This window comes from Streptococcus mitis (genome assembly GCF_005144795.1).
Lineage (GTDB): Bacteria > Bacillota > Bacilli > Lactobacillales > Streptococcaceae > Streptococcus > Streptococcus mitis_BB.
In genome coordinates this window covers 229994-287664 of the sequence record NZ_SWFJ01000001.1, presented here as the reverse complement: position 1 = coordinate 287664, position 57671 = coordinate 229994, and the positions used below count along the sequence as shown (strand labels likewise).

Below are 57671 nucleotides of genomic sequence, written 5' to 3'. Positions count from 1 at the left end.
TAATCAGTTATCTAATCAATCAGCTACACTTCGAATGGGTGTGGAGCAATTAAGTGAAGGAATTCAACAACTTTCTAGTAAGTTAGATGCTTCGTCTGAGTCTGAGCAAAAAGATCAAATTAATCAATTATCTTCTGGTTTGAATCAGTTAAATCAATCTATTCAAAATATTGATGTTGGAGATACAAAACAATTAGATTCTGTTTTATCAAGTATAGTATCTCTTTCTAATCAAATGTTAGCAAGTGCTCAGTCTGATAAAGCGACTACATTAGCTAATATTCAATCGACAGCAGCTTATCAATCATTGACAAGTGAGCAACAAGCTGAGATAAGCGCTTCTGTATCTCAAAATTCGACTGATAGTATTCAATCGGCTCAGTCAATTATAGCTTTAGTACAAGGTTTACAGGGAAGTTTGGAAAACTTACAAAATCAATCTTCAAATCTTTCGACATTAAAAAATCAAGCTAATCAAGTATTACCTATTGCTTCTACTTCTTTGACAGGATTGTCAAGTGGATTAACAGAGATACAGGGAACATTGACGAGTAAATTAGTTCCTGCTAGTCATTCGATTGCATCAGGTGTAAACGCATATACTGCAGGTGTTGATAAAGTTTCTCAAGGTGCAAGTCAACTAAGTGAAAAAAATGCCACCTTGACAGGTAGTTTGGATCAACTAGTTTCAGGGTCAACTACCTTGACACAAAAATCTTCTAGCTTGACAGCAGGAGTTGGTCAATTAGTTGAAAAAACTCCAGAATTAGTATCTGGTATTGAAAAATTATCAACTGGATCCAATCAATTGAATCAAAAGAGTCAAGAATTAATGGCAGGAGTTGATAAATTGCAGTTAGGATCGGGCCAATTAGCCGATAAATCCAGTCAGTTACTTTCAGGTGCTTCTCAATTAGAGAATGGAGCTAATAAATTGGCAGATGGAGCTGGGAAACTAGCAGAAGGTGGAACAAAGTTAACTTCTGGATTGGAAGATTTACAGTCAGGAGTTGCTTCTTTGGGACAAGGATTAGGTAATGCTAGTGATCAACTCAAGTTAGCATCAACAGAATCTAAAAATGCAGAGATTTTGTCAAATCCTCTCAGTCTCTCCAAAACTGACAATGACCAAGTTCCTGTAAATGGAATTGCAATGGCTCCTTATATGATATCAGTTGCTCTCTTTGTTGCAGCAATATCAACGAATATGATCTTTGCGAAGCTACCTTCAGAATGTCATCCGGAGAGCCGTTGGGCTTGGTTGAAATCTCGAGCTGAAATAAATGGTATTATAGCTGTTTTAGCAGGAGTTTTGGTATATGGAGGAGTTCATCTTATTGGTTTAACTGCAAATCATGAGATGAGAACACTTATTCTCATTATCCTAACAAGTTTAGTATTTATGTCCATGGTGACCGCTTTAACAACATGGAATAGCCGTATAGGAGCTTTCTTTTCTCTTATTTTGCTTTTATTACAGTTAGCATCAAGTGCAGGTACTTACCCACTTGCTTTGACAAATGATTTCTTTAGAGCCATTAATCCTTGGTTACCAATGAGTTATTCAGTTTCGGGATTACGACAAACAATCTCTATGATAGGAAATATTCATCATCAAGTCATTTTCCTTGTTGTAATATTAGCCCTATTTACTGGTTTAGGTATGCTAGCCTATCAACCTAAGAAAATGGAAGAAGATTAAAAAAATCGACCGATTAATTGGTCGATTTTTTATGCCTTAGATAACTTTCGTCTGTGATTATAGATTCCAAATAGTAAGAGAGAAGTAAAGGAACAAATTGCTCCAGTAATAAAACCATGGGGAATGAAGGAAAGTGTAATAGTTCCTTTCCCCTTAGGAACATCAACTTTCATAAATCCAGTTTGAGCTTGTTTAATTTCTATTTTCTTACCATCTTGGTAGGCAGACCAACCTTTGTCATAAGGAATGGTGAAGAAAATAGACGTATCTTGTTGGACATCATATGTAGCAAAAACCTTGTTTTTAGAAGTCGATACTGTGACAGGTTGTTCTTTGATTTTTTGAATAGCCTCAGTTAAAGTTTGAGTATCTAAACGATAGAAGGTAGGAGATTCAAATGATACTTGTGAATTTTCAGGGAAACTAACAGTAATATTGAAAGTTTTTTTCTCTTTTGTATAGCCTAGATTAAAAAAGGAGAATGTATTATCAGTTGTAAAAGTTTTCTTTTCCCCATTGACAAGAATGTCAACCTTTTTTTGTTTATCATTAGAAAAGTGAAGGTTTGTGAAAGAAAGATAAACTTGGCTGTTTTCTGTTACTTCAATTTGATACTGGATTGCTGCATCCTCATTTGAAGAACTTGTGACACTAATCAAATCATTAGTATTTTCTGTTTTGTCATAAGGGATTGGAGAAAAATAATCAAAATTGACGTTAGCAAGTTGATTTAAAAACGAGGCCTGATTATCCAAAGTGTGTTCATTGAACTTGACATTATTGTAAACAGATTGACTAGCAAAGGCAATCGGAAGAGAGAATTGATTTTCATATAGGGTAAGATTATCTTTTTGATATACATCTTGGAAACCATACTTATCAATAGGATTTTCTGAGATATTGTATTGGATACCAAATAAACTATCAGACAAAATGCTATTATTGGCATAACGGAGATTGAGATTGGTCCCAGAGGATTTAAACCCAAGCTTATCCAAAGTAGAGCTTGCTGAACGATTTCGAACAGAAGAAAATTGAGAGATTCCATTGTAGTTGAATTTCATACTGTCGTTTCCTGTCTGAGTTTCTAGTTTTTCAGTACGAGTAAATTGATTTCCAATATATGTTGAGAAAGATTCCATAGCTGGGATATCTCGATTATAAGCACTTCGAGAAGCAAATCCCCATTCCTTAGCAATTCCGTCCATTTGAGATGAAGCATTTAAGCTCATTTCAACCATTATAAATAAAGAGATTAGAATAGCAAATAGATTTACAGAGATAAATTTTTTGATAACTGCAAGGAGTAAAAGAGAATAGACAACTAAAAATTCAAGAGTAAGTAGAATATTCAAATTTGTTAAAAAAGAATAATGCGATTTTAGATAGATGGTAGCTAAAAATCCTGTTACAACAAGAAAAATCGAAGCTAAAAAATTCCATACTTTAATTTCTTTCAGACGATTTAAGACTTCTCCTGCTGTGTAAATTAACAAGGTAGAGAAAATCCAAGCATAGCGATGTAAAAACATGTTTGGAGTATGCATACCTTGCCAAAATAAATCAAGAGCTTCAATATAAAAGCTTGCAATTAGAAATGCAAAGAAGATTGCATAGATAAGTTTCACGTGAAACTTAATAGATTTCAGCGTAAAAAATAAAATGGTCAAAATAAAGGGAAGTAGTCCAACAAAAATCATTGGGATAGCCCCATACTTTGTTGTATCAAAGGAACCGATGAATTGCTTAGCAAAGAGATCAAGATACCAGCTACTTTCAGTTTGAAACTTTGTAACTTCTGTCAATTTTTCCCCATGTGTCTGTAAATCAAATAGAGTAGGAAGAGTCATAATCAAACTGGCCATTCCTGCTAAAAAGGAAGTAACAATAAAATCAAGAAAAGATGATTTTCGATTTTTAAAGTTCCAAGAAATTTGGCAGAGATACCAGAAAATAAGAAACAATGCTGTCATATATCCAAAATAATAGTTTTGAATAAACAAGATTGACAGACTTGTAAAGTATAGTAGGCGCTTCTTTTGTGTTATAAGTATATGTAATCCAGTTATAATTAAAGGAATCAAGATAAAAACATCTAACCAAGTTTTTATCTCTAGTTGACTAACAGAGAAACTCATCAGAGCATAGGAAGTAGATAAAGCTAGTTTTAAACACTTAGGAATCGATTGAAATAATTTATTTAAACTAAAGTAAGTTGACACTCCAATCAATCCAAATTTTAAGAGAGTTGTCATATAGACAGCATCTGGCATATTCGTTAGATTAAAAAAGTAAACTAGAGGTGAAAGGAAACTACCCAAGTAATAACTAGATAGGGCATAGAAATTTAATCCAAGGCCACTTGTAAAGGTGTAAAACAGACTACCATTTCCATGTAGGATATTTCGTAAGGCTACATCAAAAATAACGTATTGATGAAAGCCATCCCCTAATAGAGGAGAGTTGTCGCTATTCCAGTAGATACCTTGAGATAGATATACTCCTATCATAATGATTATGGGAATGATGAAAGAAACAAAATAGGTCCAATATGTTTTAAAAAATAATTTCATGTTACCTCATAAAATGTTAGAAAACTCAGCTGGTTAACCCAACTGAGTTTTGAAGTTTTATTTAGTCTTTCCAAAGTTCTTTAACTTTTGCTTGTACTTCTGCATTTTCTAGGAATTCATCATAGGTTTCATCGATACGGTCAATGACGCCATTTTTAGACAAGACAATGATATGGTTGGCTAGAGTTTGAATAAACTCGTGGTCATGGCTGGCAAAGATGATTGATTCTTTAAAGTTTTTCAATCCATCATTCAAGCTTGAGATAGATTCCAAGTCCAAGTGATTGGTTGGATCATCAAGTACAAGGACATTTGATTTCAAGAGCATGAGTTTTGAAAGCATGACACGAACTTTTTCTCCCCCTGACAAGACGTTTACAGGTTTGTTAACTTCATCTCCAGAGAAGAGCATACGGCCGAGGAAACCACGTAGGAAAGTATTGTCATCTTCCTCTTTACTTGCGAATTGACGCAACCAGTCAAGGATTGACTCTCCTCCTGCAAAATCTGCCGAGTTATCTTTTGGCAAGTAAGAACGGCTAGTAGTTACTCCCCACTTGACAGTTCCTTCATAGTCAATGTCACCCATGATTGCACGAATTAATGCAGTCGTTTGGATGTCATTTTGTCCAATTAGCGCTGTCTTATCACCTGGACGTAAGATAAAGCTGATATTATCTAAAATAGTCTCACCATCAATCTTTACAGATAGATTTTCTACTGTCAAGAGATCATTACCGATTTCACGTTCCGCTTTAAAGTTGATAAATGGATATTTACGACTAGATGGTACAATTTCTTCAAGTTCAATTTTATCAAGCATTTTCTTACGTGATGTTGCTTGCCTTGATTTAGAAGCATTGGCAGAGAAACGAGCAACGAATTCTTGCAATTGCTTAATTTTTTCTTCTGCTTTGGCATTACGGTCTGCTAGCAATTTAGCAGCGAGTTCAGAAGATTCCTTCCAGAAGTCATAGTTTCCGACATAGAGTTTGATTTTTCCAAAGTCAAGGTCGGCCATGTGAGTACATACTTTATTTAAGAAGTGACGGTCGTGGGATACTACGATAACGGTGTTATCAAAATCAATCAAGAAGTCTTCTAACCAAGTAATCGATTGGATGTCCAAACCGTTGGTAGGCTCGTCCAAAAGAAGAACATCTGGTTTACCAAAAAGTGCTTTGGCGAGGAGAACCTTTACTTTTTCACCGTTGGCCAATTCGCTCATGTTTTGATAGTGCAATTCTTCTGGAATGTTTAGGTTTTGAAGTAGTTGAGAGGCTTCGCTTTCTGCTTCCCAGCCTCCAAGCTCAGCAAACTCTCCTTCGAGTTCGGCAGCACGTACTCCATCCTCATCTGAGAAATCTTCCTTCATGTAGATAGCATCTTTCTCTTTCATGATGCTATAAAGTTTTTCATTTCCCATGATAACGACATCAATTGCACGTTCATCTTCATAGTCAAAGTGATTTTGACGAAGCACAGAGAGACGTTCATCTGGACCAAGAGAAATATGACCAGTAGTAGGTTCGATATCTCCAGCTAAAATTTTTAAAAAGGTTGATTTTCCGGCACCATTAGCACCGATTAATCCGTAAGTATTTCCTTCTGTAAATTTGATATTGACATCATCAAAAAGTTTGCGATCACTAAAACGTAGTGAAACATCAGATACTGTAAGCAATATTTTTCTCCTAATATGTGTGATAGTTTTATTTTACTAGAAAATACAGAAATATTCAAATTTTTATTTGTCAATTTTGTGTAAACTAGATTTACAGCAAACTTTACACAGATCCGTCAATAGCAAGGCTGATTTATTTTAATAAATTGCGGTTATTTCATTAAAAAAATGCTATAATTGAAGGGACCATATCGAAGGAGAATAAAATGACTAAACCCATTATTTTAACAGGAGACCGTCCGACAGGAAAATTGCATATTGGACATTATGTTGGAAGTCTCAAAAATCGAGTATTATTACAGGAAGAGGATAAGTATGATATGTTTGTGTTCTTGGCTGACCAACAAGCTTTGACAGATCATGCTAAAGACCCTCAAACCATTGTAGAGTCTATCGGAAATGTAGCTTTAGATTACCTTGCAGTTGGATTGGATCCAAGTAAATCAACTATCTTTATTCAAAGCAAAATTCCAGAATTAGCTGAGTTGTCTATGTATTATATGAATTTGGTGTCATTAGCACGTCTGGAGCGTAATCCAACTGTCAAGACAGAGATTGCTCAAAAGGGATTTGGAGAAAGTATTCCAACAGGATTTTTGGTTTATCCAATTGCACAAGCAGCTGACATCACAGCCTTTAAGGCCAATTATGTTCCTGTTGGTATAGATCAGAAACCAATGATTGAGCAAACTCGTGAAATTGTTCGTTCGTTTAACAATGCATATGACTGTAATGTCTTGGTTGAACCGGAAGGTATTTATCCAGAAAATGAGAGAGCAGGGCGTTTGCCTGGTTTAGATGGAAATGCTAAAATGTCTAAATCACTCAATAATGGTATTTATTTAGCTGATGATGCGGATACTTTGCGTAAAAAAGTAATGAGTATGTATACAGATCCAGATCATATCCGCGTTGAGGATCCAGGTAAGATTGAAGGAAATATGGTTTTCCATTATCTAGATGTTTTTGGTCGTCCAGAAGATGCTAGAGAAATTGCTGATATGAAAGAATATTATCAACGAGGTGGTCTTGGTGATGTGAAGACCAAGCGTTATCTACTTGAAATATTAGAACGTGAACTGGGTCCTATTCGTGAGCGCCGTATTGAATTTGCTAAGGATATGGGAGAAGTTTATAATATGCTTCAAAAAGGTAGTGAAAGAGCGCGTGAAGTTGCGGGTCAAACCCTATCTGAGGTTAAAGGGGCAATGGGACTTCAGTACTTTAACTAAGTTTATTTTACAAGAAACTATCATTTCTATCTCAAAGAAAAGATAGTTTTTTATTTATCCCTGTAACATTTGACAAATTTTTATAGAATGGTATGATAGATACAATATAAAAAGAGTCAAGCTCAAAAAGAAAGAAAAGAGGAAACTTCGAATGTCTAATTGGGACACTAAATTTTTGAAAAAAGGTTTTACCTTTGATGATGTATTGCTTATTCCAGCTGAAAGTCATGTGTTGCCTAACGATGCAAATTTAACAACTAAATTGGCAGATAATTTGACTTTAAATATCCCAATTATTACCGCTGCCATGGACACAGTTACAGAGAGTCAAATGGCCATTGCTATTGCTCGTGCAGGCGGTCTCGGAGTTATCCATAAAAACATGTCAATTGCTCAACAAGCAGAAGAGGTTCGTAAGGTAAAACGTTCTGAAAATGGAGTTATTATTGATCCGTTCTTCTTGACGCCTGAACATACAATTGCTGAAGCAGATGAGCTTATGGGTCGTTACCGCATCAGTGGTGTTCCAGTTGTTGAAACACTTGAAAATCGTAAATTGGTTGGTATTTTGACAAACCGAGATCTTCGTTTTATTTCAGACTATGACCAACCAATCTCAAATCATATGACTAGTGAAAATCTTGTTACTGCTCCTGTGGGTACAGATCTTGCAACAGCTGAGAGTATTCTTCAAGAACACCGTATTGAAAAGCTTCCTTTGGTAGATGAAGAAGGTCGCCTTTCTGGTTTGATTACTATCAAAGATATTGAAAAAGTTATTGAGTTTCCAAATGCTGCTAAAGATGAGTTTGGTCGTCTTCTAGTTGCAGGTGCAGTAGGTGTTACTTCAGATACATTTGAACGTGCAGAGGCTCTTTTTGAGGCAGGAGCGGATGCGATTGTTATTGATACTGCACATGGTCATTCTGCAGGTGTCTTGCGTAAAATTGCTGAGATTCGTGCTCACTTCCCAGATCGTACTTTGATTGCTGGAAATATTGCTACTGCTGAAGGAGCGCGCGCACTTTACGAAGCAGGTGTGGACGTTGTCAAAGTTGGGATTGGACCAGGTTCTATCTGTACTACTCGTGTGATTGCTGGTGTTGGTGTTCCGCAAGTAACAGCTATTTACGATGCTGCAGCTGTTGCGCGTGAATATGGTAAAACGATCATTGCTGACGGTGGAATCAAGTATTCTGGAGATATTGTAAAAGCCCTTGCTGCAGGTGGAAATGCAGTTATGCTTGGATCAATGTTTGCTGGAACTGATGAAGCTCCAGGCGAAACTGAAATCTTCCAAGGACGTAAGTTTAAGACTTACCGTGGTATGGGATCAATTGCTGCTATGAAGAAAGGTTCAAGCGATCGTTACTTCCAAGGTTCTATCAATGAAGCAAACAAACTTGTTCCAGAAGGAATTGAAGGTCGTGTTGCTTATAAAGGTGCGGCAGCTGATATTGTCTTCCAAATGATTGGAGGTATTCGCTCTGGTATGGGTTACTGTGGTGCAGCTAACCTTAAAGAACTACACGATAATGCTCAATTTATTGAAATGTCTGGTGCTGGTTTGAAAGAAAGCCACCCTCACGATGTACAAATTACTAATGAGGCACCAAATTATTCTATGTAAAAACAATGAAAAGAACTCCCGTGGAAATAGGAGTTCTTTTACAATGTTGTCAATTGTAATTTACAAAAACTTTACCATCCTGAATAGTGAAGATACTTAGATTTTCTGGCAGATTTTGAAGATGGTCTAAGCTTGTTGTTGTGATAAAAGTTTGGATTGAATGAGAAATCGTTTCTAATAATTTTAGTTGTCTAGTGTTGTCAAGTTCGCTCATAACATCGTCAAGCAGTAATATTGGAGATTCTGTAGTAATGCTTTCCATTAACTCGATTTCTGCTAATTTTATCGAGAGGACGAGACTACGATGTTGGCCTTGACTTCCGAAACTAGCATCCATTCTATTTATATAAAAAGAAATGTCATCCCGATGAGGACCAACACCAGTGTTCTTTTTAAATAAATCTCTGGACCTACTTTTTTCTAAAGCAATTTTGAAAGATTCGGATAAGTCTTCTTTGTCAGTTGTCTTGACAGAAGATTGATAAGATATTGACAACTCTTCAAGTTGATTAGAAAGCTCAAAATGTTTCTTACGACCAAAATATTCTAGTTTTTTTATGAAATTTAAGCGGTGATTCATCACACGACATCCATAATCGACTAGTTGATCATCTAAGACTGAAAGGAAGGTTTCATCTATTTTTTGAGCTGATTTTAGATAAGTGTTTCTTTGTTTTAGGATGTGGTTATAATTAGTTAAGTCTGATAGATAAATGGGCTTAATTTGTCCAAGCTCCATATCAATGAATTTTCGTCGAACTGAAGGAGCTCCTTTAATTAGTTGTAAATCTTCAGGAGCAAATAAGACAACATTCATGTGTCCGACATAATCTGAAAGTCGTGCCTGTTTTAAATGATTAACTTTTGTCACACGGCCTTTTTGTGTTAGTTCGATTTCTAGAGGAATGGATCCAGTTTTTTTCTGAACGAGACCTGAAAGATGAAGTTGTTCCTCATCAAAATGAATGAGATTTTTATCTGTTCGAGTTCGATGACTGCGTGTTAAGGCTAAAAAATAGATAGCCTCTAACATATTTGTTTTACCTTGTGCATTGCGTCCTAAAAAGACATTTAATTTAGGATTAAAGTCTATTTTCGTCTCTTTGTAGTTACGAAAAGTTTTGAGAGATAGGTGTTGTAGCCACATGATTATCTACCAGGGAATCGTGGAGCTTGTTTGCTTTTTAGTGATGAAGTAGGTTTAGAGTTGTCTTTTTTTACTCCCTTATTCATCCCCTTGACGAGTTTAGCGATTCGTTCTTTTTCAACTTTATCATCTTGGTATTCATCCTGTTCTTCAGAAGTAGGTTGTGTCAACAAGATGTCAATATTCATGTCAGGGATGTCAACTTTATCACCAATACGAAGTTTTTTACCACGACGATTTTCTAATTCCCCATTAAAGTAAACAGAATGTTCAGAGAGAAATGATTTAATAGCTCCTCCGCTATGTGTAATTCCAAGTTCTTTGAGTAGTGCTTGGAGGGTAATAAATTCTTCAAATAATTTGTATTCCATAATTCACCTCAATCTTTGGTATTATACCATATTTTCCTAAAAATAGTGAGAGAAACAAGGAGTAATGTAAGCGATTTTTATTTCAAAAGTGTTACAGAGAACAAGAAAATTTCAGGTTTTCGTGATATAATAGAAGTCTGTATATAAGGAGGTAAATCATGGAGTTAGTGCATGGAATTTCAACACATTTTATCCAATCAAAAAAGTTTAAAACGAACAAAATCGCCGTGCGTTTTACCGCTCCATTATCCCTCGATACGATTACAGGTCGCATGTTGAGTGCGAGTATGCTAGAGACTGCTAATCAGATGTACCCCACTTCTCAAGATTTGAGAAGACATTTGGCTAGTCTATACGGTACAGATATGTCAACCAATTGTTTCAGAAGAGGACAAAGTCACATTGTAGAATTGACATTTACCTATGTTCGTGATGAGTTTTTAAGTAGGAAAAATGTGCTAACTTCTCAGGTTTTAAAACTTGTAAAAGAAATTCTTTTTTCACCCATGCTAGTTGATAATGGATTTGATCCGTCCTTATTTGAAATTGAGAAAAAGCAATTGCTAGCAAGTTTAGCAGCTGATATGGATGATTCTTTTTATTTCGCACATAAAGAATTAGATAAATTGTTTTTTTATGATGAACGTCTCAAATTGGAATATAGTGATTTACGAAATCGTATTTTAGCTGAAACTCCACAAAGTTCTTATTCTTGTTTCCAAGAATTTTTGGCCAATGATCGAATAGATTTCTTTTTCCTAGGTGATTTTAATGAGGTTGAAATTCAAAATGTATTAGAATCATTTGGCTTTAAAGGTCGAGAAGGAGATGTGACGGTTCAGTATTGTCAACCTTATTCCAATATCCTGCAGGAAGGTATGGTTCGGAAAAATGTGGGACAATCCATTTTGGAATTAGGTTATCATTGTCCTTCTGAATATGGTGATGAGCAACATTTACCCATGATTGTAATGAATGGTTTACTTGGCGAATTTGCTCACTCTAAACTATTTACAAATGTCCGTGAAAATGCTGGATTGGCTTATACTATTTCAAGTCAGCTCGATTTGTTTAGTGGATTCTTGAGGATGTATGCTGGTATCAATCGAGAAAATCGGAACCAGGCTCGTAAAATGATGAATAATCAACTGATTGATTTAAAAAAAGGATATTTTACAGAGATTGAGTTAGAGCAGACCAAAGAAATGATTCGTCGGTCTTTATTACTTTCTCAAGATAATCAATCTTCATTGATTGAACGTGCTTATCAAAATGCCTTACTTGGAAAATCTTCAGCAGACTTTAAAAGTTGGATTGCAAAACTCGATCAAGTTGACAAAGAGGCTATTTGTAGAGCAGCTAATAATGTGAAACTACAAGCGATTTACTTTATGGAAGGAATAGAATGACAAAGGTTGTTTTTGAAGAAAAATACTATCCAGCTGTAAAAGAAATAGTTTATCGAACTCGTTTGTCAAATGGATTGACAGTTGCTCTTTTGCCTAAAAAGGAATTTAAAGAGGTTTACGGTAGTGTAACTGTACAGTTTGGTTCGGTAGATACGTTTGTCACAGAAGTTGACGGAGATGTAGAAGAATATCCTGGAGGAATTGCTCATTTTCTTGAACATAAATTATTTGAGAGAGAAGATGCTAGCGATTTGATGTCAGCTTTTACGAGTCTAGGTGCGGATAGCAATGCCTTTACAAGCTTTACAAAAACAAGCTATCTTTTTTCAGCAACGGATCATTTTTTAGAAAATTTAGAGTTACTTGATGAATTGGTAACATCAGCACATTTTACTGAAGATTCCATTTTAAGAGAGCAGGATATTATTCAGCAAGAACGAGAAATGTATCAAGATAATCCAGATTCGTGTTTATTCTTTTCAACTTTAGCGAATTTGTATCCTGGGACACCTTTAGCAACTGATATAGTTGGAAGTGAGGAGTCCATTTCCCAAATCAATCTAACTAATTTGCAAGAAAATTTTACAAGGTTTTACAAACCTGTAAACATGTCTCTATTTTTAGTTGGCAATTTTGACGTGGATCAAGTACAGGACTATTTTGAAAGAAAAGAACTGGAAGATTTAGATGTTCAGGAAGTAGCAAGAGAAAAGTTTGTTTTACAAGATGTAAAGCACACAGACAGTATGAGAATGGAAGTGTCTTCTCCCAAACTAGCGATTGGTGTTAGAGGTAAGAGAAAAGTTGCTGAGGAAAATTGCTATCGATATCATATTTTATTAAAATTATTATTTGCAATGATGTTTGGTTGGACTTCGGATCGTTTTCAGAAATTATATGAATCAGGTAAAATTGATGCGTCCTTATCTCTTGAAGTTGAAGTAACAAGTCGCTTTCATTTTGTCATGTTGACAATGGATACAAAAGAGCCAGTTGCTTTATCTCATCAGTTTAGGAAGGCTATTCGTAATTTTACAAAGGATTTAGATATTACAGAAGATCATCTAGATACTATAAAAAGAGAGATGTTTGGAGAATTTTTCAGTAGCATGAACTCTCTTGAATTTATTGCAATGCAATATGATGCTTTTGAAAATGGTGAGACAATTTTTGATTTGCCGAAAATTTTACAGGAAATTACTTTAGAGGATGTCCTTGATGCTGGACATCATTTAATAGATGATGGTGATATAGTTGATTTTACAATATTCCCATCGTAGTAACCTATCATAATCGATACTAGAAAGAAGGAATGACAAGTATGAGGAAAAAAACAATTGGTGAGGTTTTACGTTTAGCTAGAACCAACCAAGGGTTGACTTTAGAAGAATTACACAAAAAAACAGAAATTCAGTTGGATATGTTGGAAGCGATGGAAGCTGATGATTTTGATCAACTTCCTAGTCCATTTTATACTCGTTCTTTTTTGAGAAAGTATGCGTGGGCAGTTGAGCTAGATGAGCGAATTGTCTTGGATGCTTATGATTCTGGGAGCATGATTACTTATGAAGAAGTAGATGTTGATGAAGACGAGTTGACAGGTAGGAGACGTTCAAGTAAGAAAAATAAGGCATCATTTTTACCTTTATTTTATTTTATACTCTTTGCATTATCGATTGTCATTTTTGTGACCTATTATGTTTGGAATTATCTCCAGACTCAACCTGAGCGTTCATCTGCGTCTAGTTATAGTGTAGTCCAAGCAACAAGCTCAACTAGTTCTGTAACTTCATCCTCAAGTAGTAGTTCATCAAGTAGCTCTTCGAATATGGAACCAGCTATAACGGTATCAGGTGAAGGAAATCAAGTAGAAGTTGCTTATAAAACGAGTAAGGAAACTGCAAAATTACAATTATCAGTCTCAGATGCTAGAAGTTGGGTTAGTGTTTCAGAAAGTGAGCTTGAGGGTGGAGTGACCTTATCACCAGATAATAAAAGTGCGGAAACAACAGTTTCAACTAAAAATTCTGTGACCATTACTTTAGGTGTTGTCAAAGGTGTAGCTTTAACAGTAGATAATCAGACCGTTGACTTATCAAAATTAACAGCTCAGACTGGAAAAATCACTGTAACCTTTACTAAAAATTAAGGAAAAACGAATGAAAAAAGAACAAATTCCAAATCTCTTAACAATAGGTCGAATTCTCTTTATACCTATTTTTATCTTTATTTTAACGGTAGGAAATTCGATAGAGAGTCATATAGTAGCAGCTATTATCTTTGCTATTGCCAGTATTACCGATTATTTAGATGGATATTTAGCTCGTAAATGGAATGTGGTCAGTAATTTTGGTAAATTTGCAGATCCCATGGCGGATAAGTTACTAGTTATGTCGGCTTTTATTATGTTGATTGAGTTAGGAATGGCTCCGGCTTGGATTGTTGCAGTGATTATCTGTCGTGAGTTGGCTGTGACAGGTTTAAGGCTTTTATTGGTTGAAACTGGTGGGACGGTTTTAGCAGCAGCAATGCCTGGAAAAATTAAAACTTTCAGTCAGATGTTTGCCATTATTTTCTTGCTATTACACTGGACTTTGATTGGCCAAGTTCTACTTTATGTAGCCTTGTTTTTCACTATCTACTCTGGCTATGATTATTTCAAGGGTAGTGCCTATGTATTTAAAGGGACATTTGGTTCGAAATGAAATCAATAATTGATGTAAAAAATCTTTCTTTTCGCTATAAGGAAAGTCAGGAATACTACGATGTGAAGGGTATTACGTTTCACGTGAAACGTGGAGAATGGCTTTCGATTGTAGGGCATAATGGTAGTGGTAAATCAACGACGGTTCGATTAATTGATGGTTTACTGGAAGCAGAATCTGGAGAGATTGTAATTGATGGGCAACGTTTGACTGAGGAAAATGTTTGGAATATACGTCGTCAAATCGGTATGGTTTTTCAAAATCCAGATAATCAATTTGTTGGAGCGACTGTTGAAGATGATGTTGCCTTTGGTTTGGAAAATCAGGGACTTTCTCGTCAAGAAATGAAGAAGAGAGTGGAAGAAGCTCTGGATTTGGTTGGCATGTTGGACTTTAAAAAGAGAGAGCCAGCGCGTCTATCAGGTGGCCAAAAGCAACGTGTTGCTATTGCAGGTGTTGTAGCCCTAAGACCAGCGATTCTAATTCTAGATGAGGCAACGAGTATGTTGGATCCTGAGGGGCGTAGAGAACTGATTGAGACAGTAAAAGAAATTCGAAAAGATTATGATATGACGGTCATTTCCATCACACATGATTTGGAAGAAGTTGCCATGAGTGATCGTGTATTGGTCATGAAAAAAGGGGAAATTGAATCAACCAGTAGCCCAAGAGAACTTTTCTCTCGAAATGATTTAGATCAAATTGGATTAGACGATCCTTTTGCCAATCAATTAAAACATTCTCTGAGCCAGAATGGCTATGATTTACCTGAAAATTATTTGACAGAAAGTGAGCTAGAGGATAAGCTATGGGAATTGCTCTAGAAAATGTGAGTTTTAAGTACCAAGAAGGGACTCCCTTAGCTTCAACAGCTTTGTCGGATGTTTCTTTGACGATTGAAGACGGTTCTTATACGGCTTTAATTGGACACACAGGTAGTGGTAAATCAACTATTTTACAACTATTAAATGGTTTATTGGTGCCAAGTCAAGGGAGTGTGCGAGTTTTTGATACCTTAATCACCTCGACTTCTAAAAATAAAGATATTCGTCAAATTAGAAAACAGGTTGGCTTGGTATTTCAGTTTGCTGAAAATCAGATTTTTGAAGAAACGGTTTTGAAAGACGTTGCTTTTGGACCGCAAAATTTTGGAGTTTCTGAAGAAGATGCGGAGCAGATTGCGCGTGAAAAACTGGCTCTGGTTGGAATTGATGAATCACTTTTTAATCGTAGCCCGTTTGAGCTGTCAGGTGGACAAATGAGACGTGTGGCCATTGCAGGTATACTTGCCATGGAACCAGCCATATTAGTCTTAGATGAGCCCACAGCAGGCCTGGATCCTCTGGGTAGAAAAGAGTTGATGAATTTGTTCAAAAAACTCCACCAATCAGGGATGACCATCGTCTTGGTAACACATTTGATGGATGATGTTGCCGAATATGCGAATCAAGTCTATGTGATGGAAAAGGGACGTTTAGTTAAAGGGGGGAAACCGAGTGATGTCTTTCAAGATGTTGTCTTCATGGAAAAAGTACAGTTGGGAGTACCTAAAATTACGGCCTTTTGTAAACGATTGGCTAATAGAGGCGTGTCATTTAAACGATTACCGATTAAGATAGAGGAGTTCAAGGAGTCGCTAAATGGATAGTATGATTTTGGGGCGTTATATCCCAGGGAATTCGATTGTTCACCGATTGGATCCACGTAGCAAATTGCTTGCTATGATGTTACTGATTTTAATCGTTTTTTGGGCTAATAATCCCTTGACGAATCTAATTCTTTTTATAGCGACAGGGATATTTATTGCCTTGTCAGGAGTATCTCTTTCATTTTTTATTCAGGGCTTGAAGTCTATGTTTTTCTTGATTGCCTTCACAACTATTTTTCAACTATTTTTCATTTCTAATGGGAATGTTTTATTTGAGTTTTCGTTTGTGAGAATCACGGATTATGCTTTGCAACAAGCTGGGATTATTTTTTGTCGCTTCGTATTGATTATTTTCTTTTCAACTTTGTTAACCTTAACTACCATGCCCTTAAGTTTGGCATCAGCTGTCGAAGCTTTATTAGCACCTTTAAAGCGTGTGAAAGTTCCAGTTCATGAAATTGGCTTAATGCTATCTATGAGTTTGCGTTTTGTTCCGACATTAATGGATGATACGACGCGGATTATGAATGCACAGAAAGCGCGTGGAGTGGATTTTGGTGAAGGAAACATTGTTCAAAAGGTGAAGGCGATGATTCCTATTTTGATTCCTCTTTTTGCGACAAGTTTAAAACGTGCAGATTCCTTGGCTATCGCTATGGAAGCGCGTGGTTATCAGGGGGGAAAAGGTAGAAGTCAATACCGACAACTGAAATGGACTAGAAAGGATACGCTGACCATTCTTGTTATTATCGTACTTGGTTGTTGCTTATTTTTCTTAAAATCTTAGTAGCTTTCAGGAATTGATAAAAAATTACTGTAACAGTTTTTGATATAAAGGTAGGGATATGAACCGTTTTAAAAAATCAAAATATGTCATTATTGTTTTTGTCACTGTTCTGCTTGTGTCAGCTCTCTTAGCGACGACTTATTCAAGTACAATTGTGACAAAATTAGGAGATGGAATCTCATTGGTTGATAGAGTTGTACAAAAACCTTTTCAGTGGTTTGATTCTGTCAAATCAGATTTGGCTCATTTGACACGAACATATAATGAAAATGAAAGTTTGAAGAAACAAATTTACCAATTAGAAGTTAAATCAAATGAGGCGGAAAGTTTAAAGACAGAAAATGAGCGACTGCGCCAATTGCTTGATATGAAGTCCAAATTGCAAGCTACAAAGACTTTAGCAGCAGATGTTATTATGCGTTCTCCAGTATCTTGGAAGCAGGAATTGACCTTAGATGCAGGGAAATCAAAAGGGGCTTCTGAAAACATGTTAGCCATTGCAAATGGTGGTTTGATTGGGAGTGTTTCAAAAGTGGAGGACAACTCTACTATGGTCAACCTTCTGACAAATACGGAAAATGCTGATAAGATTTCTGTTAAAATTCAACATAGTTCTACAACAATTTATGGGATTATTGTTGGCTATGACAAGGAAAATGAGGTTCTTAAAATTAGTCAATTAAATAGTAATAGCGATATTAGTGCAGGCGATAAGGTGACAACGGGTGGATTAGGAAACTTTAATGTTGCTGATATTCCTGTTGGTGAAGTGGTTGCCACAACGCATAGTACGGACTATTTGACACGAGAAGTAACTGTTAAATTGAGTGCAGATACTCATAATGTGAGTGTGATAGAATTAGTGGGGAATTCATAATGAGACAGCTGAAGTGGGTTGGAGTGTTTTTATTGCTTCCTTTCTTTGTTCTAATTGATGCTCATATTAGCCAGCTTTTGGGCTCATTATTTCCCCATGTAAAGTTAGCTAGTCATTTTCTATTTTTGTTTCTCTTATTTGAGACGATTGAAGTATCAGAGTATCTCTATTTAGCCTATTGTTTTGTGGTGGGTTTGGTTTATGACATTTACTTTTTCCACTTGATAGGGATTGCGACTTTGTTGTTCGTCTTGTTGGGGGTATTTCTCCATAAATTTAATAGCGTTATTTTATTGAATCGTTGGACGAGAATGTTGGCAATTATTGTCATAACTTTTCTATTTGAGATAGGGGCATATATACTTGCATTAGTGGTAGGTTTAACTGTGGATAGTATGTCTTTGTTCATAGTCTATAGTTTAGTTCCATCAATGATTTTGAATTTTGTCTGGATAGTCATTTTCCAGTTTATTTTTGAAAAATATTATCTATGAGAAAGAAATACAAATGTAATAAAGGCGTAATATTTATTATGTCTTTTTTTGGTATACTAGTATTGTCTTAAATAGAAGGAGTATCTACATAATATGAAGAAAAGAATCTTAGCGTCACTTTTACTAAGTACAGTGATGGTTTCTCAAGCAGCTGTTTTAACAAATGCGCATGCAGAGACTACTGATGAAAAAATTGCTGCTCAAGATAATAAAATTAGTAACTTAACAGCACAACAACAAGAAGCTCAAAAACAAGTAGATCAAATCCAAACACAAGTTTCAACAATTCAAACAGAACAGTCTAATCTACAAGCAGAAAATGAAAGATTACAGGCAGAATCTAAAAAGCTTGAAGGAGAGATCACTGAGCTTTCTAAGAATATTGTTGCTCGTAATGATTCGTTGGAAAAGCAAGCTCGTAGTGCTCAAACAAATGGGGCGGCGACTAGCTACATTAACACAATTGTAAACTCAAAATCAATTACTGAAGCTATTTCACGTGTTGCAGCTATGAGTGAGATTGTATCAGCTAATAATAAAATGTTAGAACAACAAAAGGCTGATAAAAAGTCAATTGCTGAAAAGCAAGTTGCTAATAATGAAGCTATCAACACAGTAATCGCTAATCAACAAACACTTGCTGATGATGCACAAGCGTTGACAACTAAACAAGCAGAGTTGAAAGTTGCTGAGTTAAACCTTGCTGCTGAGAAAGCTACCGCTGAGGATGAAAAAGCAAGTTTACTTGATCAAAAAGCGGCAGCAGAAGCAGCTGCCAAAGCAGCAGCAGAAGCAGAAGCAGCTTATAAAGCTAAACAAGCAAGTCAACAACAAACGGTTGTTGATTCTGGGAATACAACTTTCACTGCACAAGTTCAAGCAGTATTTAGTTCGTCTGAATCATCTTCAAGCAGTGCTTCAACAGAATCAACAAGCTATACTCCTGCGCCAGTGACACATCGTCCAACATATAGTACAAATGCTTCAAGTTATCCAACAGGAGAGTGTACATGGGGTGCTAAGACATTGGCGCCTTGGGCTGGAGACTACTGGGGTAATGGAGCACAGTGGGCTACAAGTGCAGCGGCAGCAGGATTCCGTACAGGATCTACACCTCAAGTTGGTGCGATTGCATGTTGGAATGATGGTGGATATGGACACGTAGCCGTGGTTACAGCTGTTTCATCATCAACAAGTATCCAAGTATCTGAATCAAACTATGGTGGAAACCGTACAATCGGAAATAAACGTGGATGGTTCAATCCTACTACAACTTCAGAAGGTTTTGTAACATATATCTATCCAAACTAATGAATAAAACGAAGAGGCTCGATTTGAGTCTCTTTTATAATTTATATAGTTACCTTACTTTAAAAATCTACTAAAATCACTTGAAAATATTGAAAAAGTATGGTAAAATGAAACTTGTCGTGTGAACGATAATACTCATTCTTGATGAATTGTGAAACAGTTGCCTTTGGGTCGTTTTGCGAGTTGAAGTCAAGAAGAGGAAAAAAAACAAAAAGGAGAAATACTCATGGCAGTAATTTCAATGAAACAACTTCTTGAGGCTGGTGTACACTTTGGTCACCAAACTCGTCGCTGGAACCCTAAGATGGCTAAGTACATCTTCACTGAGCGTAACGGAATCCACGTTATCGACTTGCAACAAACTGTAAAATACGCTGACCAAGCATATGACTTCATGCGTGATGCAGCAGCTAACGATGCAGTTGTATTGTTCGTTGGTACTAAGAAACAAGCAGCTGATGCGGTTGCTGAAGAAGCAGTACGTTCAGGTCAATACTTCATCAACCACCGTTGGTTGGGTGGAACTCTTACAAACTGGGGAACAATCCAAAAACGTATCGCTCGTTTGAAAGAAATCAAACGTATGGAAGAAGATGGAACTTTTGAAGTTCTTCCTAAGAAAGAAGTTGCACTTCTTAACAAACAACGTGCACGTCTTGAAAAATTCTTGGGTGGTATCGAAGATATGCCTCGTATCCCAGATGTGATGTACGTAGTTGACCCACATAAAGAGCAAATCGCTGTTAAAGAAGCTAAAAAATTGGGAATCCCAGTTGTAGCGATGGTTGACACAAATACTGATCCAGATGATATCGATGTAATCATCCCAGCTAACGATGACGCTATCCGCGCTGTTAAATTGATCACAGCTAAATTGGCTGACGCTATCATCGAAGGACGTCAAGGTGAAGATGCAGCAGCAGTTGAAGCAGAATTTGCAGCTTCAGAAGCTCAAGCAGATTCAATCGAAGAAATCGTTGAAGTTGTAGAAGGCGACAACGCTTAATTTATATAAATAGTAATTACCTAGGAGGGCGGGGCTTAGCCCGGCTCTCCTATTTTTAAAAAATATAGGAGAATCAAAATGGCAGAAATTACAGCTAAACTTGTAAAAGAGTTGCGTGAAAAATCTGGTGCCGGTGTTATGGACGCTAAAAAAGCGCTTGTAGAAACAGACGGTGACATCGAAAAAGCGATTGAATTGCTTCGTGAAAAAGGTATGGCTAAGGCAGCTAAGAAAGCTGACCGTGTTGCTGCAGAAGGTTTGACTGGTGTTTATGTTAACGGTAATGTTGCAGCAGTTATTGAAGTAAACGCTGAAACTGACTTCGTTGCGAAAAACGCTCAATTCGTTGAATTGGTAAATACTACAGCTAAAGTTATTGCTGAAGGAAAACCTGCTAATAATGAAGAAGCACTTGCTTTGACAATGCCTTCAGGTGAAACTCTTGAAGCTGCATACGTATCTGCAACAGCAACTATCGGAGAAAAAATCTCATTCCGTCGCTTTGCATTGATTGAAAAAACAGATGCACAACACTTTGGAGCTTACCAACATAACGGTGGACGTATCGGTGTTATTTCAGTTGTTGAAGGTGGAGACGAAGCACTTGCTAAACAATTGTCAATGCACATCGCAGCGATGAAACCAACAGTTCTTTCTTACAAAGAATTGGATGAGCAATTTGTTAAAGATGAGTTGGCACAATTGAACCACGTAATCGACCAAGATAATGAAAGCCGTGCAATGGTTAACAAACCAGCTCTTCCACACTTGAAGTATGGATCAAAATCTCAATTGACTGATGAAGTGATCGCCCAAGCTGAAGCTGATATCAAAGCTGAATTGGCTGCAGAAGGCAAACCAGAAAAAATCTGGGACAAAATCATCCCAGGTAAAATGGATCGCTTCATGCTTGACAACACTAAAGTTGACCAAGCTTACACACTTCTTGCACAAGTCTACATCATGGATGACAGCAAGACAGTTGAAGCATACCTTGAATCAGTTAATGCTTCAGTAGTTGAGTTCGCTCGCTTTGAAGTTGGTGAAGGTATCGAAAAAGCTGCAAACGACTTCGAAGCTGAAGTTGCAGCTACAATGGCAGCAGCCTTGAATAACTAATAATAAAAAGGAAGCCGAATTGCTTCCTTTTTTCTATGCAGTCGATTTTTATAGGGGGATGTTCCTATTTTTAAGATATAAATAAAAAGCCCTATAATAAGGGCTAAGTGTATTTCGGAGACTACACTTCAAATTCATAGAGTGCTGTAGATAAATAACGTTCGCCGTTATCTGGTGCTAGAGCAAGGACTTTCTTACCTGTACCTAATTTCTTTGCAACTTCAATTGCTCCGTAGATAGCTGCCGCTGAAGAAATCCCTACAAGGAATCCTTCTTTTCCACCAATTTCACGGCCGAGTGCTAGAGCATCGTCTGATGTTACACGAACGATACCATCATAAGCGTTTGTATCAAGTGTATCAGGAATAAATCCAGCTGAGATACCTTGAATTTTGTGAGGACCAGGTTTTTCACCAGATAGAATAGCAGATTCATCTGCTTCTACTGCAAAAACTTGAATGTTAGAATTTGCTGTTTTGAGTGCATGAGAAACACCAGAAATTGTTCCACCGGTACCAACTCCTGCAACAAAGGCATCTAATCCATCTTTACCGAAAGCAGCTAGTATCTCAGCTCCTGTTGTTCTTTCGTGTACTTCTGGATTAGCTGGATTGTCAAATTGAAGAGGAAGGAAACCATCACGTTCAGCAGCGATTTTTTGAGCTTTAGCAATAGCGCCTTTCATTCCCTCACTACCAGGAGTTAGGACGAGTTCAGCACCATAAGCTTGGATAATCTTACGTCGTTCTACACTCATAGTTTCAGGCATAACGATGACGACTTTATACCCTTTAGCAGCACCTACCCATGAAAGTCCAATACCAGTGTTTCCACTTGTTGCTTCAACAATTGTAGAACCGGGTTTCAAAATACCGTCTTGTTCAGCTTTTTCAATCATGCTAAGAGCAATACGATCTTTTACAGAAGAACCAGGGTTGAATGCTTCAAGCTTTACATAGACGTCCGCAGCCCCTTCTGGCACGATGTTGTTGAGTTTAACAATCGGAGTTTGACCGATTAATTCAGTAATGTTGTTATAAATAGACATATGAATACCTCTTTGTATAAGATATTTCTAGTATAACGCTATCTATACCATTTGTAAAATATAGAAATCCTATCGAAGTGATAGGATTTTTTTATATCACAGGTCTAAGCCGTTAATTTTCAAGCGATTGTGATAGGCTAATTCTAATAAATAGGTGTAAAGTGGAATGATATCCGTTTTCTTAGGGAATTCAAATTTATGAGCACTAAAATGCTCATTATGTGCTTTTAGAAAGACATTTTCTAAATAAGTAATAGTAATTTCACTATCATCTATACCTGCTCCAGCAGTTTCCATTTCAACGTTAACAATGTTCATCAAAAAGATTGATTTAATAGACATCTTACGACCAGTAGCGCCTTGTTTATCTGTAAAGATAATACGGATATTTGTAAATATAATTGAGTCACGAATCAGTTTATATCCACTTTGAATTTCCTCATTTTCTAGTAGATATTGTCCATATTCTTTGATAAGAGTTTCTTTGTTTTGCTCGCTAAAGTTACCAGCGAGTCCTTGAATGAATTTACCAAATGCCATATTTTTCTCCTTTATTTACACTAAGTTTACAGGAACTTCAACTTCTCGTAAACCTTGATCAGTTAAGGTAACTTTTCCATTAAAAAACTCCACAAGTGTAGCTTTAATATTTTCTTTGTCTTCTTTATCAACATAAATCATCGTATCGACTTGATCTGTAAAATTTGTATCTAGCTCAATGAGGTTATGTTCTTTAAGGAAGTTACTGTACTCTTGGTACTGAGCGTAAGACATTTGAATAGCAATGCCAGCCTGTTCTTTTATTTCAATGATGCCAATTTCTTTGACAGCTAAGGCAACACTGCCAGCGTAAGCACGAATCAATCCTCCAGCGCCTAGTTTAATGCCACCAAAGTAGCGTGTCACTACCACACAGACATTGGTGAGATTGTGATTTTCTAGTACCCCAAGCATGGGAACGCCAGCAGTACCACTAGGCTCACCATCATCACTTGTACGTTTAATTTCACTACGCTCCCCAATAATAAAAGCAGAGCAGTTATGCGTAGCTTTGTAGTGTTCTTTTTTGATGGCAGTAATGAAGTCACGAGCCTCTTCTTCGCTATAAACACGCTTGGCATGACAGATAAAGCGGGATTTTTTGATTTCTTCTTGGACTTGACCGTCCTCTTTAATTGTTCTAAATTCCATGATTTAATTGTACTAAAAAATCATTTAAAGCGCTAGGTTTTTACGAATAAAGAAGTATGAAAGTAAATCCAAATTATCTCGGTCGGTTGTTTACGGAGAATGAATTAACTAAAGAGGAACGTCAGTTGGCGGAGAAACTTCCAGCAATGAGAAAAGAGAAGGGAAAACTTTTCTGTCAACGTTGTAATGGTACTATTCTAGAAGAATGGTATTTACCTATCGGTGCTTACTATTGTCGGAAGTGCTTGCTGATGAAGCGAGTCAGGAGTGATCAAGATTTATACTATTTTCCGCAGGAGGATTTTCCTAAACAGAATGTTCTTAAATGGCGTGGTCAATTAACTCCTTTTCAAGAAAAGGTGTCAGAGGGACTGATTCAAGCAGTAGACAAGCAAGAACCAACATTAGTTCATGCGGTTACAGGAGCTGGAAAGACAGAAATGATTTATCAAGTAGTGGCTAAAGTGATCAATGCGGGTGGTGCAGTATGTTTGGCCAGTCCTCGCATAGATGTTTGTTTGGAGCTATACAAGCGCTTGCAAGATGATTTTGCTTGTGAGATAGCTCTTCTACACGGGGAATCAGATCCATATTTTCGAACACCATTAGTTGTTGCGACGACCCATCAGTTATTGAAGTTTTATCAAGCTTTTGATTTGCTGATAGTGGATGAAGTAGATGCTTTTCCTTATATTGACAATCCCACGCTTTACCACGCTGTCAAGAATAGTGTAAAGGAGAATGGCTTGAGAATCTTTTTAACAGCGACTTCGACTGATGAGTTAGATAGGAAGGTTCGCATAGGAGAACTAAAACGATTGAGCTTGCCAAGACGATTTCATGGAAATCCGTTGATTATTCCTAAACCTGTCTGGTTATCCGATTTTAATCGCTATTTAGAGAAGAAGTGTTTGTCACCAAAGTTAAAGTCTTATATTGAGAAGCAGAGAAAGACAGCTTATCCGTTACTCATTTTTGCTTCAGAAATTAAGAAAGGGCAGCAGTTAAAAGAAATCTTACAGGAGCAATTTCCAAATGAGAAAATTGGTTTTGTATCGTCTGTCACAGAAGATCGATTAGAGAAAGTACAAGCTTTTCGAGATGGGGTGCTGACTATACTCATCAGTACGACAATATTGGAGCGTGGAGTTACCTTCCCTTGTGTGGATGTTTTCGTAGTAGAGGCCAATCATCGCCTTTTTACCAAGTCTAGCTTGATTCAGATTGGTGGACGAGTTGGGCGAAGCATGGATAGACCGACAGGAGATTTGCTTTTCTTCCATGATGGGTTAAATACTTCAATCAAGAAGGCAATTAAGGAAATTCATCAGATGAACAAGGAGGCGAGTCTATGAAGTGCTTATTGTGTGGGCAGACTATGAAGGCTGTTTTAACTTTTAGTAGTCTCTTACTTTTGAAGAATGATGACTCTTGTCTTTGTTCAGACTGTGACTCTACTTTTGAGAGGATTGGAGAAGAGAATTGTCCAAACTGTATGAAAACAGGTCTGTCAACAAAGTGTCAAGATTGTCAATTTTGGTGTAAAGAAGGAGTTGAGGTCAGTCATAGAGCGATTTTTACTTACAATCAAGCTATGAAGGATTTTTTCAGTCGGTATAAGTTTGACGGAGACTTCCTTTTAAGAAAAGTGTTCGCTTCATTTTTAAGTGAGGAGTTAAAAAAGTACAAAGAGTATCAATTTGTCGTAATTCCCCTAAGTCCTGAAAGATTACTTGAGAGGGGATTTAACCAGGTTGAAGGTTTAGTTGAAGTAGCAGGGTTCTCTTTTCAAGACTTACTGGATAAGGGAGAAGAGAGAGCTAGTTATTCTAAAAGTCGTTCAGAACGCTTGGGGACAGAATTTCCTTTCTTTATTAAAAGTGGAGTTACTATTCCTAAAAAAATCTTACTTATAGATGACATTTATACTACTGGAACAACTATAAATCGTGTGAAGAAACTGTTGGAAGAGGCTGGTGCTGAGGATGTAAAAACATTTTCCCTTGTAAGATGAGGAAAAAATTTGCAAAACTAAAATGAAAGCGTTATAATGAAATCAGAAAAACAAAAATGTTTAGAAAGAAGGTACTCATATGATTAAATATAGTATCCGTGGTGAAAACCTAGAAGTAACAGAAGCAATTCGTGATTATGTAGTTTCTAAACTCGAAAAGATCGAAAAGTATTTTCAAGCTGAACAAGAGTTGGATGCTCGAGTTAACTTGAAGGTGTATCGTGAAAAAACGGCTAAAGTGGAGGTAACGATTCCACTTGGATCAATTACTCTTCGTGCAGAAGATGTCTCTCAAGATATGTATGGTTCAATTGACCTTGTAACCGATAAAATTGAACGTCAGATTCGTAAAAATAAAACAAAAATTGAGCGTAAAAATAAAAACAAGGTAGCAACTAGTCAATTATTTACAGATGCTTTGGTGGAAGATCCAAATGTTGTCCAGTCTAGAGTTGTTCGTTCAAAACAAATTGATTTAAAACCAATGGATTTGGAAGAAGCTATTCTACAGATGGATTTGTTGGGACATGATTTCTTTATCTATGTGGATGTTGAAGATCAAACAACTAATGTGATTTATCGTCGTGAAGATGGAGAAATTGGTCTGTTAGAGGTTAAAGAATCTTAAAATTGAAATGACTAATTAAAGTGGTTTACACCAGTGTAAACCACTTTTGTATTGCATCATTACACAAGGCATAAATGGAGGTAGTCATGAAAGACGTAGTTATTGTTTCGGCAGTGCGAACTCCTATAGGTTCCTTTGGCGGGAGCTTAAAGAATGTTTCTGCTGTTGATTTGGGATCTTTAGTAATTAAGAGTACTTTAGAAAAAGCGAATATTAAACCAGAGCAGGTAGATGAAGTAATTATGGGGAATGTTCTAGGCGCAGGTTTAGGCCAAAATGTGGCTCGCCAAATGAGTATTCATGCTGGGTTTCCTGAATTTACACCAGCCTTTACCATTAATAAGGTTTGTGGTTCCGGTTTGAAGGCAGTTCAGTTAGCTGCTCAAGCAATTCAGTGTGGCGATGCAGATATTATTGTTGCTGGTGGTGCGGAAAACATGAGTCAAGCTCCATATGTTTTGCCAAACTTTCGCTGGGGTGGCCGTATGGGAGATTCGAAAGTGGTAGATACCATGATTAAGGACGGTTTGTCTGATGCCTTTAATGAATACCATATGGGGATTACAGCTGAGAATGTGGCTAAAGAATATGGTATTAGTCGAGATATTCAAGATGCTTTTGCTTTGGAATCACAAAAACGAGCAGTAGCGGCTATAGAGTCTGGACGCTTTAAAGAAGAGATTGTGCCAGTGGTCATTCCTCAACGTAAAGGCGATCCTATCGTCTTTGATACAGATGAATTTCCTAGAAAAGATGCTAGCTTGGAGAGTCTGTCTGAGCTAGGTCCTGTTTTCAAAAAAGACGGTTCTGTCACAGCGGGAAATGCTTCAGGAATCAATGACGGGGCAGCAGCTGTCTTAATCATGAGTGCTGAAAAAGCTGAAGACTTAGGACTCCCAGTGATTGCTCGCATTCGTTCGTATGCAAGTGCAGGTTTGGATCCTAAGATTATGGGATGTGGACCGATTTATGCGACTCGCAAGGCACTTGAAAAAGGCAATTTGACAGTTGATGATCTTGACTTAATTGAGTCAAATGAAGCCTTTGCTGCTCAGGCTTGTGCGGTTGGGAAAACACTTGGTTTTAGCACAGATATTGTCAATGTCAATGGTGGCGCGATTGCTCTTGGTCACCCAATTGGGGCTTCAGGTTGCCGAATCCTAGTGACTCTGGTACATGAAATGATGAAACGTGATGCTAAAACTGGTTTAGCAACTCTCTGTATCGGAGGAGGGATGGGGATAGCCCTTATCGTAGAGCGTTAAAACAGATAGATAAAGATATAGAATTATGTTAAGTGGAAATCAGGGGGATGATTTATGTATCCTCCTATTTGCTCATAAATCTATAATTAACAGGCTATTTACCTCTTTTAAAAGTCGCTTTTTAAGGGCATTTGTGATATAATAATGCGCAAGAGGTTTAGAATGAAAAAAATTAAATTGACTCCGTTTTCGGTGATTCTACTTGGGATTATAACCTTAGGAATTCTGACAATGATGATTCTTTTTTCAAAAAATAATATAGTAACAATTGGTGTTTTATTTTTATTTGTGCTTCTTTATTTGATTTTATTCATCTGGAATAAAAAAAAGTATGAAAATAGAGTAATTAAACAAATTCAATATGTGAATCATCAGGCAGAAAACAGCTTGAATACTTTATTGGATCAGATGCCGGTTGGTGTTTTAAAACTAGATTTATCTAGTGGGGAGGTAGAGTGGTTTAATCCGTATGCAGAGCTAATTCTAACAACTGAAGAGGGAGAGGTTGATATAGCCTTAATTCAGACTATTATCAAGGCTTCTGTGGGGAATCCAGGTTCTTATGCCACCTTGGGTGAGACCCGCTATTCGGTTCATATGGACAAGGCATCTGGAGTTCTTTACTTTTTTGATGTGTCTGGAGAATACGAAGCGACTGTCGAGTTAGTAACGAGTCGGCCTGTGATTGGTGTCGTTTCTGTTGACAACTACGATGACTTAGAAGATGAAACATCGGAGTCTGATATCAGTCATATCAATAGTTTTGTAGCAAATTTTGTTTCAGAATTTGCTGGGAAGCATGCCATGTTCTCCCGTCGAGTGAGTATGGACCGTTTTTATTTATTTACGGACTACACGGTACTTGAGGGATTGATGAATGATAAATTTTCGGTTATCGATGCTTTCAGAGAAGAGGCGAAACAGAGACAGCTACCTTTGACCTTAAGTATGGGATTTTCTTATGGTGATGGAAATCATGATGAAATAGGGAAAGTTGCTTTGCTCAATTTGAACTTGGCTGAAGTGCGTGGTGGCGACCAGGTTGTTGTCAAGGAGAATGACGAAACTAAAAATCCAGTTTATTTTGGTGGTGGATCTGCGGCGTCAATCAAACGTACAAGGACACGTACGCGCGCTATGATGACAGCTATTTCAGATAAGATTCGGAGTGTAGATAAGGTTTTTGTAGTTGGTCATAAAAACCTCGATATGGATGCTTTGGGTTCTGCTGTAGGTATGCAGTTGTTTGCCAGCAATGTGACTGAAAATAGCTATGCTCTTTATGACGAAGAACAAATGTCTCCAGATATTGAACGAGCTGTTTCATTCTTAGAAAAAGAAGGAGTTACGAAGTTGTTGTCTGTTAAGGATGCAATGGGGATGGTGACCAATCGTTCTTTGTTGATTCTTGTAGACCATTCAAAGACTGCCTTAACTTTATCGAAAGAATTTTATGATTTGTTTACACAGACCATCGTTATTGACCACCACAGAAGGGATCAGGATTTTCCTGATAATGCAGTTATTACTTATATCGAAAGTGGTGCCAGCAGTGCCAGTGAGTTGGTAACAGAATTGATTCAGTTCCAGAATTCTAAGAAAAATCGTCTGAGTCGTATGCAAGCCAGTGTCTTGATGGCTGGTATGATGCTGGATACTAAAAATTTCACCTCACGAGTGACTAGTCGGACATTTGATGTTGCTAGCTATCTCAGAACGAGAGGAAGTGATAGTATTGCTATCCAGGAAATCGCTGCGACGGATTTTGAAGAATATCGTGAGGTCAATGAACTGATTTTACAGGGACGTAAATTAGGTTCAAATGTACTAATAGCAGAGGTTAAGGACTCAAAATGCTATGATACAGTTGTTATTAGTAAGGCAGCAGATGCCATGTTAGCTATGTCGGGTATTGAAGCGAGTTTTGTTCTTGCGAAGAATACACAAGGGTTTATCTCTATCTCCGCTCGCAGTCGTAGTAAACTGAATGTACAACGGATCATGGAAGAGCTGGGAGGTGGAGGCCACTTTAATTTGGCAGCAGCTCAAATTAAAGATTTAACCTTGTCAGAAGCGGGTGAAAAACTGACAGAAATTGTATTAAATGAAATAAAGGAAAAGGAGAAAGAAGAATGAAAGTAATCTTTTTAGCAGATGTTAAAGGAAAAGGAAAAAAAGGCGAAATTAAGGAAGTACCGACAGGGTATGCGCAAAACTTTCTTATCAAAAAGAATCTAGCCAAAGAAGCGACTGCTCAAGCTGTAGGTGAACTTCGTGGTAAACAAAAATCTGAAGAGAAAGCTCACGCTGAGATGATTGCAGAAGCAAAAGCAATTAAAGCCCAACTTGAAGCAGAAGAAACTGTTGTAGAATTTGTTGAAAAAGTTGGTCCAGATGGCCGTACTTTTGGTTCAATTACGAATAAGAAGATTGCAGAAGAATTGCAAAAGCAATTTGGAATTAAGCTTGATAAACGTCATATCCAAGTACAAGCTCCGATTCGGGCGGTTGGTTTGATTGATGTGCCAGTGAAAATCTATCAAGATATCACAAGCGTAATCAATCTTCGTGTGAAAGAAGGATAAATTTACACCTTCTTGACAAGATTGTAAAAGGAAGGGAAGTCTGATGGCAGAAGTAGAAGAGTTACGAGTACAGCCTCAAGATATCTTAGCTGAACAATCCGTTTTGGGGGCTATCTTTATTGACGAGAGTAAGCTTGTTTTTGTGCGAGAATATATTGAATCTCGGGACTTTTTTAAGTATGCCCATCGTTTGATTTTCCAAGCTATGGTTGATTTATCCAATCGCGGCGATGCTATCGATGCAACAACGGTTCGTACCATTCTTGATAATCAAGGTGATTTACAGAATATTGGTGGGCTGTCTTACCTAGTTGAGATTGTCAATTCTGTGCCAACTTCTGCTAATGCGGAGTATTATGCTAAAATTGTTGCAGAAAAGGCTATGCTACGGCGATTAATCGCCAAGTTGACAGAGTCTGTCAATCAAGCTTACGAGGCTTCACAACCAGCTGATGAAATCATTGCTCAAGCAGAAAAAGGTCTGATTGATGTTAGTGAAAATGCTAATCGAAGTGGATTTAAGAACATTAGAGATGTGTTGAATGTCAACTTTGGCAATCTGGAGGCTCGCTCCCAACAAACTACTGATATTACAGGTATTGCGACAGGTTATCGTGATTTGGATCATATGACGACTGGTTTGCATGAGGAGGAGTTGATTATTTTGGCAGCTCGTCCTGCGGTTGGTAAGACAGCCTTTGCCTTAAATATTGCTCAGAACATTGGGACTAAGTTGGACAAAACGGTTGCTATCTTTTCGCTCGAAATGGGTGCGGAAAGTTTAGTGGATCGTATGTTGGCGGCAGAAGGTTTGGTGGAATCGCATTCTATCCGTACAGGTCAATTGACCGATGAGGAATGGCAAAAGTATACCATTGCTCAAGGCAATTTGGCTAATGCAAGTATCTACATTGATGATACGCCAGGAATTCGGATTACAGAGATTCGTTCTCGTTCACGTAAATTAGCTCAAGAAACGGGTAATCTTGGTTTGATTTTGATAGATTACTTGCAGCTTATCACGGGAACTGGTCGGGAAAATCGTCAACAAGAGGTTTCAGAAATTTCACGTCAGTTGAAAATTTTAGCTAAGGAACTGAAGGTTCCAGTAATTGCTCTGAGTCAGTTGTCTCGTGGTGTAGAACAACGTCAGGATAAGAGACCGGTCTTATCTGATATTCGTGAATCGGGATCTATCGAGCAGGACGCTGATATCGTAGCCTTTCTTTATCGCGACGACTACTATGAGCGTGGTGGTGAAGAAGAGGAAGGCATACCGAATAATAAGGTAGAAGTTATTATCGAGAAAAACCGTAGTGGAGCTCGTGGAACGGTGGAATTGATTTTCCAAAAAGAATACAATAAATTTTCAAGTATCTCAAAGAGGGAGGAATAAGATGTCAGATGCATTTACAGATGTAGCCAAGATGAAAAAAATCAAAGAAGAAATCAAGGCACATGAGGGACAAGTCGTAGAAATGACTTTGGAGAATGGTCGTAAGCGCCAAAAAAATAGATTGGGTAAGCTAATTGAGGTTTATCCATCCCTATTTATCGTTGAATTTGGAAACGTTGAAGGAGATAAACAAGCTAATGTTTACGTTGAATCCTTTACTTACTCAGATATCCTTACAGAAAAGAATTTGATTCATTATCTTGACTAAAGTGAGAAATTTTCTCACTTTTTCTTTTTTCTCCGAATAATTTAAGTGAAGGCAATCTTCGATTTATATTATTTTTCAAGGAGGAAGAATGAAAGTTTTACCATTCAAAGTAACAGAGACAGGATTTTCTTTTAGAAAATCAGCTAAAAAAGTTGTTCCCTTTTTAGTAGTAGGATTGATGCTAGCAGCGGGTGATAGTGCATATGCCTATTCCGGAGGAAATGGATCGATTGCGCGTGGGGATGATTATCCTGCTTATTATAAAAATGGCAGTCAGGAGATTGACAAGTGGCGTATGTATTCTCGTCAGTGTACTTCTTTTGCAGCCTTTCGTTTGAGTAATGTCAATGGTTTTGAGATTCCGGCTGCTTATGGGAATGCGAATGAATGGGGGCATCGTGCTCGTCGTGAAGGTTATCGTGTCGATAATACACCGACAATTGGCTCCATTGCTTGGTCTACTGCAGGAACTTATGGGCATGTTGCTTGGGTGTCAAATGTAATGGGAGATCAGATTGAGATTGAAGAATACAACTATGGAATAAGGGAATCTTATAATAAGCGCGTCGTGAAGGCCAATACCATGACTGGCTTTATTCATTTTAAAGATTTAGCTGGAGGAAGTGCAGGGAATAGTCAAACTTCAGTTTCCACAGGAGGAACACATTCTTTCAAGGCTAAGGCTGCTATCAAAAATCAGCCTCTAGCTAGCGCTACTACGATTGATTACTATTATGCTGGCGATAATGTTCATTATGATCAAGTTCTTGAAAAAGACGGATACAAGTGGTTGAGTTATACGACTTATAATGGAAGCCGTCGTTATGTACAATTGGAGGCTGTGAATACAAATCCTCTTGATTCTCACGTTCTAAATGATTCTCGTATCTCTTCCACAGGAGGAACACATTTTTTTAAGGCTAAATCTGCTATCAAGACTCAGCCCCTAGCTAGCGCAACTACAATTGATTATTATTACTCTGGAGAGAACGTTCATTATGATCAGATTCTCGAAAAAGATGGATACAAATGGTTGAGTTATACTGCTTATAATGGAAGTCGTCGCTATGTTCAGTTGGAAGAAGTTTCGCACTCGGATGTTCACCAACCAGGAAATACCTCTAACAACAATACGGATAGTAGTTTGGCTATAAATTGGAAGAAAGTGAATGGTAGTTGGTATCATTTTAAATCCAATGGTTCTAAATCAACGGGATGGCTAAAAGATGGTTCTAACTGGTATTATTTGAAATCGTCAGGTGAAATGCAGACAGGCTGGTTACAGGAGAAAGGATTTTGGTATTATCTAGATGATTCAGGGGCAATGAAAACGGGCTGGTATCAAGTATCTGGTAAGTGGTATTATTCTTACTCTTCAGGTGAGCTAGCTGTTAATACTATAGTGGACGGTTATACTGTAAATCATAACGGTGAGTGGGTTTAATTTTAAGTAATTGAATCTGAACAGGAGAAAAATCTCCTGTTTTTTGTTTAAACTAGAGTTTTTATGAAGAGTTAAGATATCTGAATTGGATTCGAAACTATAATTTACTATAGAAAATGAAAGTGATGAAAAGAAAGAAAAAAGAAAGCTAGTAAAACATGCGTTACTTTCTTGAAGTTTTTTATAGCCGCGAAATACATTATATTAATAATAAAGTATATATAATATAATATATTTTTTGATTTCACTCAAAAAAAGGTTTATAATGTACATAAATATGATTCTCAAAAAGAGGTACACAAGATGAACAAAAAGAAAATGATTTTAACTAGTTTGGCTAGTGTGGCTGTTTTAGGTGCTACATTTGTTGCATCTCAACCGTCAGTTGTGAAAGCTGATGACAAACCTACAGCTGCTCAACCTACTGGAGAAACTAAGCCTACACCTGCGGCTGAAACACCAAAAACTGAGGTTGAAAAAGCCAAGGAAGCTGAAAAAGAAGCTAACGCTAAAGTTGATGAAGCTCAATCTAAAGTAGATAGAACAACTACTACAGCAACTGATTCAGCTACTAAACTTGAAACAGAGAAAAGAGAAGCTGCTGAGGCTGATGCTGCAAAAACTAAAGCTGAAGAAGCTAAGAAAACAGCTGACGATGAATTAGCTAAAGCAAAAGAAGAAGCTGCTAAAGCTGACGCCAAAGCAAAAGAAGAAGCCGAAGCTAAAGTAGCTTTAACAGAAGCTTTGAAACAAATTCCTGATAACGAATTGCTTGACAAAAAAGCAAAAGAAGAATTATTAAAGGCTGTTGAGTCTGGTGAATTAAATGCTTCTGATATTCTTGCTGAGTTAGCAGATGATGCTGAAAAAGCACAAGATACGAATCCAACAATTAAAACAGAAACTCCTGTATCTAGGGATGAGCTTCCTGAAGAGGTGCAAGCGGGAATTGAAGAAGGTGAAGCAGCGGATGCTGCTCGTCCTGAATCAGAAAAATTGCAAGACAAAGCTGATGATTTAACTGAAACAATTGAAAACTTAACGGATGATGCTGAGAAATTAAAAGCCGATGCTGAAAAGAAAGCTGAAACACTCAAAAGACAGGAAGATACTTTAAAAGAAGCAAAAGAAGCTCTTAAATCTGCTAAAGATAATGGATTTGCTGAAGATATCACAGCACCGTTAGAAAAAGCTGTAACTGCGATTGAAAAAGAACGCGATACTGCTAAATCTGAATTTGATGAAGCTGATGAAAAAGTTCAAGCTGCTACAGCTGAAATTCAAGATTTAACTGAAAAACGTGATAATCTTCTTGAAGAAGTAAAAAAAGCAGAAGCAAAAGAAGCTGCAGAACCAGCTAAACCAGCAGAAGAAACTCCAGAGGAAGAAGCTGAACCAACCGAAGCTGAAAAAGCTGCTAAAGCTAAAGCAGAGGCTGATGCTAAAGTTGCTGAATTAGAGAAAAAAGTAGCTGAAGAAGCTAAAAAAGTAGAAGAAGCTACCACTAAAGCTAAAAAAGAAGCTGCTGATGTAACTGCTGCTGAGACTGCAAAAGCAGAAGCAGACAAAGCTAAAGCTGACGCAGAAGCTGAATTAGCTAAGGCTAAAGAAGAAGCAGCTAAAGCAAAAGCTAAAGTAGAAGAAGAAGTTAAAAAAGAAGAAGACGCTAAAAAAGAAGAAGCAGCTAACTTAGAAGCTTTGAAAGGTGCTTTAGAGCAACTTGAAAAAAAAGCTGAAGATAAAATCAACAAGGATGATAGCATCAAGCCTGAAGATAAAGCGAAAGCTATCGAAGAAGCAAAAGCTGAAATCGGTAAAGAAGCCTTATTAAAAGCGATTGAAGATGGAGTTCTTACAGCTACTCAAGCTGTAGATGAATTCGTCAACGATGGCAACACAAAAGATAAAGCTCCTGAAGCTTATAAAACTAAAGAATTAACTGCTGACGAAACTAAAAAAATTGAAGAAGTAGCTAAAAAAGAAGCTTCTAAACCAATTGTCAAAAAACTTACAGACATTGCTGATGATTTAGCTGAAAAAATTGAACAATTAACTAACGAAGCTGATGAAGATAAAGCTGACGCTGCTGAAAAGGCTAAGGTAGTAGAAGAGAAGAATGCTGCGTTAGATAAACAAAAAGAAACTTTAGAAAAAACTAAAACTGCTCTTGAAACTGCTAAGAAAAACAATGCGGATCAAGCTATCCAAGATGGATTGCAAGATGCTGTAACTAAACTAGAAGCTTCAGTTGCTTCTGCTAAATCAGCTAGTGATGAAGCCAAAACTGATTTCGACGAAGTGAACGAATTGGTTCAAGAGGATGACGATGCAATTACTAGAATAACTGATGATTACAACGCAACTTTAGGTTACATCGAAAACTTAAAAGAAGTTCCTAAGGGTGAAGAACTGAAAGACTTTAGTGGTGGTGTAAATCCTAGTGATGCACCTTCTGACGACGCTAAACAACTTGACGAAGTACCAAGTGCTCTTAATGCTCCTGAATTCAACGGTGGTGTGAATCCTAGTGACTCTCCTTCTGGAGATCATGGCTCTGATTTCAATGGTGGGATAAATGATGCAACACCTCCTACTGTAGCCGATGCTTCAGAATATAGTGGAGGAGTTAATGCGGCTGATGCTCCTGTAGCTGAGGTAGCTCCGGAATTCAATAGTGGAGTTAATAGTTTAGAAGTAGCAATTAACGAAGTCCCAGCGTATGTAGAAACAGGCGCTCCAGCGATTACTGAAGTTCCAGCGTATGCAGAGACAGGCGCCCCAGAAGTTACTGAAGTTCCAGCGTATGCAGAGACAGGCGCCCCAGCAATTACTGAAGTCCCAGCGTATGCAGAAACAGGAACTCCATCAGTTACTGAAATTCCAGCGTATGCAGAAGCAGGCGCCCCAGCAATTACTGAAGTCCCAGCGTATGCAGAAACAGGAGCCCCAGCAATTACTGAAGTTCCAGCGTATGCAGAAACAGGCTCCCCAGCAATTACTGAAGTCCCAGCGTATGCAGAAACCGGCGCCCCAGCAATTAACGAAGTCCCAGCGTATGCAGAAACAGGCTCCCCAGCGATTAACGAAGTCCCAGCATATGTAGAAACAGGCTCCCCAGCGATTACTGAAGTTCCAGCGTATGCAGAAACCGGCGCCCCAGCGATTACTGAAGTTCCAGAATATACTCTTACAACAGCAGGTACTAACAAGGATAATACTTATCAAGCACCAGCAGCAAAAGCAGAAGATAAAAAAGAACTTCCAAATACTGGTGGTAAAGATAATGTTGCAGTTGCATCATTGGGATTCCTTGGATTGTTCCTCGGTGCCCTTCCATTTGTGAAACGTAAGAACTAATTTATTTTCGTAGCTTGAAAGAGAGGGAATAACTTCCTTCTCTTTTTTAGTTTATCTTAGTTTCTCTCAGGGAACTCTTCTCAATGGTATTTTTTGGTGCTTTCCTTTATAATGGGTGTATGGATAAGAAAAAATTATTATTGATTGATGGGTCTTCTGTTGCTTTTCGGGCGTTTTTTGCGCTCTATCAGCAGTTGGACCGTTTTAAGAATGCGGCTGGTTTGCATACCAATGCCATTTATGGCTTCCAGTTGATGTTGAGTCATTTGTTGGAGAGGGTTGAGCCTAGTCATATTTTGGTTGCTTTTGATGCGGGAAAGACGACCTTCCGTACAGAGATGTATGCGGACTATAAGGGTGGTCGGGCTAAGACTCCTGATGAGTTTCGTGAGCAATTTCCTTTCATTCGTGAGTTGTTGGATCATATGGGAATTCGTCACTATGAGTTGGCTCAGTATGAGGCGGATGACATCATTGGGACGCTGGATAAACTAGCTGAGCAGGATGGTTTTGATATTACCATTGTCAGTGGGGACAAGGATTTGATTCAGCTGACGGATGAGCATACGGTGGTTGAGATTTCCAAGAAAGGTGTGGCTGAGTTTGAGGCCTTTACGCCAGAATATCTTATGGAAAAGATGGGCATTACACCGACGCAGTTTATCGATCTCAAGGCGCTCATGGGTGATAAGTCGGATAATATTCCTGGGGTGACTAAAATCGGTGAAAAGACGGGTATCAAGCTCTTGCTGGAGCATGGTTCGCTCGAGGGGATTTATGAAAATATCGATGGGATGAAGGCTTCTAAGATGAAGGAAAATCTCATCAATGATAAGGAACAGGCCTTTTTGTCGAAAACACTGGCGACCATTGATACCCAGGCACCGATTGAGATTGGTTTGGAGGATTTGGTCTATAGTGGTCCAGATGTGGAAAATCTCGGGAAATTCTACGATGAGATGGGCTTCAAACAGCTCAAGCAGGCTTTAAATGTATCGTCAGCTGATGTGGCTGAGAGCTTGGACTTTACTATCATTGATCAAGTCAGTCAAGATATGCTGAGTGAGGAGTCTATCTTCCATTTTGAACTTTTTGGTGAGAATTACCATACGGATGATTTGGTTGGATTTGCCTGGTCTTGTGGAGATAAGCTCTATGCTACGGACAAGCTTAACCTTTTGCAAGAGCCTATTTTCAAGGATTTTCTAGAAAAAACACCTCTGAGAGTTTATGATTTTAAAAAGGCCAAAGTTCTCTTGAATCGTTTTGGTGTGGATTTACAGGCGCCTGCTTTTGATAGTCGTTTGGCTAAATACCTCCTTTCGACTGTGGAGGACAATGAAATTGCGACTATTGCTAGTCTTTATGGTCAGACTTACTTGGTCGATGATGAGACTTTCTATGGTAAGGGAGTCAAGAAGGCCCTTCCTGGACGTAAGAAATTCTTGGAACATTTGGCGAGTAAGCTTGCTGTTTTGGTTGAGACTGAGTCTATTTTGCTTAAAAAACTCAGTGAAAATGGGCAATTAGAGCTTCTTTATGATATGGAGCAACCCCTATCTTTTGTCCTTGCCAAGATGGAAATTGCTGGAATTACGGTCAAGAAAGAGACCTTGCTTGAGATGCAGGATGAAAATGAGCTTGTCATTGAAAAACTGACTCAGGAGATTTACGAACTGGCTGGTGAGGAGTTTAATATTAACTCGCCTAAGCAGTTGGGCGTGCTTCTCTTTGAAAAATTGGGGCTACCTCTAGAATACACTAAGAAAACCAAGACTGGATACTCGACAGCCGTGGATGTCTTGGAGCGTCTGGCTCCTATTGCGCCGATTGTTAAGAAAATTCTCGACTACCGTCAGATTGCTAAGATTCAATCTACCTATGTGATTGGCTTGCAGGACTGGATTTTGGCTGATGGCAAGATTCATACTCGCTATGTGCAGGATTTGACCCAGACTGGGCGTCTGTCTAGTGTGGATCCAAACTTGCAAAATATTCCTGTGCGTTTGGAGCAAGGCCGTCTCATTCGTAAGGCTTTTGTGCCTGAGTGGGAGGATAGTGTGTTGCTCAGCTCGGACTATTCACAGATTGAATTGCGCGTTTTGGCGCATATTTCTAAGGATGAGCACTTGATTAAGGCTTTCCAAGAGGGGGCAGATATCCATACTTCGACAGCCATGCGTGTCTTTGGCATTGATCGTCCTGAGGATGTGACTGCAAATGACCGTCGCAATGCCAAGGCTGTTAACTTTGGAGTGGTTTACGGGATTTCAGACTTTGGTTTGTCTAATAATCTGGGCATTAGCCGTAAGGAGGCCAAAGCCTACATTGATACCTACTTTGAACGCTTCCCGGGTATTAAAAACTACATGGATGAAGTGGTGCGTGAGGCGCGTGATAAGGGTTATGTGGAGACCCTCTTCAAGCGTCGTCGTGAGTTGCCAGATATCAATTCGCGCAACTTCAATATTCGTGGTTTTGCGGAGCGGACAGCTATCAACTCTCCTATACAGGGTTCGGCGGCAGATATTCTCAAGATTGCCATGATTCAGCTAGACAAGGCTCTAGTTGAAGGTGGTTATCAGACCAAGATGTTGTTACAAGTGCACGATGAAATCGTTCTTGAAGTTCCTAAATCTGAACTAGCAGAAATGAAAAAATTGGTCAAACAAACCATGGAAGAAGCCATTCAACTCAGTGTTCCCCTGATTGCGGATGAGAATGAGGGAGCAACCTGGTACGAGGCTAAATAAAAAAGTTATGTAGAGTTTGAAGCACTTGTTTTCAAACTCTTTTCATGTTGTTCTGTAAGCAGTTTCCTTGACATTTTTTTTATTTTGCGCTATCATATGTCCATATAATATATGGGAGTCTGTGTACAGTCTGAGAGGAAGTGTTAAACTTCGACCGCACCTGATCTGGGTAATGCCAGCGTAGGGAACGATACTTAGTCTATTCTGCACCTTTTCCATATATGGTAAAGGTTTTTCTTTTTGTCAAAGGAAAACGAGAAGAGGAGGTTCTTATGAAAGCAAGCATTGCCTTGCAAGTTTTACCCCTATCACAGGGAATTGATCGGATTGCTGTTATTGATCAGGTCATTGCTTATCTGCAAGCTCAAGAAGTGACTATGGTGGTGACACCATTTGAAACGGTCTTGGAAGGGGAGTTTGATGAGCTTATGCGTATTCTCAAAGAAGCGCTTGAAGTGGTAGGACAAAAGGCAGACAATGTTTTTGCCAATGTCAAAATAAATGTAGGAGAGATTTTAAGTATTGATGAGAAACTTGAAAAGTATACTGAGACGACACATTAGTCTATTGGGCTTTCTAGGAGTCTTGTCAATCTGGCAGTTAGCAGGTTTTCTTAAACTTCTCCCCAAGTTTATCCTGCCGACACCTCTTGAAATCCTCCAGTCTTTTGTGCGTGATAGAGAATTTCTCTGGCACCATAGCTGGGCGACCTTGAGAGTGGCTTTGCTAGGTCTAATTTTGGGAGTTTTGATTGCCTGTCTCATGGCTGTGCTCATGGACAGTTTGACTTGGCTCAATGACCTGATTTACCCTATGATGGTGGTTGTCCAGACCATTCCGACCATTGCCATAGCTCCTATTCTAGTCTTGTGGCTAGGTTATGGGATTCTCCCTAAGATTGTCTTGATTATCTTGACGACAACCTTTCCTATCATCGTCAGCATTTTGGACGGTTTTAGGCATTGTGACAAGGATATGCTGACCTTGTTTAGTCTGATGCGGGCCAATCCTTGGCAAATCCTTTGGCATTTTAAAATCCCAGTCAGCCTGCCTTACTTTTATGCAGGTCTGAGGGTTAGTGTCTCCTACGCCTTTATCACAACAGTGGTATCTGAGTGGTTGGGAGGCTTTGAAGGACTAGGTGTTTACATGATTCAGTCCAAGAAACTGTTTCAGTATGATACCATGTTTGCTATTATTATTCTGGTATCGATTATCAGCCTTCTCGGTATGAAGCTGGTTGATGTCAGTGAAAAATATGTTATTAAATGGAAACGTTTGTAAAATTAGAATGTTTCAAAAAAGAAAAGAGGAAATCAAAATGAAAAAAACATGGAAAGTGTTTTTAACTGTTTTAACAGCTCTTGTAGCTGTTGTGCTTGTGGCCTGTGGTCAAGGAACTGCCTCTAAGGATAATAAGGAAGCAGAACTTAAGAAGATTGACTTTATCCTAGACTGGACACCAAATACTAACCACACAGGGCTTTATGTGGCTAAGGAAAAAGGCTACTTCAAGGAAGCTGGAGTGGATGTTGATTTGAAATTGCCACCAGAAGAAAGTTCTTCTGACTTGGTTATTAACGGTAAGGCACCATTTGCAGTTTATTTCCAAGACTATATGGCTAAAAAATTGGAAAAAGGAGCAGGAATTACTGCCGTTGCAGCTATTGTTGAACACAATACATCAGGAATTATCTCTCGTAAATCTGACAATGTAGCTAGTCCAAAAGATCTAGTTGGTAAGAAATATGGTACATGGAATGATCCAACTGAACTTGCTATGTTGAAAACCTTGGTAGAATCACAAGGTGGGGACTTTGAGAAGGTTGAAAAAGTACCAAATAACGACTCAAACTCTATCACACCGATTGCTAATGGAGTATTTGATACTGCATGGATCTACTACGGATGGGATGGTATCCTTGCAAAATCTCAAGGCGTAGAGGCTAATTTCATGTATTTGAAAGACTACGTCAAGGAATTTGATTACTACTCACCAGTTATCATCGCAAACAACGACTACCTTAAAGACAACAAAGAAGAAGCGCGCAAAGTTATCCAAGCTATCAAAAAAGGTTACCAATATGCTATGGAGCATCCAGAAGAAGCAGCTGATATCCTCATCAAGAATGCACCTGAACTTCAGGAAAAACGTGACTTTGTCATCGAATCTCAAAAATACTTGTCAAAAGAATACGCAAGCGACAAGGAAAAATGGGGTCAATTTGATGCAGCTCGCTGGAATGCCTTCTACAAATGGGATAAAGAAAATGGTATCCTTAAAGAAGATTTGACAGACAAAGGCTTCACCAACGAATTTGTGAAATAATGACAGAGATTAGACTAGAACATGTCAGTTATGCCTATGGTCAGGAGAGGATTTTAGAAGACATTAACCTGCAGGTGACTTCAGGTGAAGTGGTTTCTATTCTGGGCCCAAGTGGTGTAGGAAAGACCACCCTCTTTAATCTGATCGCTGGGATTTTAGAAGTTCAGTCAGGGAGAATTGTACTTGACGGTGAGGAGAATCCCAAGGGGCGCGTGAGTTATATGTTGCAAAAGGATCTGCTCTTGGAGCACAAGACGGTGCTTGGTAATATCATTCTGCCCCTCTTGATTCAAAAAGTGGATAAGGCTGAAGCTATTGCTCGCGCAGATGAAATTCTTGCGACCTTCCAGTTGACAGCTGTACGGGACAAGTATCCTCATGAACTTAGTGGTGGGATGCGCCAGCGTGTAGCCTTGCTTCGAACCTACCTTTTCGGGCACAAGCTCTTTCTCTTAGATGAGGCCTTTAGCGCCTTGGATGAGATGACCAAGATGGAACTCCACGCTTGGTATCTTGAAATTCACAAGCAGTTGCAGCTAACAACCTTGATTATTACTCACAGTATCGAGGAGGCCCTTAATCTCAGCGACCGCATCTATATCTTAAAAAATCGCCCTGGGCAGATTGTTTCAGAAATTAAACTAGATTGGTCTGAAGACGAGGACAAGGAAGTCCAAAAGATTGCCTACAAACGTCAAATCTTGGCAGAATTAGGCTTAAATAAGTAGAAAAATAGGGAGTTGGTGAAGATTATCCTTTACCAGCGCCCTTTTTCTTTTAAAAATAAGAAAATTTCGGTATAATAGTCAAAGATAGTCAAGGTTTAAAGAGAGGTGGGTTTGTAATGAGATTTAAAAATATATCGGATCATATTGAGGCCTACATCAAGGCGATTTTAGATCAATCTGGTATTGTGGAGTTGCAACGGAGTCAGTTGGCAGATACCTTTCAGGTTGTTCCTAGTCAGATTAACTATGTGATCAAGACACGCTTTACGGAAAGTAGAGGCTACTTGGTTGAAAGTAAGCGTGGTGGTGGAGGCTACATTCGTATAGGACGGATTGAGTTTTCTAGTCATCATGAAATGCTTAGGGAGCTGCTTTACTCGATTGGTGAGCGGGTCAGTCAAGAAATTTATGAGGATATTCTCCAGCTTTTGGTTGAGCAGGAATTGATGACCAAGCAGGAGATGAATTTGCTGATGACAGTAGCTTTGGATCGCGTTCTAGGAGAAGAAGCTCCAGTCCTTCGAGCTAATATGCTACGACAGGTCATACAAGAGGTAGATAGAAAAGGGAAGTAAGATGAACTATTCAAAAGCATTGAATGAATGTATCGAAAGTGCCTACATGGTTGCTGGCCATTTTGGAGCTCGTTATCTAGAGTCTTGGCACTTGTTGATTGCCATGTCTAATCACAGTTATAGTGTGGCAGGGGCGACTTTAAATGATTATCCATATGAGATGGACCGTTTAGAAGAGGTCGCTTTGGAACTGACTGAAACGGACTATAGCCAGGATGAAACCTTTACGGAATTGCCATTTTCTCATCGTTTGCAGCTTCTTTTTGATGAAGCAGAGTATGTAGCGTCAGTGGTCCATGCTAAGGTGCTAGGGACAGAGCATATTCTCTATGCGATTTTACATGATGGCAATGCCTTGGCGACTCGTATCTTGGAGAGGGCTGGTTTTTCTTATGAAGACAAGAAAGATCAGGTTAAGATTGCTGCTCTTCGTCGAAATTTAGAAGAACGGGCAGGCTGGACTCGTGAAGACCTCAAGGCTCTACGCCAACGCCATCGTACAGTAGCTGATAAGCAAAATTCTATGGCTAATATGATGGGCATGCCCCAGACTCCGAGTGGTGGTCTCGAGGACTATACGCATGATTTGACAGAGCAAGCGCGTTCTGGCAAGTTAGAACCAGTCATCGGTCGGGATAAGGAAATCTCGCGTATGATTCAAATCTTGAGCCGTAAAACCAAGAATAATCCTGTCTTGGTTGGGGATGCTGGTGTCGGGAAAACAGCCTTGGCGCTTGGGCTCGCTCAGTGTATTGCTAGTGGTGATGTACCTGCGGAAATGGCTAAGATGCGCGTGTTAGAGCTTGATTTGATGAATGTCGTTGCAGGGACACGCTTCCGTGGTGACTTTGAAGAGCGAATGAACAATATCATAAAGGATATTGAAGAAGATGGCCAAGTCATCCTCTTTATCGATGAGCTCCATACCATCATGGGTTCTGGTAGTGGAATTGATTCAACTCTGGATGCGGCCAATATCTTGAAGCCAGCCTTGGCGCGTGGAACTTTGAGAACGGTTGGTGCCACCACTCAGGAAGAATACCAAAAACACATCGAAAAAGATGCGGCCCTTTCTCGTCGATTCGCCAAAGTGACGATCGAAGAGCCAAGTGTTGCAGACAGCATGACCATTTTGCAAGGCTTGAAGGCGACTTATGAGAAACATCACCGTGTGCAAATCACAGATGAAGCAGTTGAAACAGCCGTCAAGATGGCTCATCGTTACTTGACTAGTCGCCATTTGCCAGACTCTGCTATCGATCTCTTGGATGAGGCAGCAGCAACAGTACAAAATAAGGCTAAGCATGTAAAAGCAGACGATTCAGGTTTGAGTCCAGCTGACAAGGCCTTGATGGATGGTAAGTGGAAACAGGCAGCTCAGCTAATCGCAAGAGAAGAGGAAGTACCTGTTTATAAAGACTTGGTGACAGAGTCTGATATTTTGACCACCTTGAGTCGTTTGTCAGGTATCCCAGTCCAAAAACTGACTCAGACTGATGCTAAGAAATACCTGAATCTGGAAGCTGAACTGCACAAACGTGTCATCGGTCAAGATCAAGCTGTTTCAAGCATTAGCCGTGCCATTCGTCGCAACCAGTCAGGGATTCGCAGTCATAAGCGTCCGATTGGTTCCTTTATGTTCCTAGGACCTACAGGTGTCGGTAAGACCGAATTGGCCAAGGCTTTGGCAGAAGTTCTTTTTGACGATGAATCGGCCCTTATCCGCTTTGATATGAGTGAGTATATGGAGAAATTTGCAGCCAGTCGTCTCAATGGAGCTCCTCCGGGCTATGTGGGTTATGAAGAAGGTGGGGAGTTGACCGAGAAAGTTCGCAACAAACCATATTCCGTTCTCCTTTTTGATGAGGTTGAGAAGGCCCACCCAGACATCTTTAATGTTCTCTTGCAGGTCTTGGATGACGGTGTCTTGACTGATAGTAAGGGACGCAAGGTCGACTTTTCAAATACCATTATCATCATGACATCAAACCTTGGTGCGACAGCCCTTCGTGATGACAAGACAGTTGGATTTGGGGCAAAGGACATTCGTTTTGACCAGGAGAATATGGAAAAACGCATGTTCGAAGAGCTGAAAAAGGCTTATAGACCTGAGTTTATCAACCGTATTGATGAAAAGGTGGTCTTCCATAGCCTGTCTAGCGACCATATGCAGGAAGTGGTAAAGATTATGGTCAAACCTTTAGTGGCAAGTTTGGCTGAAAAAGGCATTGACTTGAAATTACAAGCTTCCGCACTGAAATTATTGGCAAATCAAGGATATGACCCAGAGATGGGAGCTCGTCCACTTCGCAGAACCCTGCAAACAGAAGTGGAAGACAAGTTGGCAGAACTTCTTCTCAAGGGAGATTTGGTGGCAGGCAGCACACTTAAGATTGGTGTTAAAGCAGGCCAGTTAAAATTTGATATTGCATAAAAATGGAGAATCAGGAGCAATCTTGGTTCTCTTTTTTGCTAGTTTTTTATAAAAAACAATAAAAAACTATTGACAAAACAAAAATATAGTTTATAATAAAAACATAGATAATGAAAATATCAAAAAATATAAAAAGGTAATAGGTTTATGAAAAAGAAAACAGCAGTGGTATTTGGAACCTTTGCTCCGCTTCATCAAGGTCATATCGATCTGATCCAGCGAGCCAAGCGGCAGTGTGACCGGGTCTGGGTTGTCGTTTCAGGCTATGAGGGAGATAGAGGGGAACAGGTAGGCTTAACGCTTCAAAAAAGATTTCGCTATATACGAGAGGCCTTTGGTGATGACGAGTTGACCTCTGTCTGCAAGTTAGATGAAACCAATCTTCCTCGTTACCCTATGGGCTGGCAGGAGTGGTTGAATCAAATGTTTGCAGAGATTTCCTATGATGAAAACCAGCAAGAACTAATTTTCTTTGTGGGAGAAGCAGACTACCAGCAAGAATTATCAAATCGTGGCTTTGAGACTGTCTTGCAAGAAAGAAAGTTTGGTATCTCAGCGACTATGATTCGAGAAAATCCAAGCAAATATTGGAAATATATTGCTCAACCCTTCCGACGTCAGTTTACAAAGAAAGTGTTGATTATGGGAAGTGCCAGCAATGGGAAGACCACTCTAGCCAAGGATTTGGCAAGGTATTACGATGCACCCGTCAGTCTGGAATACGCACGTGAGTACCAGATCAAAAACAATGTCCGCGACGATGAATTGACTCCAAAGGATTACTATTATCTGCTCTTGGGGCAGTATGACCAGACCTCTAAGTTAATCGATAGCAATGCCAATAGGGGACTGGTGATAGCAGACACCAACTCCTTAGTAACCAAGGGCTACTATGATTATTACATGGAGACTGAGGATCGAGGGGACTTATCGGGAGAGACTTTTGATAATCTCTTTGCCTCGATTTTGGCTAAGGAGAAATGGGACTTGATTCTCTTTGTGCAGCCTGTTGGCTCCTATGTCAATGACGGTTTTAGAGATATGACCATGGCAGAAGACCATATTCGTCATAGTTTTTCCCAGCATTTGGACCAGATGAGAGAGCGATATTTAACCAACATTCCTTTAGTTTATCTAGCAGAGGATTATCTAGGCAATTATGAAGCAGCAAAACTGGCTATTGATGCCATTTACCAAGCAGATTAGGAGAAAAATATGAAAAAACTAACTGAAAAAATCACACAATTTATCGAAAACTTTAAAAATGTCCATGCGGAAGCCCGCAAGATCGGTTTTGCAGGAATCATGAACCTGCTCTGGAAAGATCTTTTTGTCGGCCGTAGCCTCTTCCAGTGGTTATATCTCATCGTCCTGTCAAGTGTTCCCTTGATCTTGGAATTCACGCAAAATACAGAAAGTCATGACTGGATGAGCTTGTTTGCCTCTTGGACTGGGATTGTCTGTGTTATCTTGGTAGCAGAAGGACGTGCAAGTAATTATCTCTTCGGGGCTATTAACTCTGCTATCTATTTGATTTTGGCCATGAATGCGACTTTTTATGGTGAAGTTTTGACGACTGTTTACTTCTTTGTCATGCAGCCGATTGGTCTCTATGCTTGGCTGTCCAATCGTATCAATGACCAAGGAAAAGTAGAAGAATCTCACTTTGAAGCCAAGAAATTATCTGTGCTTGATTGGCTCAAGTACTTGGCTTTGACTGCTATCATTTGGATTGGTATGGGCTTGGCTTATCAAAGTATCCATAGTGCTCGCCCTTTCCGTGATAGTGTTACTGATGCGACCAATGGTGTTGGTCAGCTCTTGATGACACGTCTCTACCGTGAGCAATGGATTTTCTGGATTGCAACTAATCTCTTTAGTATTTATCTCTGGTGGGGTGAAAACATCCACATCCAAGGGATGTACTGGGTTTACACACTCAATAGTCTAGTAGGTTGGTACCAATGGACCAAGGCAGTTCGTAAGGAGGCATAAAATGGCGGACACGATGATTCCAGCAGGGATGACGGAAAGAGAATATTTTGAAATCCATGGCAGTCAGGAGGAGTTTTTGGATTGGTACTACAAGCAGGAACTTCCTCAATACGAAAAACCAAGTGTGACGGTGGATATGGTAGCCTACTGCTTTGTCGAAGGAAAAATCAAGCTTTTGCTAATCCGCCGCAAGGCTCACCCTTATCAAAATTGTTTGGCTCTGGTTGGAGGATTTATGGACAAGGGCGAAGATGCTACGCATGCCTGTCAGCGTGAGGTGAGAGAAGAAGTCAATCTCGATCTTCCTTTAGAAAAAATTGAACAATTGATGACCGTATCGACTCCCGGCCGTGACCCACGGGGCTGGACAGTGACCATTGCCCACTTGGTTTATCTGCCTAGTCGTGCATTAGAACTTGTTCAAGCAGGAGACGATGCCAAGGATGTCGTTTTCGTAGATGTGGATTTTCAGACGGGCAAGTGCTTCTTAAAGGGAGTAGAGTTGGAGGAGCAAGCCTTCGCTTTTGACCATTATGCCATTATCCAAGAATCTATCAAACGAATCCAAGGCCGTCTCGACTGGAATCCGACCTTCCTCTATCTGCTGGAGGAGGAGTTCACTGTCTATGAAGGGACTGAACTGGTCAATCTTATCAACCCTGGTCGTCCAATCGTCAGCAATAACTTTCTCGTAAAATACGGAGAATATGTAGAAGAAGTCGGACTCAAACGAGTGCCTAAAAAGAAACCAAGAAAAACCTATCGATTGAAATAAAGAGGTCGGGACAAAGTTCCCGACCTCTTTATTTGCCTTTATTAGTTTGATTTGCTGTTGCGACTGCTTTTATGGGTGGCTATCTTTCTTAGAATTGCTCATGATGCGAATGAATAAATCTTTGTATTTATATTTTAAATAGGTTTCGTGTAAGTACAATAAAGCTATATTTACAATAATAAAAATGGTTATTAAGTAAAATAAATCAAATGTAGTCTGAGAGTAGCGAATTGCAGACTGATAAGACCAGAAAGCTCCCAAAATCATCCAAGGAAGATACTTGTAATATTTGCTTAACATAAACCTATACCTCCTATATCCTAGTTCGCTATTATTATATTCCTTTGCAGTTAAAGATGCAAGCGATTACACAAGAGCGATTTAAAAAATTTTAAACAAAATAGGAATTTTTCTCTGTTTTTTCTATTAGATTACGAATAAAGGAGTAGGAGGAGTAAATGTATCTAAATTATGTGAGATTTTTAAAATAGTTTAGATAAATTGTTGACATATTCAAATTTGAATGTTACAATTATATTACAAAAAGATTTCTTTATATTTCTAAAATATTACAAAGGAGTAGAAAAATGAAAAAGAAAACCTATATCAAATTGATGACAGCAACTGTATTGGCTTCTACCTTGCTATTAGGAGCTTGTGGAAATAAAAAGGAAACAACTCAAGCAAGCAGTTCTGCTAAGACAAGCCAGTCATCAAGTTCTAAAGCAACTTCTTCTAACAAAGAAAGCAAGACTCAGAAGTCCTCAAGTTCAGCTTCATCTGAAAAGACTAAGGCGTCTACTGATCAATCTTCAGCAACTGCAACGCCATCACAAGCGGCTCCTGCACCAGAGCAAAGACAAGGTCAAGAAGTGGCTAGTCAACAAACTCCTGCTCAGACTCCTTCAACTCAACAAGCTCCTCAAGCCCAATCTAACCAATCAAGCTATGATCCTACAACTGACCGCAAACTTCAAGACAAACAAGCAGAGCAAAATAAACGCTACAAGGGTGTTTTAACCATGGTAGATGGTGATTTCTCAGCTGCAGCGGGCAATTGGAAGGGAGCAAATGGCGAAACCATCACAGTTTCATCAGGTGGTCAATTTACAGTAGAATCTTCTGATGGAAAGAAAGAAAATTACTCTATCAAAGGCTATTCTTATACTCTTGATGATGGTAAGTATAATGCCAAAATTGGTGGAGGAAAAATCATCCAAATTACAACAGGAGCGGATGGTAAGGTTTCCAGTGTTGCTTTGAATCAATAATAACCCTCCAGTATTTAAATTTTTACAATCAAAAACCCGTAACCTTTAAGAGAGTTACGGGTTTTAAACTATTAAGCCTTATCCAACTGCAATAGTGCCTCAATCTCTGCCAGAGTGCTAGCTTGTGAAATAGCTCCACGGAGTTTGGCTGCGCCAGATGTTCCACGGAGGTAGTGAGGAGCGAGGCCACGGAATTCACGAACTGCTACGTTTTCTCCTTTGAGGTTAATCAAGCGTTTCAAATGTTCGTAGGCGATTTTCATCTTGTCCTCAAAGGTCAAATCAGGTAGGATTTCTCCTGTTTCAAAATAATGGTTGATTTGGTTGAAGAGGTAAGGATTTCCCATGGCAGCGCGGCCAATCATGACTGCATCAGCACCTACTTCTTCGATGCGTTGCTTGGCTTCTTGAACTGTACGGATGTCACCATTAGCGATAAATGGAATCTTGGTCAGAGCTTGAGCGACCTTGTGAAGGGTCTCAAGGTCTGCGTGACCTGTATACATTTGCTCACGGGTACGGCCATGCATGGCGAGGGCAGAAACGCCTGCAGCTTCAGCAGCGAGAGCATTTTCAACTGCCAGAGATGGATCGGCCCAGCCGGTACGCATTTTGACAGTAAGTGGAATATCAAGGACAGATTGGACCTTGTTGATAATAGAGTAGATCTTGTCTGGGTCTTTGAGCCACATAGCGCCAGCTTCGTTCTTCACGATTTTGTTAACTGGGCAGCCCATGTTGATATCCACGATATCGGTCTTTGTGTTTTCTTGGATGAATTCGGCTGCGCGTGCTAGGCTGTCTTCATCGCTACCAAAAAGTTGGATAGAAACAGGGTTTTCGCCTTCATCGATATGAAGCATGTGCAGGGTTTTTTCGTTGTTGTATTGGATTCCCTTGTCAGAGACCATTTCCATGACAACGAGTCCAGCTCCGAGCTCTTTTGCGATGGTACGAAAGGCTGAGTTAGTCACACCAGCCATAGGTGCTAAAACGGTACGATTGGGAATCTCAACATTGCCAATCATAAAGGGTGTATTAAGATTTGTCACGAATGAGTTCCTCCAGGTCGTTTTCATCAAAGTTGTAAGTAGTTTGGCAGAATTGACAAGTGATTTCTGCCCCGTGGTCTTCCTCTTTCATTTCCTGTAGGTCTGAACTTGGAAGGCTGGCAAGAGCGTTCATAAAGCGTTCATGACTACAGTCACATTGGAAACGGATTTCTTCTTCAGAAAGACGCTTGTAGGCCTCGTCCCCGTAGATAGCCTTGAGGAGGGCTTCGATATGGTCTTCACTTTCCAGAAGGGTCGAGATAGCTGGCATTTCTTGGATGCGTTTCTCAAAACGGACAATCTCTTCTTCCTTGGCTCCCGGCAAGACTTGGACTAGGAAACCACCTGCAACCTTGACTTTGTCTTCTTCGTCCAAAAGGACATTGAGGCCGACTGCTGAAGGTGTTTGTTGGCTTTCAGTCAGGTAAAAGGCAAGGTCTTCACCAATTTCTCCAGAGATGAGAGGAGTCATAGAGTTGTAAGGATTTCCAGTACCGTAGTCTGTGATAACGAGGAATTGCCCATTTCCAACAAAAGGTCCGACTAGAACTTCACCAGTTGCAGTCTTTTTGATGTCAACACCAGGATTTTGAACGTAGCCTTTGACGTTCCCCTTGGTATCTGCGACGGTGATAATAGCACCTAGAGAACTAGATCCCAATACCTTCACTGTTAGTTTGGTATTTCCTTTTTCATTGGCTGCGAGAATCTGGCTAGCGATAAGAGTTCGACCAAGTGCTACAGTTGAGCTAGCTTGGGTTTGGTGTTTTTCTTGAGCAGTGCGGACGGTTTCTGTGCTGTCAAGGACAAAAGCACGAAAGGCTCCGCTTTCTGATATAGTTTTAATAATTTTATCCATAGCTACTATTTTAGCATAAAAATGCTCAAAGGGGGAGCCGTGTGCTTGTTGATTTTCAGCATAATGAACCAGGAAATTAGCATGAAAATAAAAAGAGAAACAGATTATTTCAGCATTTGTAAGATTTATGCTATGCTTAAGGTAGAAAATGAAAGGGGTAACAAATGTATTTAGGAGATTTGATGGAAAAGGCTGAATCTGGCCAATTTTCAATCCTTTCCTTTCTATTACAAGAGTCTCAGACGACCGTCAAGGCTGTAATGGAGGAAACAGGATTTTCAAAAGCAACCCTAACCAAATATGTCACCCTTCTCAATGACAAGGCTTTGGATAGTGGCTTAGAGCTGACTATCTCCTTAGAAGATGAAAATCTGCGCCTGTCAATCGGTGCAGCTACCAAAGGGAGAGATATCCGGAGCCTGTTTTTGGAGAATGCTGTTAAATACCAAATTTTAGTCTATCTTCTCTACCACCAACAGTTTTTAGCCCATCAGCTGGCTCAAGAATTGATGATTAGTGAGGCTACGCTTGGTCGCCACTTAGCTAGTTTAAATCAGATTTTGTCAGAATTTGACTTATCCATCCAAAATGGACGTTGGCGAGGTCCAGAGCATCAGATTCGTTACTTTTATTTTTGTCTTTTCCGCAAGGTCTGGTCCAGTCAGGAGTGGGAAAGTCATATGCAGAAAGCGGAGAGAAAGCAGGAAATTGCTACACTAGAAGAAATCTGCGGTGCGAATTTGTCTTCGGGGCAGAAATTAGATTTGATTCTCTGGGCTCATATCAGTCAACAACGTCTTCGGGTTAATGCCTGTCAGTTCCAAGTGATAGAAGAAAAAATGCGAGGATATTTTGACAATATTTTCTACCTTCGTTTGCATCGAAAGGCTTCGTCCTTTTTCGCTGGACAACACCTTCCTCTAGGAACTGAGGATGGGGAGATGATGATATTCTTCTCTTTCCTCCTATCTCATCGCATTCTTCCTCTTCATACTATGGAGTATATCCTTGGCTTTGGAGGGCAGTTGGCAGATTTGCTGACGCAATTGATTCAAGAAATGAAGAAGGAGGAGTTGCTGGGCGGTTATACAGAGGACCATGTCACCTATGAACTCAGTCAGCTTTGTGCTCAAGTCTATCTCTATAAGGGCTATATTTTACAGGATCGCTACAAGTACCAGTTAGAGAATCGCCATCCTTATTTGCTGATGGAACATGATTTTAAGGGGATAGCAGAGGAGATTTTTCATGTTCTACCTGCCTTTCAACAGGGGACGGATTTGGATAAGAAAATTCTCTGGGAATGGCTCCAGTTGATAGAATATATGGCTGAAAATGGTGGCCAGCATATGCGGATTGGTCTGGATTTGACATCTGGTTTTCTTGTCTTTTCAAGGATGGCAGCCATTTTGAAACGGTATTTGGAATACAATCGTTTTATCACCATTGAAGCCTATGACCGAACTCGGCATTATGATTTGCTGGTTACCAATAACCCGATTCATAAGAAGGAACAGACCCCAGTTTATTATTTAAAAAACGACTTGGATTTGGAAGATTTGGCAGGGATTCGTCAGTTATTATTCACTTAAAAGGCTTGGTTGTTCCAGGTCTTTTTTGTGAAATTTACACAATCTCCTCACATTTTTTTAAAAATTAAAAAAAGTTGATAAACAAGAAAGCGCTTTATTTTGTATACTAGTTACTGTAAAGAGGAGACATCCTCAAGATCATTATCAGGAGGACAGCACATGTCACAAGAAAAATACATCATGGCCATTGACCAGGGAACTACAAGCTCTCGTGCCATTATTTTCAATAAAAAAGGAGAAAAGGTCAGCTCTAGTCAAAAAGAGTTCACTCAGATTTTCCCTCAGGCAGGTTGGGTTGAGCACAATGCTAATGAAATTTGGAACTCTGTTCAGTCAGTTATTGCGGGTGCTTTCATCGAAAGTGGTGTGAAACCAAGTCAGATTGAAGCAATCGGAATTACCAACCAACGTGAAACAACGGTCGTTTGGGATAAGAAAACAGGCCTTCCTATCTACAACGCTATCGTTTGGCAGTCACGTCAGACAGCACCTTTGGCTGAACAACTAAAAAGTCAAGGTTATGTGGAAAAATTCCATGAAAAGACTGGTTTGATCATCGATGCTTACTTCTCTGCTACTAAGGTTCGTTGGATTTTGGATCATGTAGAAGGCGCTCAAGAGCGAGCAGAAAAAGGGGAATTGCTCTTTGGTACTATCGATACTTGGTTGGTTTGGAAATTGACTGACGGTGCGGCTCACGTGACCGACTACTCAAACGCAGCTCGTACCATGCTTTATAACATTAAAGAACTCAAATGGGATGATGAGATTTTGGAAATCCTCAACATTCCTAAGGCTATGTTACCAGAAGTTCGTTCTAACTCTGAAATCTACGGTAAGACAGCGCCATTCCATTTCTACGGTGGAGAAGTGCCAATCTCAGGTATGGCTGGTGACCAACAGGCAGCCCTCTTTGGACAGTTGGCCTTTGAACCTGGTATGGTTAAAAATACTTACGGAACAGGTTCTTTCATCATCATGAACACTGGGGAAGAGATGCAGTTGTCTGAAAATAACCTCTTGACAACGATTGGTTATGGTATTAACGGCAAGGTTTACTATGCCTTGGAAGGTTCAATCTTCATCGCAGGAAGTGCTATTCAGTGGCTTCGTGACGGTCTTCGCATGGTGGAAAATTCACCAGAATCTGAAAAATACGCTCGTGATTCTCACAACAACGATGAAGTTTATGTCGTTCCAGCCTTTACAGGTCTAGGTGCTCCATACTGGAACCAAAATGCCCGCGGTTCTGTCTTTGGCTTGACTCGTGGAACAAGTAAGGAAGACTTTATCAAGGCAACTCTTCAATCAATTGCTTATCAAGTGCGTGACATCATCGACACCATGCAAGTGGATGCTCAGACAGCTATCCAAGTCTTGAAAGTAGATGGTGGTGCAGCTATGAACAACTTCCTCATGCAGTTCCAAGCTGATATTTTGGGAATCGATATTGCACGCGCCAAAAACTTGGAAACAACAGCTCTAGGTGCAGCCTTCCTAGCTGGTTTGTCAGTGGGCTATTGGAAGGACTTGGATGAGTTGAAACTCTTGAACGAGACAGGAGAACTCTTTGAGCCATCCATGAACGAATCTCGCAAGGAACAACTCTACAAGGGCTGGAAGAAAGCTGTGAAAGCAACCCAAGTCTTTGCGGAAGTAGACGACTAATACTGGAAGAATAAAGCGACTTAGTTAGAAAGTGTGTAAATATGGAATTTTCAAAGAAAACACGTGAATTATCAATTAAAAAAATGCAGGAACGTACCCTGGACCTCTTGATTATCGGTGGAGGAATCACAGGGGCCGGTGTAGCCTTGCAGGCGGCAGCTAGCGGTCTTGAAACTGGTTTGATTGAAATGCAGGACTTTGCAGAAGGAACATCTAGCCGTTCAACAAAATTAGTTCACGGAGGTCTTCGATACCTCAAACAATTTGACGTAGAAGTTGTATCAGATACGGTTTCTGAACGTGCAGTGGTTCAACAAATAGCTCCACACATTCCAAAACCAGACCCAATGCTCTTACCAGTTTACGATGAAGATGGAGCTACCTTTAGCCTCTTCCGTCTTAAAGTAGCTATGGACTTGTACGACCTTTTGGCAGGTGTCAACAACACACCAGCTGCTAACAAGGTCTTGAGCAAGGAAGAAGTCTTGGAACGCCAGCCAAACTTGAAGAAAGAAGGTTTGGTAGGAGGTGGGGTTTACCTTGACTTCCGTAACAACGATGCGCGTCTCGTGATTGAAAACATTAAACGTGCTAACCAAGACGGTGCTCTCATTGCCAACCACGTGAAGGCAGAAGGCTTCCTCTTTGAAGAAAGTGGCAAGATTACAGGTGTGGTAGCTCGTGATTTGTTGACAGACCAAGTCTTTGAAATCAAGGCTCGTCTGGTTATCAACACAACAGGTCCTTGGAGCGATAAGGTGCGCAATTTGTCTAATAAGGGAACACAATTCTCACAAATGCGTCCAACTAAGGGAGTTCACTTGGTAGTGGATTCAAGCAAAATCAAGGTTTCACAGCCAGTTTACTTTGACACAGGTTTGGGTGATGGCCGTATGGTCTTTGTTCTCCCACGTGAAAACAAGACTTACTTTGGTACAACGGATACAGACTACACAGGTGACTTGGAACATCCAAAAGTAACTCAAGAAGATGTAGACTACCTACTTGGTATTGTCAATAACCGCTTCCCAGAAGCCAACATTACCATTGATGATATTGAAAGTAGTTGGGCAGGTCTTCGTCCATTGATCGCAGGCAATAGCGCTTCTGACTACAATGGAGGAAATAACGGTACAATCAGTGATGAAAGCTTTAACAACTTGATTGCGACTGTTGAATCTTATCTCTCTAAAGAAAAAACGCGTGAAGATGTTGAGTCTGCTGTCAGCAAGCTTGAAAGCAGTACCTCTGAGAAGCATTTGGATCCATCTGCAGTTTCACGTGGTTCGAGCTTGGACCGAGATGACAATGGCCTCTTGACCCTTGCTGGTGGTAAAATCACAGACTACCGTAAGATGGCTGAAGGAGCTATGGAGTGCGTGGTTGACATCCTCAAAGCAGAATTTGACCGTAGCTTTAAACTCATCAATTCTAAGACTTACCCTGTTTCAGGTGGAGAATTGAACCCAGCAAATGTAGACTCAGAAATCGAAGCCTTTGCGCAACTTGGAGTGTCACGTGGATTGGATAGCAAGGAAGCTCATTATCTCGCAAATCTTTACGGTTCAAATGCACCGAAGGTCTTTGCCCTTGCTCACAGCTTGGAACAAGCACCAGGACTCAGCTTGGCAGATACTTTATCACTTCACTATGCAATGCGCAATGAGTTGGCTCTTAGCCCAGTTGACTTCCTCCTTCGTCGTACCAACCACATGCTCTTTATGCGTGATAGTTTGGATAGCATCGTTGAGCCAGTTTTAGATGAAATGGGACGATTCTATGACTGGACAGAAGAAGAAAAAGCAGCTTACCGTGCGGATGTCGAATCAGCTCTTGCTAACAACGATTTAGCAGAATTAAAAAATTAAGAAAAAATAAAAGAGGTGGAGGGCAGAACTCCTTGTCGCCCGCCCCTTATTTTTAATGGAGACAGAAAGATGATGAATGAATTATTTGGAGAATTCCTAGGAACTTTAATCCTAATTCTTCTAGGAAATGGTGTTGTTGCAGGTGTGGTTCTTCCAAAAACCAAGAGCAACAGTGCAGGATGGATTGTGATTACCATGGGTTGGGGGATTGCAGTTGCGGTTGCAGTATTTGTATCTGGGAAGCTCAGTCCAGCTCATTTAAACCCAGCTGTGACCATCGGTGTGGCCTTAAAAGGTGGTCTGCCTTGGGCTTCCGTTTTCCCTTACATCCTAGCCCAGTTCGCAGGGGCTATGCTGGGTCAGATTTTGGTTTGGTTGCAATTCAAACCTCACTACGAAGCAGAAGAAAACGCAGGAAATATTTTGGCTACTTTCAGCACAGGACCAGCCATCAAAGATACTGTGTCAAACTTGATTAGCGAAATCCTTGGAACCTTTGTTTTGGTATTGACAATCTTTGCATTGGGTCTTTACGATTTTCAGGCAGGTATCGGAACCTTTGCAGTAGGTACCTTGATTGTCGGTATCGGTCTATCACTAGGCGGGACAACAGGTTATGCCTTGAACCCTGCGCGTGACCTTGGACCTCGTATTATGCACAGCATCCTTCCAATTTCAAACAAGGGGGACGGAGACTGGTCTTATGCTTGGATTCCAGTTGTGGGACCTGTTATCGGTGCAGCCTTGGCCGTGCTTGTATTTTCAGTTTTCTAAGATATTAAAACTCAATTATCCATACCTTAATAAACATAACTTATAAAAAACGACCAGAATAAGGAGCACTTTTGTACTGACTCCCAAAAGTTAGACAATTAATTTAT

At 39.4% G+C, this 57671-nt stretch carries 50 protein-coding genes, 1 pseudogene and 1 riboswitch (2 of these 52 running past the window's edge); of the genes and pseudogenes, 40 read left to right on the top strand and 11 right to left on the bottom strand.

Translation table 11 applies throughout. From position 1 onward, the window contains the following. Nucleotides 1-1702, top strand: partial view of a YhgE/Pip domain-containing protein gene (locus FBF73_RS01355; RefSeq protein WP_136936745.1) — the 3' portion only. Its footprint begins 947 nt before the window's first position; only the last 1702 of its 2649 coding nucleotides appear in the window; its start codon lies off the left edge, out of view; it ends in the stop codon at nt 1700-1702. A 29-nt stretch (nt 1703-1731) separates the two neighbouring features. Here FBF73_RS01355 and FBF73_RS01350 read toward each other — a convergent pair whose 3' ends face one another. Both FBF73_RS01350 and FBF73_RS01345 read right to left on the bottom strand, forming a co-directional pair. After that, nucleotides 1732-4275, bottom strand: coding sequence for a YfhO family protein (locus tag FBF73_RS01350; protein WP_136936744.1), 2544 nt, complete (start codon nt 4273-4275; stop codon nt 1732-1734). Nucleotides 4276-4336: 61 nt separating this feature from the next. Further along, nucleotides 4337-5959, bottom strand: coding sequence for an ATP-binding cassette domain-containing protein (locus tag FBF73_RS01345; protein ID WP_000958767.1), 1623 nt, complete (start codon nt 5957-5959; stop codon nt 4337-4339). 206 nt (nt 5960-6165) lie between these two features. On the opposite strand from FBF73_RS01345, the gene trpS reads away from it, so the two are divergent. Continuing rightward, nucleotides 6166-7191 carry a tryptophan--tRNA ligase gene (gene trpS, locus FBF73_RS01340; RefSeq protein WP_136936743.1) on the top strand — a complete coding sequence of 342 codons (1026 nt, stop codon included), beginning with the start codon at nt 6166-6168 and terminating at the stop codon, nt 7189-7191. Nucleotides 7192-7342: 151 nt separating this feature from the next. After that, nucleotides 7343-8821 (top strand): IMP dehydrogenase, encoded by a 1479-nt coding sequence (gene guaB, locus FBF73_RS01335; RefSeq protein WP_136936742.1) that lies wholly within the window; start codon nt 7343-7345, stop codon nt 8819-8821. 49 nt (nt 8822-8870) lie between these two features. Here the strand turns inward: guaB and recF are convergent, their stop codons facing one another. Further along, nucleotides 8871-9968: a DNA replication/repair protein RecF gene (gene recF, locus FBF73_RS01330; RefSeq protein WP_136936741.1), complete on the bottom strand. Its 1098-nt coding sequence runs from the start codon at nt 9966-9968 to the stop codon at nt 8871-8873. Nucleotides 9969-9970: 2 nt separating this feature from the next. After that, complete coding sequence (yaaA, locus tag FBF73_RS01325) at nt 9971-10339, bottom strand: S4 domain-containing protein YaaA (protein WP_136936740.1); 369 nt, start codon at nt 10337-10339, stop codon at nt 9971-9973. Between the two features lie 158 nt (nt 10340-10497). On the opposite strand from yaaA, the gene yfmF reads away from it, so the two are divergent. The 12 genes from yfmF (at nt 10498) to tsf (ending at nt 21695) form a co-directional block, all read left to right on the top strand. Beyond that, a complete protein-coding gene (gene yfmF / locus FBF73_RS01320) occupies nt 10498-11748 on the top strand; it encodes an EF-P 5-aminopentanol modification-associated protein YfmF (RefSeq protein ID WP_136936739.1) in 1251 nt (416 codons plus the stop codon). Further along, entirely contained in the window at nt 11745-13028 is a 1284-nt protein-coding gene (gene yfmH / locus FBF73_RS01315; protein WP_136936738.1) for an EF-P 5-aminopentanol modification-associated protein YfmH, read from the top strand. Before yfmF ends, yfmH begins: the two co-directional genes overlap by 4 nt. 41 nt (nt 13029-13069) lie before the next feature. Continuing rightward, nucleotides 13070-13897, top strand: coding sequence for a cytoskeleton protein RodZ (rodZ, locus tag FBF73_RS01310; RefSeq protein ID WP_136936737.1), 828 nt, complete (start codon nt 13070-13072; stop codon nt 13895-13897). Between the two features lie 10 nt (nt 13898-13907). Next, complete coding sequence (pgsA, locus tag FBF73_RS01305) at nt 13908-14453, top strand: CDP-diacylglycerol--glycerol-3-phosphate 3-phosphatidyltransferase (RefSeq protein WP_020900979.1); 546 nt, start codon at nt 13908-13910, stop codon at nt 14451-14453. Beyond that, a complete protein-coding gene (locus FBF73_RS01300) occupies nt 14450-15277 on the top strand; it encodes an energy-coupling factor ABC transporter ATP-binding protein (protein WP_136936736.1) in 828 nt (275 codons plus the stop codon). The genes pgsA and FBF73_RS01300 overlap by 4 nt, the downstream gene beginning before the upstream one ends. After that, entirely contained in the window at nt 15262-16101 is an 840-nt protein-coding gene (locus FBF73_RS01295; RefSeq protein WP_136936735.1) for an energy-coupling factor transporter ATPase, read from the top strand. Before FBF73_RS01300 ends, FBF73_RS01295 begins: the two co-directional genes overlap by 16 nt. Beyond that, nucleotides 16094-16888, top strand: a complete 795-nt coding sequence (locus FBF73_RS01290) for an energy-coupling factor transporter transmembrane component T family protein (RefSeq protein WP_136936734.1) — start codon at nt 16094-16096, stop codon at nt 16886-16888. Before FBF73_RS01295 ends, FBF73_RS01290 begins: the two co-directional genes overlap by 8 nt. 58 nt (nt 16889-16946) lie before the next feature. After that, nucleotides 16947-17765 (top strand): rod shape-determining protein MreC, encoded by an 819-nt coding sequence (mreC, locus tag FBF73_RS01285; RefSeq protein WP_136936733.1) that lies wholly within the window; start codon nt 16947-16949, stop codon nt 17763-17765. Then, nucleotides 17765-18259 carry a rod shape-determining protein MreD gene (gene mreD, locus FBF73_RS01280; protein ID WP_136936732.1) on the top strand — a complete coding sequence of 165 codons (495 nt, stop codon included), beginning with the start codon at nt 17765-17767 and terminating at the stop codon, nt 18257-18259. The genes mreC and mreD overlap by 1 nt, the downstream gene beginning before the upstream one ends. Nucleotides 18260-18352: 93 nt before the next feature. Next, the gene (gene pcsB / locus FBF73_RS01275) at nt 18353-19570 is read left to right on the top strand and encodes a peptidoglycan hydrolase PcsB (RefSeq protein ID WP_136936731.1); all 1218 of its coding nucleotides are present in this window, start codon (nt 18353-18355) and stop codon (nt 19568-19570) included. Nucleotides 19571-19796: 226 nt separating this feature from the next. Further along, the gene (gene rpsB, locus FBF73_RS01270) at nt 19797-20576 is read left to right on the top strand and encodes a 30S ribosomal protein S2 (protein WP_000268459.1); all 780 of its coding nucleotides are present in this window, start codon (nt 19797-19799) and stop codon (nt 20574-20576) included. Nucleotides 20577-20654: 78 nt separating this feature from the next. Then, complete coding sequence (tsf, locus tag FBF73_RS01265) at nt 20655-21695, top strand: translation elongation factor Ts (RefSeq protein ID WP_000808071.1); 1041 nt, start codon at nt 20655-20657, stop codon at nt 21693-21695. A gap of 121 nt (nt 21696-21816) precedes the next feature. Here the strand turns inward: tsf and cysK are convergent, their stop codons facing one another. The 3 genes from cysK to FBF73_RS01250 all read right to left on the bottom strand — a co-directional run bounded on the left by cysK (nt 21817) and on the right by FBF73_RS01250 (nt 23934). Next, the gene (gene cysK / locus FBF73_RS01260; RefSeq protein ID WP_136936730.1) at nt 21817-22743 is read right to left on the bottom strand and encodes a cysteine synthase A; all 927 of its coding nucleotides are present in this window, start codon (nt 22741-22743) and stop codon (nt 21817-21819) included. 96 nt (nt 22744-22839) lie between these two features. Further along, nucleotides 22840-23283, bottom strand: a complete 444-nt coding sequence (locus FBF73_RS01255; protein ID WP_136936729.1) for a PH domain-containing protein — start codon at nt 23281-23283, stop codon at nt 22840-22842. 15 nt (nt 23284-23298) lie between these two features. Beyond that, nucleotides 23299-23934 (bottom strand): YigZ family protein, encoded by a 636-nt coding sequence (locus FBF73_RS01250; RefSeq protein WP_136936728.1) that lies wholly within the window; start codon nt 23932-23934, stop codon nt 23299-23301. Between the two features lie 56 nt (nt 23935-23990). On the opposite strand from FBF73_RS01250, the gene FBF73_RS01245 reads away from it, so the two are divergent. The 20 genes from FBF73_RS01245 (at nt 23991) to FBF73_RS01150 (ending at nt 48480) form a co-directional block, all read left to right on the top strand. After that, a complete protein-coding gene (locus FBF73_RS01245) occupies nt 23991-25289 on the top strand; it encodes a DEAD/DEAH box helicase (RefSeq protein WP_136936727.1) in 1299 nt (432 codons plus the stop codon). After that, complete coding sequence (locus tag FBF73_RS01240; protein ID WP_136936726.1) at nt 25286-25948, top strand: ComF family protein; 663 nt, start codon at nt 25286-25288, stop codon at nt 25946-25948. The genes FBF73_RS01245 and FBF73_RS01240 overlap by 4 nt, the downstream gene beginning before the upstream one ends. 79 nt (nt 25949-26027) lie before the next feature. Further along, the gene (gene hpf, locus FBF73_RS01235; protein WP_000599100.1) at nt 26028-26576 is read left to right on the top strand and encodes a ribosome hibernation-promoting factor, HPF/YfiA family; all 549 of its coding nucleotides are present in this window, start codon (nt 26028-26030) and stop codon (nt 26574-26576) included. Nucleotides 26577-26662: 86 nt separating this feature from the next. Then, nucleotides 26663-27841 (top strand): acetyl-CoA C-acetyltransferase, encoded by a 1179-nt coding sequence (locus FBF73_RS01230; RefSeq protein WP_136936725.1) that lies wholly within the window; start codon nt 26663-26665, stop codon nt 27839-27841. A 162-nt stretch (nt 27842-28003) separates the two neighbouring features. Then, nucleotides 28004-29977, top strand: a complete 1974-nt coding sequence (locus FBF73_RS01225) for a DHH family phosphoesterase (RefSeq protein WP_136936724.1) — start codon at nt 28004-28006, stop codon at nt 29975-29977. After that, entirely contained in the window at nt 29974-30426 is a 453-nt protein-coding gene (rplI, locus tag FBF73_RS01220; protein WP_136936723.1) for a 50S ribosomal protein L9, read from the top strand. The genes FBF73_RS01225 and rplI overlap by 4 nt, the downstream gene beginning before the upstream one ends. 43 nt (nt 30427-30469) lie before the next feature. Then, on the top strand, nt 30470-31822 hold the full coding sequence (gene dnaB / locus FBF73_RS01215; RefSeq protein WP_136936722.1) for a replicative DNA helicase: 1353 nt from the start codon (nt 30470-30472) through the stop codon (nt 31820-31822). Between the two features lies 1 nt (nt 31823). Beyond that, nucleotides 31824-32090: a Veg family protein gene (locus FBF73_RS01210; RefSeq protein WP_001278169.1), complete on the top strand. Its 267-nt coding sequence runs from the start codon at nt 31824-31826 to the stop codon at nt 32088-32090. 88 nt (nt 32091-32178) lie between these two features. Further along, nucleotides 32179-33534 carry a choline binding-anchored murein hydrolase CbpD gene (gene cbpD, locus FBF73_RS01205; RefSeq protein WP_136936721.1) on the top strand — a complete coding sequence of 452 codons (1356 nt, stop codon included), beginning with the start codon at nt 32179-32181 and terminating at the stop codon, nt 33532-33534. Nucleotides 33535-33837: 303 nt separating this feature from the next. Continuing rightward, on the top strand, nt 33838-36891 hold the full coding sequence (locus FBF73_RS01200; RefSeq protein WP_136936720.1) for an LPXTG cell wall anchor domain-containing protein: 3054 nt from the start codon (nt 33838-33840) through the stop codon (nt 36889-36891). 119 nt (nt 36892-37010) lie between these two features. Next, nucleotides 37011-39644: a DNA polymerase I gene (gene polA / locus FBF73_RS01195; protein ID WP_136936719.1), complete on the top strand. Its 2634-nt coding sequence runs from the start codon at nt 37011-37013 to the stop codon at nt 39642-39644. Between the two features lie 101 nt (nt 39645-39745). Next, a riboswitch (TPP riboswitch) is annotated at nt 39746-39848 on the top strand. A gap of 68 nt (nt 39849-39916) precedes the next feature. Then, nucleotides 39917-40207 (top strand): thiamine-binding protein, encoded by a 291-nt coding sequence (locus tag FBF73_RS01190; protein ID WP_124787454.1) that lies wholly within the window; start codon nt 39917-39919, stop codon nt 40205-40207. Further along, entirely contained in the window at nt 40170-40928 is a 759-nt protein-coding gene (locus FBF73_RS01185) for an ABC transporter permease (RefSeq protein WP_169435150.1), read from the top strand. Before FBF73_RS01190 ends, FBF73_RS01185 begins: the two co-directional genes overlap by 38 nt. Before the next feature lie 37 nt (nt 40929-40965). After that, nucleotides 40966-41973 carry an ABC transporter substrate-binding protein gene (locus FBF73_RS01180; RefSeq protein WP_136936717.1) on the top strand — a complete coding sequence of 336 codons (1008 nt, stop codon included), beginning with the start codon at nt 40966-40968 and terminating at the stop codon, nt 41971-41973. Further along, nucleotides 41973-42701 (top strand): ABC transporter ATP-binding protein, encoded by a 729-nt coding sequence (locus FBF73_RS01175; protein WP_136936716.1) that lies wholly within the window; start codon nt 41973-41975, stop codon nt 42699-42701. Before FBF73_RS01180 ends, FBF73_RS01175 begins: the two co-directional genes overlap by 1 nt. A 116-nt stretch (nt 42702-42817) precedes the next feature. Next, nucleotides 42818-43276 (top strand): CtsR family transcriptional regulator, encoded by a 459-nt coding sequence (locus tag FBF73_RS01170; RefSeq protein ID WP_136936715.1) that lies wholly within the window; start codon nt 42818-42820, stop codon nt 43274-43276. 1 nt (nt 43277) lies between these two features. Beyond that, a complete protein-coding gene (locus FBF73_RS01165) occupies nt 43278-45710 on the top strand; it encodes an ATP-dependent Clp protease ATP-binding subunit (RefSeq protein ID WP_136936714.1) in 2433 nt (810 codons plus the stop codon). 147 nt (nt 45711-45857) lie between these two features. Further along, nucleotides 45858-46916, top strand: a complete 1059-nt coding sequence (locus tag FBF73_RS01160; RefSeq protein ID WP_136936713.1) for an AAA family ATPase — start codon at nt 45858-45860, stop codon at nt 46914-46916. A 9-nt stretch (nt 46917-46925) separates the two neighbouring features. After that, nucleotides 46926-47705 (top strand): nicotinamide riboside transporter PnuC, encoded by a 780-nt coding sequence (gene pnuC, locus FBF73_RS01155; protein WP_136936712.1) that lies wholly within the window; start codon nt 46926-46928, stop codon nt 47703-47705. Nucleotide 47706: 1 nt separating this feature from the next. Continuing rightward, a complete protein-coding gene (locus FBF73_RS01150; RefSeq protein WP_136936711.1) occupies nt 47707-48480 on the top strand; it encodes an NUDIX domain-containing protein in 774 nt (257 codons plus the stop codon). 69 nt (nt 48481-48549) lie between these two features. Here FBF73_RS01150 and FBF73_RS10070 read toward each other — a convergent pair whose 3' ends face one another. Beyond that, nucleotides 48550-48780 (bottom strand): hypothetical protein, encoded by a 231-nt coding sequence (locus FBF73_RS10070; RefSeq protein WP_136936710.1) that lies wholly within the window; start codon nt 48778-48780, stop codon nt 48550-48552. Nucleotides 48781-49067: 287 nt separating this feature from the next. Between FBF73_RS10070 and FBF73_RS01140 the strand changes: the two genes are divergently transcribed. After that, a complete protein-coding gene (locus tag FBF73_RS01140; RefSeq protein WP_136936709.1) occupies nt 49068-49751 on the top strand; it encodes a hypothetical protein in 684 nt (227 codons plus the stop codon). Between the two features lie 71 nt (nt 49752-49822). Here FBF73_RS01140 and dusB read toward each other — a convergent pair whose 3' ends face one another. After that, on the bottom strand, nt 49823-50803 hold the full coding sequence (dusB, locus tag FBF73_RS01135; RefSeq protein WP_000183308.1) for a tRNA dihydrouridine synthase DusB: 981 nt from the start codon (nt 50801-50803) through the stop codon (nt 49823-49825). Then, nucleotides 50790-51662, bottom strand: coding sequence for an Hsp33 family molecular chaperone HslO (gene hslO / locus FBF73_RS01130; protein WP_042751874.1), 873 nt, complete (start codon nt 51660-51662; stop codon nt 50790-50792). The genes dusB and hslO overlap by 14 nt, the downstream gene beginning before the upstream one ends. A 164-nt stretch (nt 51663-51826) precedes the next feature. Between hslO and FBF73_RS01125 the strand changes: the two genes are divergently transcribed. The 4 genes from FBF73_RS01125 (at nt 51827) to FBF73_RS01110 (ending at nt 57564) form a co-directional block, all read left to right on the top strand. Further along, nucleotides 51827-53254: a helix-turn-helix domain-containing protein gene (locus FBF73_RS01125; RefSeq protein ID WP_136936708.1), complete on the top strand. Its 1428-nt coding sequence runs from the start codon at nt 51827-51829 to the stop codon at nt 53252-53254. Between the two features lie 159 nt (nt 53255-53413). Then, nucleotides 53414-54922: a glycerol kinase GlpK gene (glpK, locus tag FBF73_RS01120; protein WP_000076797.1), complete on the top strand. Its 1509-nt coding sequence runs from the start codon at nt 53414-53416 to the stop codon at nt 54920-54922. A gap of 41 nt (nt 54923-54963) precedes the next feature. Beyond that, nucleotides 54964-56790: a type 1 glycerol-3-phosphate oxidase gene (glpO, locus tag FBF73_RS01115; RefSeq protein ID WP_136936707.1), complete on the top strand. Its 1827-nt coding sequence runs from the start codon at nt 54964-54966 to the stop codon at nt 56788-56790. 69 nt (nt 56791-56859) lie between these two features. After that, on the top strand, nt 56860-57564 hold the full coding sequence (locus tag FBF73_RS01110; protein ID WP_136936706.1) for an MIP/aquaporin family protein: 705 nt from the start codon (nt 56860-56862) through the stop codon (nt 57562-57564). A gap of 103 nt (nt 57565-57667) precedes the next feature. Here the strand turns inward: FBF73_RS01110 and FBF73_RS01105 are convergent. Continuing rightward, nucleotides 57668-57671, bottom strand: a pseudogene (locus FBF73_RS01105) (IS3 family transposase) (it continues 1330 nt past the right edge of the window).

Coding starts and splice junctions, on each gene's coding strand:
- FBF73_RS01245 (WP_136936727.1), top strand. CDS start 23,991: ATGAAAGTAAATCCAAATTATCTCGGTCGGTTGTTTACGGAGAATGAA.
- FBF73_RS01185 (WP_169435150.1), top strand. CDS start 40,170: ATGAGAAACTTGAAAAGTATACTGAGACGACACATTAGTCTATTGGGC.
- FBF73_RS01350 (WP_136936744.1), bottom strand. CDS start 4,275: ATGAAATTATTTTTTAAAACATATTGGACCTATTTTGTTTCTTTCATC.
- FBF73_RS01200 (WP_136936720.1), top strand. CDS start 33,838: ATGAACAAAAAGAAAATGATTTTAACTAGTTTGGCTAGTGTGGCTGTT.
- rpsB (WP_000268459.1), top strand. CDS start 19,797: ATGGCAGTAATTTCAATGAAACAACTTCTTGAGGCTGGTGTACACTTT.
- mreC (WP_136936733.1), top strand. CDS start 16,947: ATGAACCGTTTTAAAAAATCAAAATATGTCATTATTGTTTTTGTCACT.
- FBF73_RS01295 (WP_136936735.1), top strand. CDS start 15,262: ATGGGAATTGCTCTAGAAAATGTGAGTTTTAAGTACCAAGAAGGGACT.
- FBF73_RS01110 (WP_136936706.1), top strand. CDS start 56,860: ATGATGAATGAATTATTTGGAGAATTCCTAGGAACTTTAATCCTAATT.
- yfmF (WP_136936739.1), top strand. CDS start 10,498: ATGGAGTTAGTGCATGGAATTTCAACACATTTTATCCAATCAAAAAAG.
- glpK (WP_000076797.1), top strand. CDS start 53,414: ATGTCACAAGAAAAATACATCATGGCCATTGACCAGGGAACTACAAGC.
- FBF73_RS01175 (WP_136936716.1), top strand. CDS start 41,973: ATGACAGAGATTAGACTAGAACATGTCAGTTATGCCTATGGTCAGGAG.
- trpS (WP_136936743.1), top strand. CDS start 6,166: ATGACTAAACCCATTATTTTAACAGGAGACCGTCCGACAGGAAAATTG.
- pgsA (WP_020900979.1), top strand. CDS start 13,908: ATGAAAAAAGAACAAATTCCAAATCTCTTAACAATAGGTCGAATTCTC.
- glpO (WP_136936707.1), top strand. CDS start 54,964: ATGGAATTTTCAAAGAAAACACGTGAATTATCAATTAAAAAAATGCAG.
- FBF73_RS01250 (WP_136936728.1), bottom strand. CDS start 23,934: ATGGAATTTAGAACAATTAAAGAGGACGGTCAAGTCCAAGAAGAAATC.
- guaB (WP_136936742.1), top strand. CDS start 7,343: ATGTCTAATTGGGACACTAAATTTTTGAAAAAAGGTTTTACCTTTGAT.
- FBF73_RS01290 (WP_136936734.1), top strand. CDS start 16,094: ATGGATAGTATGATTTTGGGGCGTTATATCCCAGGGAATTCGATTGTT.
- rplI (WP_136936723.1), top strand. CDS start 29,974: ATGAAAGTAATCTTTTTAGCAGATGTTAAAGGAAAAGGAAAAAAAGGC.
- yaaA (WP_136936740.1), bottom strand. CDS start 10,339: ATGGAATACAAATTATTTGAAGAATTTATTACCCTCCAAGCACTACTC.
- hslO (WP_042751874.1), bottom strand. CDS start 51,662: ATGGATAAAATTATTAAAACTATATCAGAAAGCGGAGCCTTTCGTGCT.
- FBF73_RS01225 (WP_136936724.1), top strand. CDS start 28,004: ATGAAAAAAATTAAATTGACTCCGTTTTCGGTGATTCTACTTGGGATT.
- FBF73_RS01160 (WP_136936713.1), top strand. CDS start 45,858: ATGAAAAAGAAAACAGCAGTGGTATTTGGAACCTTTGCTCCGCTTCAT.
- recF (WP_136936741.1), bottom strand. CDS start 9,968: ATGTGGCTACAACACCTATCTCTCAAAACTTTTCGTAACTACAAAGAG.
- dnaB (WP_136936722.1), top strand. CDS start 30,470: ATGGCAGAAGTAGAAGAGTTACGAGTACAGCCTCAAGATATCTTAGCT.
- FBF73_RS01300 (WP_136936736.1), top strand. CDS start 14,450: ATGAAATCAATAATTGATGTAAAAAATCTTTCTTTTCGCTATAAGGAA.
- FBF73_RS01190 (WP_124787454.1), top strand. CDS start 39,917: ATGAAAGCAAGCATTGCCTTGCAAGTTTTACCCCTATCACAGGGAATT.
- FBF73_RS01240 (WP_136936726.1), top strand. CDS start 25,286: ATGAAGTGCTTATTGTGTGGGCAGACTATGAAGGCTGTTTTAACTTTT.
- FBF73_RS01170 (WP_136936715.1), top strand. CDS start 42,818: ATGAGATTTAAAAATATATCGGATCATATTGAGGCCTACATCAAGGCG.
- mreD (WP_136936732.1), top strand. CDS start 17,765: ATGAGACAGCTGAAGTGGGTTGGAGTGTTTTTATTGCTTCCTTTCTTT.
- pcsB (WP_136936731.1), top strand. CDS start 18,353: ATGAAGAAAAGAATCTTAGCGTCACTTTTACTAAGTACAGTGATGGTT.
- FBF73_RS01180 (WP_136936717.1), top strand. CDS start 40,966: ATGAAAAAAACATGGAAAGTGTTTTTAACTGTTTTAACAGCTCTTGTA.
- FBF73_RS01230 (WP_136936725.1), top strand. CDS start 26,663: ATGAAAGACGTAGTTATTGTTTCGGCAGTGCGAACTCCTATAGGTTCC.
- tsf (WP_000808071.1), top strand. CDS start 20,655: ATGGCAGAAATTACAGCTAAACTTGTAAAAGAGTTGCGTGAAAAATCT.
- yfmH (WP_136936738.1), top strand. CDS start 11,745: ATGACAAAGGTTGTTTTTGAAGAAAAATACTATCCAGCTGTAAAAGAA.
- FBF73_RS01210 (WP_001278169.1), top strand. CDS start 31,824: ATGTCAGATGCATTTACAGATGTAGCCAAGATGAAAAAAATCAAAGAA.
- pnuC (WP_136936712.1), top strand. CDS start 46,926: ATGAAAAAACTAACTGAAAAAATCACACAATTTATCGAAAACTTTAAA.
- rodZ (WP_136936737.1), top strand. CDS start 13,070: ATGAGGAAAAAAACAATTGGTGAGGTTTTACGTTTAGCTAGAACCAAC.
- FBF73_RS01150 (WP_136936711.1), top strand. CDS start 47,707: ATGGCGGACACGATGATTCCAGCAGGGATGACGGAAAGAGAATATTTT.
- hpf (WP_000599100.1), top strand. CDS start 26,028: ATGATTAAATATAGTATCCGTGGTGAAAACCTAGAAGTAACAGAAGCA.
- FBF73_RS01165 (WP_136936714.1), top strand. CDS start 43,278: ATGAACTATTCAAAAGCATTGAATGAATGTATCGAAAGTGCCTACATG.
- cbpD (WP_136936721.1), top strand. CDS start 32,179: ATGAAAGTTTTACCATTCAAAGTAACAGAGACAGGATTTTCTTTTAGA.
- FBF73_RS01125 (WP_136936708.1), top strand. CDS start 51,827: ATGTATTTAGGAGATTTGATGGAAAAGGCTGAATCTGGCCAATTTTCA.
- cysK (WP_136936730.1), bottom strand. CDS start 22,743: ATGTCTATTTATAACAACATTACTGAATTAATCGGTCAAACTCCGATT.
- FBF73_RS10070 (WP_136936710.1), bottom strand. CDS start 48,780: ATGTTAAGCAAATATTACAAGTATCTTCCTTGGATGATTTTGGGAGCT.
- FBF73_RS01255 (WP_136936729.1), bottom strand. CDS start 23,283: ATGGCATTTGGTAAATTCATTCAAGGACTCGCTGGTAACTTTAGCGAG.
- FBF73_RS01140 (WP_136936709.1), top strand. CDS start 49,068: ATGAAAAAGAAAACCTATATCAAATTGATGACAGCAACTGTATTGGCT.
- polA (WP_136936719.1), top strand. CDS start 37,011: ATGGATAAGAAAAAATTATTATTGATTGATGGGTCTTCTGTTGCTTTT.